This is a genomic window from Roseovarius tolerans (assembly GCF_900109855.1).
Taxonomy (GTDB): domain Bacteria; phylum Pseudomonadota; class Alphaproteobacteria; order Rhodobacterales; family Rhodobacteraceae; genus Roseovarius; species Roseovarius tolerans.
In genome coordinates this window covers 1-55,520 of record NZ_FOBO01000012.1, presented here as the reverse complement: position 1 = coordinate 55,520, position 55,520 = coordinate 1, and the positions used below count along the sequence as shown (strand labels likewise).

55 protein-coding genes (1 of these 55 running past the window's edge) are annotated in these 55,520 nt (G+C 64.4%); 30 read left to right on the top strand and 25 right to left on the bottom strand.

Annotated features, from left to right (window positions below; all coding sequences use genetic code 11):
- The 3 genes in view from BMX04_RS12540 to BMX04_RS12530 are tightly spaced (at most 1 nt apart) and all read right to left on the bottom strand, a layout consistent with a single transcriptional unit that may run on beyond the window.
- A protein-coding gene (locus tag BMX04_RS12540; protein ID WP_175477364.1) for a DUF4159 domain-containing protein crosses the window boundary here: on the bottom strand, window positions 1–2,205 show its 5' portion. The gene continues 555 nt to the left of window position 1, outside the view; the window shows 2,205 of its 2,760 coding nt (coding positions 1–2,205); its start codon is at window positions 2,203–2,205; its stop codon lies beyond the left edge, outside the window.
- Window positions 2,202–3,083, bottom strand: coding sequence for a DUF58 domain-containing protein (locus BMX04_RS12535; RefSeq protein WP_074787010.1), 882 nt, complete (start codon window positions 3,081–3,083; stop codon window positions 2,202–2,204). Before BMX04_RS12535 ends, BMX04_RS12540 begins: the two co-directional genes overlap by 4 nt.
- A 1-nt stretch (window position 3,084) precedes the next feature.
- The gene (locus tag BMX04_RS12530) at window positions 3,085–4,092 is read right to left on the bottom strand and encodes an AAA family ATPase (protein ID WP_074787008.1); all 1,008 of its coding nucleotides are present in this window, start codon (window positions 4,090–4,092) and stop codon (window positions 3,085–3,087) included.
- A 69-nt stretch (window positions 4,093–4,161) separates the two neighbouring features.
- Between BMX04_RS12530 and BMX04_RS12525 the strand changes: the two genes are divergently transcribed.
- Window positions 4,162–4,743 carry a DUF1285 domain-containing protein gene (locus BMX04_RS12525; RefSeq protein WP_074787006.1) on the top strand — a complete coding sequence of 194 codons (582 nt, stop codon included), beginning with the start codon at window positions 4,162–4,164 and terminating at the stop codon, window positions 4,741–4,743.
- A gap of 117 nt (window positions 4,744–4,860) precedes the next feature.
- Window positions 4,861–6,480, top strand: a complete 1,620-nt coding sequence (locus BMX04_RS12520) for a DUF4139 domain-containing protein (RefSeq protein WP_074787004.1) — start codon at window positions 4,861–4,863, stop codon at window positions 6,478–6,480.
- Between the two features lie 75 nt (window positions 6,481–6,555).
- Here the strand turns inward: BMX04_RS12520 and BMX04_RS12515 are convergent, their stop codons facing one another.
- A complete protein-coding gene (locus tag BMX04_RS12515; RefSeq protein WP_244888544.1) occupies window positions 6,556–7,035 on the bottom strand; it encodes an invasion associated locus B family protein in 480 nt (159 codons plus the stop codon).
- Between the two features lie 237 nt (window positions 7,036–7,272).
- On the opposite strand from BMX04_RS12515, the gene BMX04_RS12510 reads away from it, so the two are divergent.
- Both BMX04_RS12510 and BMX04_RS12505 read left to right on the top strand, forming a co-directional pair.
- Complete coding sequence (locus BMX04_RS12510; protein WP_074787002.1) at window positions 7,273–8,268, top strand: asparaginase; 996 nt, start codon at window positions 7,273–7,275, stop codon at window positions 8,266–8,268.
- Between the two features lie 268 nt (window positions 8,269–8,536).
- Window positions 8,537–8,788: an EF-hand domain-containing protein gene (locus tag BMX04_RS12505; RefSeq protein ID WP_050662390.1), complete on the top strand. Its 252-nt coding sequence runs from the start codon at window positions 8,537–8,539 to the stop codon at window positions 8,786–8,788.
- A gap of 53 nt (window positions 8,789–8,841) precedes the next feature.
- On the opposite strand, the gene BMX04_RS12500 is transcribed toward BMX04_RS12505, so the two are convergent.
- Window positions 8,842–9,849 (bottom strand): Hint domain-containing protein, encoded by a 1,008-nt coding sequence (locus tag BMX04_RS12500; protein WP_074787000.1) that lies wholly within the window; start codon window positions 9,847–9,849, stop codon window positions 8,842–8,844.
- An 88-nt stretch (window positions 9,850–9,937) separates the two neighbouring features.
- Window positions 9,938–10,816: a phosphoserine phosphatase SerB gene (gene serB, locus BMX04_RS12495; RefSeq protein WP_074786998.1), complete on the bottom strand. Its 879-nt coding sequence runs from the start codon at window positions 10,814–10,816 to the stop codon at window positions 9,938–9,940.
- 159 nt (window positions 10,817–10,975) lie between these two features.
- Between serB and BMX04_RS12490 the strand changes: the two genes are divergently transcribed.
- The 3 genes from BMX04_RS12490 (at window position 10,976) to aroA (ending at window position 15,240) form a co-directional block, all read left to right on the top strand.
- Window positions 10,976–12,130, top strand: coding sequence for a phosphoserine transaminase (locus BMX04_RS12490; protein WP_074786996.1), 1,155 nt, complete (start codon window positions 10,976–10,978; stop codon window positions 12,128–12,130).
- An 85-nt stretch (window positions 12,131–12,215) separates the two neighbouring features.
- Complete coding sequence (gene serA, locus BMX04_RS12485; protein WP_074786994.1) at window positions 12,216–13,811, top strand: phosphoglycerate dehydrogenase; 1,596 nt, start codon at window positions 12,216–12,218, stop codon at window positions 13,809–13,811.
- An 82-nt stretch (window positions 13,812–13,893) separates the two neighbouring features.
- Window positions 13,894–15,240, top strand: coding sequence for a 3-phosphoshikimate 1-carboxyvinyltransferase (aroA, locus tag BMX04_RS12480; protein WP_074787138.1), 1,347 nt, complete (start codon window positions 13,894–13,896; stop codon window positions 15,238–15,240).
- 283 nt (window positions 15,241–15,523) lie between these two features.
- Here the strand turns inward: aroA and BMX04_RS19430 are convergent, their stop codons facing one another.
- The 3 genes from BMX04_RS19430 to dapA all read right to left on the bottom strand — a co-directional run bounded on the left by BMX04_RS19430 (window position 15,524) and on the right by dapA (window position 17,201).
- Window positions 15,524–15,661, bottom strand: a complete 138-nt coding sequence (locus BMX04_RS19430; protein ID WP_175477360.1) for a hypothetical protein — start codon at window positions 15,659–15,661, stop codon at window positions 15,524–15,526.
- A gap of 83 nt (window positions 15,662–15,744) precedes the next feature.
- Window positions 15,745–16,167 (bottom strand): large conductance mechanosensitive channel protein MscL, encoded by a 423-nt coding sequence (mscL, locus tag BMX04_RS12475; RefSeq protein WP_074787137.1) that lies wholly within the window; start codon window positions 16,165–16,167, stop codon window positions 15,745–15,747.
- Between the two features lie 158 nt (window positions 16,168–16,325).
- Window positions 16,326–17,201 carry a 4-hydroxy-tetrahydrodipicolinate synthase gene (gene dapA / locus BMX04_RS12470; RefSeq protein WP_050662341.1) on the bottom strand — a complete coding sequence of 292 codons (876 nt, stop codon included), beginning with the start codon at window positions 17,199–17,201 and terminating at the stop codon, window positions 16,326–16,328.
- A 152-nt stretch (window positions 17,202–17,353) separates the two neighbouring features.
- Here dapA and BMX04_RS12465 point away from each other — a divergent pair, with 152 nt between their 5' ends.
- Window positions 17,354–19,306, top strand: a complete 1,953-nt coding sequence (locus tag BMX04_RS12465) for a lytic transglycosylase domain-containing protein (RefSeq protein ID WP_074786992.1) — start codon at window positions 17,354–17,356, stop codon at window positions 19,304–19,306.
- An 8-nt stretch (window positions 19,307–19,314) separates the two neighbouring features.
- On the opposite strand, the gene BMX04_RS12460 is transcribed toward BMX04_RS12465, so the two are convergent.
- The gene (locus tag BMX04_RS12460) at window positions 19,315–20,949 is read right to left on the bottom strand and encodes an MFS transporter (protein WP_074786990.1); all 1,635 of its coding nucleotides are present in this window, start codon (window positions 20,947–20,949) and stop codon (window positions 19,315–19,317) included.
- A complete protein-coding gene (locus tag BMX04_RS12455; protein ID WP_074786988.1) occupies window positions 20,946–21,632 on the bottom strand; it encodes a thiamine diphosphokinase in 687 nt (228 codons plus the stop codon). Before BMX04_RS12455 ends, BMX04_RS12460 begins: the two co-directional genes overlap by 4 nt.
- A gap of 203 nt (window positions 21,633–21,835) precedes the next feature.
- Between BMX04_RS12455 and BMX04_RS12450 the strand changes: the two genes are divergently transcribed.
- The gene (locus BMX04_RS12450; RefSeq protein WP_244888543.1) at window positions 21,836–23,872 is read left to right on the top strand and encodes a hypothetical protein; all 2,037 of its coding nucleotides are present in this window, start codon (window positions 21,836–21,838) and stop codon (window positions 23,870–23,872) included.
- 184 nt (window positions 23,873–24,056) lie between these two features.
- Here BMX04_RS12450 and BMX04_RS12445 read toward each other — a convergent pair whose 3' ends face one another.
- On the bottom strand, window positions 24,057–24,710 hold the full coding sequence (locus tag BMX04_RS12445) for a ChrR family anti-sigma-E factor (RefSeq protein ID WP_074786984.1): 654 nt from the start codon (window positions 24,708–24,710) through the stop codon (window positions 24,057–24,059).
- 10 nt (window positions 24,711–24,720) lie between these two features.
- Window positions 24,721–25,389, bottom strand: a complete 669-nt coding sequence (locus BMX04_RS12440) for a sigma-70 family RNA polymerase sigma factor (protein WP_083398177.1) — start codon at window positions 25,387–25,389, stop codon at window positions 24,721–24,723.
- Window positions 25,390–25,508: 119 nt separating this feature from the next.
- Here BMX04_RS12440 and BMX04_RS12435 point away from each other — a divergent pair, with 119 nt between their 5' ends.
- The 6 genes from BMX04_RS12435 to BMX04_RS12410 all read left to right on the top strand — a co-directional run bounded on the left by BMX04_RS12435 (window position 25,509) and on the right by BMX04_RS12410 (window position 30,486).
- A complete protein-coding gene (locus BMX04_RS12435; RefSeq protein ID WP_074786980.1) occupies window positions 25,509–26,807 on the top strand; it encodes an NAD(P)/FAD-dependent oxidoreductase in 1,299 nt (432 codons plus the stop codon).
- A complete protein-coding gene (locus BMX04_RS12430) occupies window positions 26,804–27,559 on the top strand; it encodes a DUF1365 domain-containing protein (protein WP_074786978.1) in 756 nt (251 codons plus the stop codon). The genes BMX04_RS12435 and BMX04_RS12430 overlap by 4 nt, the downstream gene beginning before the upstream one ends.
- Window positions 27,556–28,797 carry an MFS transporter gene (locus tag BMX04_RS12425; protein WP_244888542.1) on the top strand — a complete coding sequence of 414 codons (1,242 nt, stop codon included), beginning with the start codon at window positions 27,556–27,558 and terminating at the stop codon, window positions 28,795–28,797. The genes BMX04_RS12430 and BMX04_RS12425 overlap by 4 nt, the downstream gene beginning before the upstream one ends.
- 4 nt (window positions 28,798–28,801) lie before the next feature.
- Entirely contained in the window at window positions 28,802–29,362 is a 561-nt protein-coding gene (locus BMX04_RS12420) for a DUF3833 domain-containing protein (protein ID WP_074786976.1), read from the top strand.
- Window positions 29,359–30,093 (top strand): SDR family NAD(P)-dependent oxidoreductase, encoded by a 735-nt coding sequence (locus tag BMX04_RS12415; protein ID WP_074786974.1) that lies wholly within the window; start codon window positions 29,359–29,361, stop codon window positions 30,091–30,093. The genes BMX04_RS12420 and BMX04_RS12415 overlap by 4 nt, the downstream gene beginning before the upstream one ends.
- A 66-nt stretch (window positions 30,094–30,159) precedes the next feature.
- On the top strand, window positions 30,160–30,486 hold the full coding sequence (locus BMX04_RS12410) for a DUF3775 domain-containing protein (RefSeq protein ID WP_050662332.1): 327 nt from the start codon (window positions 30,160–30,162) through the stop codon (window positions 30,484–30,486).
- A 12-nt stretch (window positions 30,487–30,498) separates the two neighbouring features.
- On the opposite strand, the gene BMX04_RS12405 is transcribed toward BMX04_RS12410, so the two are convergent.
- Together BMX04_RS12405 and BMX04_RS12400 are read right to left on the bottom strand one after the other, a co-directional pair.
- Window positions 30,499–30,897 carry a c-type cytochrome gene (locus tag BMX04_RS12405; protein WP_074786972.1) on the bottom strand — a complete coding sequence of 133 codons (399 nt, stop codon included), beginning with the start codon at window positions 30,895–30,897 and terminating at the stop codon, window positions 30,499–30,501.
- Window positions 30,898–30,960: 63 nt separating this feature from the next.
- On the bottom strand, window positions 30,961–32,535 hold the full coding sequence (locus BMX04_RS12400) for a lysine--tRNA ligase (protein WP_074786970.1): 1,575 nt from the start codon (window positions 32,533–32,535) through the stop codon (window positions 30,961–30,963).
- A 118-nt stretch (window positions 32,536–32,653) separates the two neighbouring features.
- Here BMX04_RS12400 and BMX04_RS12395 point away from each other — a divergent pair, with 118 nt between their 5' ends.
- From BMX04_RS12395 to BMX04_RS12330, 14 genes are all read left to right on the top strand, one after another.
- Window positions 32,654–33,079, top strand: coding sequence for a tellurite resistance TerB family protein (locus BMX04_RS12395; RefSeq protein WP_074786968.1), 426 nt, complete (start codon window positions 32,654–32,656; stop codon window positions 33,077–33,079).
- A gap of 85 nt (window positions 33,080–33,164) precedes the next feature.
- Complete coding sequence (rpiA, locus tag BMX04_RS12390) at window positions 33,165–33,953, top strand: ribose-5-phosphate isomerase RpiA (RefSeq protein WP_074786966.1); 789 nt, start codon at window positions 33,165–33,167, stop codon at window positions 33,951–33,953.
- 13 nt (window positions 33,954–33,966) lie between these two features.
- A complete protein-coding gene (gor, locus tag BMX04_RS12385; protein ID WP_074786964.1) occupies window positions 33,967–35,313 on the top strand; it encodes a glutathione-disulfide reductase in 1,347 nt (448 codons plus the stop codon).
- A 78-nt stretch (window positions 35,314–35,391) separates the two neighbouring features.
- Complete coding sequence (gene hflK, locus BMX04_RS12380) at window positions 35,392–36,546, top strand: FtsH protease activity modulator HflK (RefSeq protein ID WP_074786962.1); 1,155 nt, start codon at window positions 35,392–35,394, stop codon at window positions 36,544–36,546.
- Window positions 36,547–36,550: 4 nt separating this feature from the next.
- Window positions 36,551–37,429: a protease modulator HflC gene (hflC, locus tag BMX04_RS12375; RefSeq protein ID WP_074786960.1), complete on the top strand. Its 879-nt coding sequence runs from the start codon at window positions 36,551–36,553 to the stop codon at window positions 37,427–37,429.
- Window positions 37,426–37,623, top strand: coding sequence for a DUF2065 domain-containing protein (locus BMX04_RS12370; protein WP_074786959.1), 198 nt, complete (start codon window positions 37,426–37,428; stop codon window positions 37,621–37,623). Before hflC ends, BMX04_RS12370 begins: the two co-directional genes overlap by 4 nt.
- A 58-nt stretch (window positions 37,624–37,681) precedes the next feature.
- Window positions 37,682–38,059: a fluoride efflux transporter CrcB gene (gene crcB, locus BMX04_RS12365; protein WP_074786958.1), complete on the top strand. Its 378-nt coding sequence runs from the start codon at window positions 37,682–37,684 to the stop codon at window positions 38,057–38,059.
- Complete coding sequence (locus tag BMX04_RS12360; protein ID WP_074786957.1) at window positions 38,056–39,099, top strand: RluA family pseudouridine synthase; 1,044 nt, start codon at window positions 38,056–38,058, stop codon at window positions 39,097–39,099. Before crcB ends, BMX04_RS12360 begins: the two co-directional genes overlap by 4 nt.
- Complete coding sequence (locus BMX04_RS12355; RefSeq protein ID WP_074786955.1) at window positions 39,096–39,779, top strand: HAD-IA family hydrolase; 684 nt, start codon at window positions 39,096–39,098, stop codon at window positions 39,777–39,779. The genes BMX04_RS12360 and BMX04_RS12355 overlap by 4 nt, the downstream gene beginning before the upstream one ends.
- Window positions 39,776–40,486, top strand: a complete 711-nt coding sequence (locus BMX04_RS12350) for an ATP12 family chaperone protein (protein WP_074786953.1) — start codon at window positions 39,776–39,778, stop codon at window positions 40,484–40,486. The genes BMX04_RS12355 and BMX04_RS12350 overlap by 4 nt, the downstream gene beginning before the upstream one ends.
- A gap of 206 nt (window positions 40,487–40,692) precedes the next feature.
- Window positions 40,693–41,712 carry an amino acid ABC transporter substrate-binding protein gene (locus BMX04_RS12345; RefSeq protein WP_074786951.1) on the top strand — a complete coding sequence of 340 codons (1,020 nt, stop codon included), beginning with the start codon at window positions 40,693–40,695 and terminating at the stop codon, window positions 41,710–41,712.
- A gap of 119 nt (window positions 41,713–41,831) precedes the next feature.
- Entirely contained in the window at window positions 41,832–43,046 is a 1,215-nt protein-coding gene (locus tag BMX04_RS12340) for an amino acid ABC transporter permease (RefSeq protein WP_074786949.1), read from the top strand.
- A gap of 3 nt (window positions 43,047–43,049) precedes the next feature.
- Window positions 43,050–44,339, top strand: coding sequence for an amino acid ABC transporter permease (locus BMX04_RS12335; RefSeq protein ID WP_074786947.1), 1,290 nt, complete (start codon window positions 43,050–43,052; stop codon window positions 44,337–44,339).
- 14 nt (window positions 44,340–44,353) lie between these two features.
- Window positions 44,354–45,121, top strand: a complete 768-nt coding sequence (locus BMX04_RS12330; protein WP_074786945.1) for an amino acid ABC transporter ATP-binding protein — start codon at window positions 44,354–44,356, stop codon at window positions 45,119–45,121.
- Window positions 45,122–45,218: 97 nt separating this feature from the next.
- Here BMX04_RS12330 and BMX04_RS12325 read toward each other — a convergent pair whose 3' ends face one another.
- Genes BMX04_RS12325 through argB form a run of 4 tightly spaced genes read right to left on the bottom strand, consistent with a single transcriptional unit; the run spans window position 45,219 to window position 48,381 of the window.
- A complete protein-coding gene (locus BMX04_RS12325) occupies window positions 45,219–46,334 on the bottom strand; it encodes an acetoin utilization protein AcuC (RefSeq protein ID WP_074786943.1) in 1,116 nt (371 codons plus the stop codon).
- Between the two features lie 5 nt (window positions 46,335–46,339).
- Complete coding sequence (locus tag BMX04_RS12320) at window positions 46,340–46,828, bottom strand: SixA phosphatase family protein (protein ID WP_074786941.1); 489 nt, start codon at window positions 46,826–46,828, stop codon at window positions 46,340–46,342.
- The gene (locus BMX04_RS12315; RefSeq protein ID WP_074786939.1) at window positions 46,825–47,463 is read right to left on the bottom strand and encodes a ferredoxin; all 639 of its coding nucleotides are present in this window, start codon (window positions 47,461–47,463) and stop codon (window positions 46,825–46,827) included. Before BMX04_RS12315 ends, BMX04_RS12320 begins: the two co-directional genes overlap by 4 nt.
- Before the next feature lie 54 nt (window positions 47,464–47,517).
- On the bottom strand, window positions 47,518–48,381 hold the full coding sequence (argB, locus tag BMX04_RS12310) for an acetylglutamate kinase (RefSeq protein WP_074786937.1): 864 nt from the start codon (window positions 48,379–48,381) through the stop codon (window positions 47,518–47,520).
- Between the two features lie 120 nt (window positions 48,382–48,501).
- On the opposite strand from argB, the gene BMX04_RS12305 reads away from it, so the two are divergent.
- Entirely contained in the window at window positions 48,502–49,233 is a 732-nt protein-coding gene (locus BMX04_RS12305; protein ID WP_050663697.1) for an SDR family NAD(P)-dependent oxidoreductase, read from the top strand.
- A 24-nt stretch (window positions 49,234–49,257) separates the two neighbouring features.
- On the opposite strand, the gene yihA is transcribed toward BMX04_RS12305, so the two are convergent.
- The 6 genes from yihA to BMX04_RS19425 all read right to left on the bottom strand — a co-directional run bounded on the left by yihA (window position 49,258) and on the right by BMX04_RS19425 (window position 54,569).
- The gene (gene yihA, locus BMX04_RS12300) at window positions 49,258–49,908 is read right to left on the bottom strand and encodes a ribosome biogenesis GTP-binding protein YihA/YsxC (RefSeq protein ID WP_074786935.1); all 651 of its coding nucleotides are present in this window, start codon (window positions 49,906–49,908) and stop codon (window positions 49,258–49,260) included.
- Window positions 49,908–50,651: an MOSC domain-containing protein gene (locus BMX04_RS12295; protein ID WP_074786933.1), complete on the bottom strand. Its 744-nt coding sequence runs from the start codon at window positions 50,649–50,651 to the stop codon at window positions 49,908–49,910. The genes yihA and BMX04_RS12295 overlap by 1 nt, the downstream gene beginning before the upstream one ends.
- Window positions 50,651–52,483: a membrane protein insertase YidC gene (yidC, locus tag BMX04_RS12290; protein ID WP_074786931.1), complete on the bottom strand. Its 1,833-nt coding sequence runs from the start codon at window positions 52,481–52,483 to the stop codon at window positions 50,651–50,653. Before yidC ends, BMX04_RS12295 begins: the two co-directional genes overlap by 1 nt.
- Before the next feature lie 138 nt (window positions 52,484–52,621).
- Window positions 52,622–53,254 (bottom strand): GGDEF domain-containing protein, encoded by a 633-nt coding sequence (locus tag BMX04_RS12285; RefSeq protein WP_074786929.1) that lies wholly within the window; start codon window positions 53,252–53,254, stop codon window positions 52,622–52,624.
- A 37-nt stretch (window positions 53,255–53,291) separates the two neighbouring features.
- Window positions 53,292–54,161 carry a tRNA 2-thiocytidine(32) synthetase TtcA gene (gene ttcA / locus BMX04_RS12280; protein ID WP_074786927.1) on the bottom strand — a complete coding sequence of 290 codons (870 nt, stop codon included), beginning with the start codon at window positions 54,159–54,161 and terminating at the stop codon, window positions 53,292–53,294.
- A 255-nt stretch (window positions 54,162–54,416) separates the two neighbouring features.
- Window positions 54,417–54,569, bottom strand: coding sequence for a hypothetical protein (locus BMX04_RS19425; RefSeq protein ID WP_175477362.1), 153 nt, complete (start codon window positions 54,567–54,569; stop codon window positions 54,417–54,419).
- Between the last annotated feature and the right edge of the window lie 951 nt (window positions 54,570–55,520).

The window sequence follows — 55,520 nt, the reverse complement described above, 5'->3', positions numbered from 1 at the left end:
CCAGTAGAGGATCGGGTAGAAGGCCAGTTCATCGGTTTCAAGATTGACGCTGATCGGGGGATCGGGCTCGATCGAGGTGCGGAAGGTGAGCATCCGCCCCAGTCCCCGCAGCCCTGCGCGCGCGGCATCGTCCACCTGCGTGTTGCCAGTGATCACATGGGCCAGCACCACCTCGGACGTCGCTTGAATCGCGCGGGCATCGTTTTCCTGCGCCTGCGCCTGTTGCGGCGCGCCAAGGCTAAGCGCCAACACTAGAACCGCCGCCGCGCGCGCAGGCCAGAGCCGCCCCGAGAGCGCCAGCGAGGCCAGAATATCCGCCGTCAACAGCACAAGCGCGGTCGCGAGCAACCACCCGCCAAGCGGCGTCTCGGGCGCGCGGGCCAGACCCTCGACGGGGATGCGCGCGGGCCATGTCATTGGGGTCAGGGTTGTCTCGGCTGTCACCACGTTGCGCGCCACGCGCCGCTCCGGCCCGTCATAAAGCCCCGGCAGGAGATTCGGGCCAAGCGGGGCATTGAGCACGTCCTCGCCTGCCACGCCGGGCCGCGTGCCCGCGTCATCCAGCCGTCCGAACCCGTCGAGCACCTCGACCGGCTGCCATGTGGTGCCCTCCAGTTCCGCCATGTCCGGCGGGGCCATGGCCGAGGACACCGCCAGCCGTTCCAGCATCTGCACGAAGAGGCCCGAGAGCGGCAGGGACGACCATTCGGCATTGGCGGTCACATGAAAAAGCACGACCTGCCCCGCGCCGATGCGCTTGCGCGTGACCAGTGGCGTGCCGTCGGTTAGTTGCGCGATCACCCGCTCGGCCAGCGTCGGATCGGGCTGTGCCATGACCTGCGCGCTGACCGTCACGTCACCGGGAATATCGAGCCCCTGAAACGGGCTGCCATCGGGGAAGGGGGCGAGTGCCTTGGGCTCTCCCCAGCTCATCGCGCCGCCCACCGTGCGACCGCCCGCGCGCAGGCGCACCGGCATCAGCGGGGCCTCTTCGCTGCGCGACACATCACTTGCGGCGACGCGTGGCCCGGCAAAGCGCAACAGCAGCCCGCCCTTTTCGGCCCATTCGAGCAAGGCCGCCTGCTCGGCACCCGAGAGCGTCGCTACATCGGCGAGCACGATCACATCGGGGTTGGCGGGCAGCACATCCATCAGCGCGCCGTCGAGCAGGTCGGCGGTCGGCACCAGGGCCTGTTCAAGGTAATGCAGCGGCGACAAAAGCTCCAACCCCTCGCGATCCTCGCGACCGGCAATCAGCGCCACCTCGCGCCGTTTTAGCCCGTCATCGGTGAGCGTGACGGCCCCGGCCTGAGTCTCACCGGCGATCTCGAAGCGGGTGACGCGGGCGCGCAATTCGGGCGGCAGCGACAGCGCGCCAGTGGTCTCGGTCGCCTCGTCCTCAAACGTCATCGGCAGGCTCGCCAGCACGCGCGGGATGCCTGCGGGGTCGAGGCCGTGGGCATTGACGGTGATCTCGCGTGTGCCGCCGGGCACGGCCCGCAGCGCCGTCAGATCGACCAGCCCATCGGACAGTTGCGCGGGGCGCAGGGCCATCACCGCGCGGGGGCTTTCATGCACCGTAACCGGCCCGCGCGCCTCCAGCGCCTCCAGCAGCGCGTCGCGCCCGTCATGCGCCAGCCCGTCCGAGAACCAGCGCGTCTCGAACCCGTCTTCGCCCAGCATCTCTGCCACCGCTTCCAGCGTCTCGGGGGTGGGGGCCCAGGGCGCGGGTGTCAGCCCCGGAAGGCCGGTGCGCCATGTCTCGGCGGCGCGAAAGATCGGCGCTTCGGGGTCGCTCAACTCCATGATCGCGGCGGCGCGCCCGTCGCGGCCCGCCTCGGCCAGAAGGCCGTCCATCACCGCCACTTGGGCGTTCCAGTCCCGCGCGTTGGCCCAGCTTGCGTCGGTCACGATCAGGAGCGGCAGGCGGCTTGCCGCCTCGCCGTCCGCGCGCGGGTTGAGCACCGGCCCCGCCAGCCCCACGATCACCGCCGCGACTGCCAGCATCCGTATAAGCAACAGCCACCACGGCGTGCGGTCGGTCACCGTGTCGTCATCGGTCAGCCCCAGAAGCAGCGCCACGCCGGGAAACCGCCGCCGGATCGGCGCGGGCGGCACGGCGCGCAGGATAATCCACAGGATGGGCAGGGCGGCGAGTGCCAGCAGCAGCCACGGCGCGGCGAATCCGATGGGACCAAGCATCATGTGCCCGCCCCCTTGTCGATCGCGCGATAGAGCCACAGAAGCGCTGATTGCGCCGAATCGCCGGTGTGATGCAGGCCGTGCCGCCAGCCGGTCGCGGCACAAAGCGCGGCCAGTTCCGCCTTGCGCTCGGCCAAACGCTCCAGATAGCGTTCGCGCAGATCATTCGCCTTCAGCGTCTCATGCGCCAGCGTGCCGCCCATGCTCTCGAAAATCGTGCGCCCGCGATAGGGAAACGCCTCTTCCGCCGGGTCGAGCACCTGATAGACCACGCCGCGCACCCCGCGATCCGCCGCCTTGGTCAATGCGGCGCGCAGCCCCGCCAGATCGCCCATGAAATCCGAGATCAGGAGCGCCCGGCCATGTGGCACGAGGCCGGCCATGTCGGGGCTTGCGTAGTCGTCGTCGCTGTCGAGGGTCAGGGCCTGTGTCAGCCGGGCCAGCTGTGCCTGTCCGCGCCGGGGGGGCAGGGCGGTGCCGGTGAGGCCCACCCGTTCGCCGCCGCGCAGCAACAGCACCGACATCGCCAGCGCCAGGAGCCGCGCGCGATCTGCCTTGTCGGGCAGGCCCTTGTCCGAGGAAAACCGCATCGAGGCGGCGGGATCGACCCAGAGCATGACGCTCTGCGCGATTTGCCATTCGCGTTGCCGCACGAATTGCGCGTCGGACCGGGCCGAGCGGCGCCAGTCGATCATCCGGCGGCTGTCGCCCTGCTGCACCGGGCGGTATTGCCAGAAATCGTCGCCTTGCCCCGCGCGTCTGCGGCCATGCTCACCCAGAAGGACGGTGCCCGCCAGATGCTCGGCCCGCGCCAGAAGCGGCGGCAGGCGCGCGGCCTCTGCCTCGGCGCGGGGGCGCAGGGTATGGACGGTGTCTTCCATGTCAGGCGGCGGCCTGAACCTGTGTCACGTCCTCGACCATGCGCGCGATCAATGCGTTGAGGCTGTCGCCGCGTGCCCTTGCGGCGAAATTGAGCGCCATGCGATGCCCCAGCACCGGCTGCGCCATCGCCGCCACGTCGCTGGCGTCGGGCGCGAGACGGCCCTGCAACATCGCCCGCGCCCGCACCGTGAGCATCAGCGCCTGTGCGGCACGAGGCCCGGGGCCCCAGGCGACGCTCTCGCGCACCCTGTCATCGGCGCTCGCATCCTCGGGGCGGCAGGCGCGCACGAGATCGAGAATGACCTCCATCACCTTTTCGCCCACCGGCATGCGGCGCAGCATCTGTTGCGCGTCGATCAGCTCTTCGGGGGCGAATACGCCATGCGCCTCTTCTTCCTCGGCTCCTGTCGTGGCCAACAGGATCGCGCGTTCGGTGTCGCGGTCAGGGTATGGAACCTCGATCTGCACCAGGAACCGGTCAAGCTGCGCCTCGGGCAGGGGGTATGTACCCTCCTGCTCGATCGGGTTCTGTGTGGCCAGCACGTGAAACGGCGGGGTGAGCATGCGGTTCTGCCCCGCGACCGTCACCTGCCGCTCCTGCATCGCCTGCAACAGCGCCGATTGCGTGCGCGGGCTGGCGCGGTTGATCTCGTCGGCCATAAGAAGCTGGCAAAAGATCGGCCCTTCGATGAACTTGAACGCGCGTTTTCCGTCCTCGGAGGTCTCGAGCACCTCGCTGCCGAGAATGTCGGCTGGCATCAGGTCGGGGGTGAACTGCACGCGGTTGGTATTGAGCCCCATCACCGTGCCGAGCGTTTCCACCAGCCGGGTCTTGCCCAGACCGGGCAGACCGATGAGCAACCCGTGCCCGCCGCACAAAAGCGCCGAGAGAGACAGGTCGACCACCCGCTCCTGACCGATGAACCGCCGCGTGATCGAGGCGCGGGCCTGCGCCAATTTGCCTTCCAGCGCGTCGAGACCGGCGAGAAGATCGGGGTCATCGGTCATGGCAAAACTCCTGTCAGAACTATATCCTAGACCTAGAGTGTATCGCGCTAGACAGAAATGGCAAAAGCAATGAGCACAGAATCCGTCACAACACCGTCAGCCGAGGGCATCGCCGCCTCTGCCCGCGCAGTCGCGAAAGAGGGCCGGGGATTGCCGCCGGTGCAGGACTGGAACCCACCGTTTTGCGGCGATCTGGACATGCGCATCGCCCGTGATGGCACATGGTTCTACCAGGGCACCCCGATCACGCGGCCTGCATTGGTGCGGCTCTTTTCGACAATTCTGTGTCGCGACGGGGATGATTACTTTCTGGTCACCCCTGTGGAAAAGGTCGGGATCACCGTCGATGATGCGCCGTTTGTCGCCGTCGATGTCGAGGCGGAGGGCACCGGGCAGGATCAGACCCTGCGATTCGAGACCAATGTGGGCGATCACGTCACCGCCGGGCCGGACCATCCGATTCGGGTGGAGCGCGACCCCGAGACCGGAGAACCCGCGCCTTATGTGCTTGTGCGGGCGAATCTCGAGGCGCTCATCGACCGCAAGAGCTTTTACCGCCTCGTTGAGATCGGGGATCGGCAAGACGGCTGGTTCGGCCTGTGGTCGGGCGGCGCGTTCTTTCGCATCATCCCCGAGGACGAATTACCCTGACCGCCCGGCTTTGCTGATCGGTCGCATGGCGTGAATCCGCGCATCGCTGCGTCGCGCGCTTGCGCTTCGAGGCCTGTGGTCGGAAGTATCCGTCAGGTTTTTCAGGAGTCTTGCCCCATGCGTGCCCTATGTCTTCCGCTGTTGCTCGTGGCCTCCCCGGCTCTTGCCGATGATATCGCGCTGTCCAGCCGGGTCAGTGCGGTGACCCTATATCCGCAAGGTGCGACCGTGATCCGCGAGGTGCCCTTTGCTGCACCGGCCGGGACGCATGATCTCATCCTTGCCGATCTGCCGCGCGGCACGCCGCTCGGGTCGGTGCGGGTCAGCGTGGAGGGCGCGCGTATGGGCGGGGTGACGACGCGCCGCGATTACGTGCCGCCCCGCGACATGGCCGAAAGCACCGAACTCCTCGCGGCCCGCGCCGAGGTGGAACGGCTGGAAGAGGCGATGCGCACAGCCCATGCGCGGATCGAAGATATCCGGCTCGAGGCCGAGGCAGCGCGCGCCCGGCTCGCATTTCTCGACCGGATCGGGCAGGGCGACGGTGTGGCGGCGCTGGAGATCGACCGGCTGCGCGCGCTATCGCAGATGATCGGCACCGAGACCCTCGCCGCGCGGCAGACCGCGCTGGAGGCCACCCGCCGCGCCGACGCCGCCGAGCGCGCGCTCTCCGATCAGCAAGAGGCGCTGGAGGCGGCGCACAAGGCGCTCAAGGCGCTGGTCCCGGAGGAGGAGGCGCGCGCAATGCTCGCCGTTGCGGTATCGGGCGACACCGCCACCGAGGGGCGCATGATCGTGACCTACACCATCGCCGATGCGGGCTGGCAGCCGCTTTACGATCTGCATCTCGCGCGCGACAGCGGTGCGCTGCGGATCGAGCGCGGGGCCCTTGTGCGTCAATCGACCGGCGAGAACTGGCAGGACGTGGCGTTGACCCTTTCGACCGCGCGCCCGTCCGAGCAGACGCAGCCCGGGCAGATCTGGCCCTGGGTGCCGCGCATCGTCGCCCCCGAAGAAATCCGGCCCCTTGCGCGTCAGAAAGGTGCCGATGCGCTCATGTCGATGGCCGCGCCCGCGGCGGAGATGGAGCGTGCCGTTGTCGCCGACGCCGATTTCGACGGTCTGTCGGTGACCTACAGCTATCCGGATCCGGTCGATGTGACCACGGGCGCCGATCACGTGCGGCTGATGCTGGGGTCGCTGGAGGCGCAGGCCGAGATTGTTGCGCAGGCCGTACCGATGTTGGATCAGACCGCCTATCTGATGGCGGAGTTCACCAACGACACAGACGAAATCCTGCTGCCGACAGCCGAGGCGCGGTTCTATCTCGATGGGCGCTACGTGGGGCAGCGCGGCCTTGGCCTGATCGCCGCCGGGGACGAGGCGGACCTGTCCTTCGGCCCCATCGACGGTCTGCGCCTGAGCCGCACGCTGCGCGACCGCAATGAAGGCGACCGGGGCCTTATCCGCAAATCGAACGAGATGACAGAGGCCGTGGTGATCGAGGTCGAGAACCTGACCGGCATGGCCTGGCCGCTACGCGTGCTCGACCGGGTGCCGGTGTCGGAACAGGACGATCTGGAGATCACCTGGAGCGCCACGCCCAAGCCCACCGAAGAAAATGTCGATGACATGCGCGGCATCCTCGCCTGGGAGTTCGACCTGCCCGCCGAAGAGACGCAGACCATCCGGCTCGACACTGCGATGGAATGGCCCGAGGGCAAGGTGCTGCGCTGAACCGAGACAAATCAGCCATGAAAAAGCGGCGGTGCCGATCCGGCCCGCCGCTTGATTTACCCACGATCCGCCGCGTTACTGGCAGCGTTTCTCGGCTTCTTCGACCGCGGCGGTGTAGCCCAGCAGCGAGAAGGTGTCCTTGGTCTGGGTGCCGCGGGCCGAACGCGCGGTCAGCACGGCATCGGCCCCGCGTTTCATCGCCGCGAGGATCTGGGCGTCATCGTTGACGTCGGCGGGCCAGGCCCATTCGCCTTCGGTGAACAGTTCGAACTCGCTGCCGCCGATGTTCATGTTGACGGTCGAGCCGCCCGCGAACGGATAGCCACCGGTAAAGGTGATCTGACCCTGCACTCCCGCGCCGGGCCGAAAGAACGTCATCAGCAGGATATCTCCCCGCCGCACGGCAACGACGCGACCGTCACGCGTGTTGACGGTTTCCGTAGGGGCCGATACCGCCCAGCATTCGCGTGGGTCGGTGTCCTCGAACACGCTCCATGCGGTCTTGGCGGCGACCTGATTGGTGCTTGTTTCCTGCGCCAGCGCGCCGGTTGTCATCCACCCGACGAGCGCGAGTGCAATGCCGCCTGCAATTCGTGATACCATGTGTCCAGCCTCCAAGCTGTCCTGAGCCTCAATTCCAAGGGTCGCTTGCATTCCTTTACGGAATTCTTTTGAGATGCGACCAGTCCTGTCTCGACAGTGCAACATTAGCCTGAAACAGGCGAGAAATGAAAGACGGTATTGGCGGATTTTCGCACACGCCGCCATGGTCCGTCGAACCGGAGAAGCTGCATGACCCATCCCATCCCTCTTACCGAAATCTGGCGTGGTCCGCGCCCCGAGAGCGTGCATCTGGGCCATGCCGTGATTTGCGACGCCTCGGGCGGGATCGTCGAGGCCTGGGGCAATCCCGAAGAAGTGGTACTGCCACGGTCCTCGTCCAAGATGTTGCAGGCGCTGCCGCTGATCACCAGCGGGGCGGCGCATGCCCATGGGCTGACCTCCGAACAGCTGGCACTGGCCTGCGCCTCGCATGAGGGGGGCGAGATACATACCTCTCGCGTGCGACGCTGGATCGACGGTCTGGACCTGACTGATTACGATTTTCGCTGCGGTGCGCATATGCCGTGGGACAAGGCGGCGCATAAGGCGCTTCTATGCTCGGGTACGGCGCCCTGTCAGTTGCATAACAATTGTTCGGGCAAGCATGCTGGGTTCTTGACGCTCAATCGCCACTTGGGCGGTGGGCCGGATTACGTGGAACCAGACCACCCGGTGCAAAAGGCGGTGGTCGAGGCGTTCGAGGAAATCACCGCCGAAACGTCGCCCTATTACGGGATCGACGGCTGTTCGGCACCCAACCCGGCCTGCACTCTGCACGGCATGGCCCGCGCGATGGCGTGGTTCGCGGCTGCGTCCGAGACCGGCGGCATGGTCGAGAGCGCCGCCGTGCAGCTCTGGCAGGCGATGGTGGCCCATCCCGAACTGGTGGCGGGCGAGGGGCGCGCCTGCACCGAGTTGATGCGCGCCTGTTCCGAGCCGGTGGCGCTCAAGACCGGGGCTGAGGCATTCTTCATCGCGATCCTGCCGCAGCGCAAGCTGGGCGTCGCCCTCAAGATTGCCGATGGCGGCACGCGCGGTGCGGAATGCGCCATCGCCTCGATCCTCGTGCGGCTTGGCGTGCTCGACCCCGAACACCCGACCGCCCGCAGGTTCCGCAATGCGCCGATCACCAACTGGCGCGGCATCGAGACCGGGATGATCATACCGGCCGCCGCTCTGGCCTGAGTCGCACCGGTCGGCAATGTTCCACTGATATGCAGGACGCGCCATTCCGGCGGCGTTTCGCTCGAATGGCTGGGTCACGCGGGCAGGTTCCCGCCCGCCCGGTTCGGGCGGCGTTGTCCCGCCTATGCGGCCACTGCGTTTTGGCTGATTTTCGCAAGTTTTTCAGTCATTTGGGGCAGTCCGATGACAGCGGGCCAATGCGGCCTCATGTTCAGGCCACGGTCGCGACAGAACGCGGCCCGAACCCTGAAACGAAAGGATGTCTGAGATGACCAAGACAACGCTTGCCACCGGCTTTGCCCTGACCCTCGCGCTGCCCGGCCTCGCCCTGGCGGCCGATTTCGCGGCGATGGATGCCAACGGCGATGGGTACATCACCATGTCGGAATTCCAGCAGGCCATGCCCGATGCCTCCACGGATGCGTTCATGAAGGCCGATGCCGATGCCGACGGCGCGATCAGCGAAGAGGAACTCGCCGCGGCGCAGGAGGAAGGCACCCTGCCGTCGAGCGAGGGCTGACCCAAGGACCGGGGCACGCCACCGCGGGTGCCCCGGCACCTTCTCCATGCGGCTCAGGCAACCAGTCTGGTTTCCCACCGGCGCAGACAGCACCGCGCGGCTCCATCCGCCGGGCTATCGTCCCCGATCTCGACATCAAACAGCTCCGGGAACAACGCCTTAAGCTCCGCATGCTCCGCCGCGCTCAGCGCGCCAAGCGCCATCTCGCCCAGATGCAGGCTCTCGCTCGGGATGCCTTCGGCAAGAACGACTTCATGCTGATCAAACGCCAGATGCACATAGCGCACCCGAGACCGTGGCACTTGCCGGATCGTATCTCCGTTGACCAAGTGCAATGCCGCGACCAGCACCTGCGGCTGACCAAAATACATTTCCGTGCGCCAGTCGCCGATCAGCATGCGGTGCTGCGGTGACACCACCAGCTCGCGCCAGTTGCCAAGCGCCCCCGCCGCGATCTCGATCGGGGCCATCGACCCGCGCCCCGGCACCTCTCGCTGACCGCTCCAGCGCACGGGTTGCAGCCCGTGATCGAGGGTGTGCACCAGATCCCCTGCGCGGATCACCTCGACCGGCAGTGGCCCGCGTTCGGTCTCGATCAATGTTCCGGCCGCAAAGCAGGGAAAGGCCGGCGGATCAGGAGAGAATGTGTCGAACGAAAGTTGCTGATCCCTGCGCGGCTCCAGTCCCGGACCGAATTGCACAGTGCCTGCGGTCAGCCCGTTGACATCGAACACAATATTCGCCGGGTTGGTGATGATCTGATGCTCGGCGGAGGACGCGCGCCCCTGAAATTGGTCATGCTGCGGATTGAGGCTTGAAAAAATCGGCGGTTCCGGCGGGTCGGCGTCGGGCCAAGCGTAGATATCGACGAATTGCCCGTTGCTGAACAGGTTATCATCCCCGTTCACCTGACGGATCACGACACGGAAAACATCGCTCGACGTCCCAAGCGGTTCGACCCCTTGCAGGGTCACCTTCATGCCGTTGTTATTGCCTGATGTCGAGACGCTGGAAAAGGTGCCTACCTCGTCCCCGGTCACGAATATTTCCACTTCGGCCACGCCGGGCCTCCTTGCAACTCTTCCCCCCAGGATTTGTCGCCGGATCGCTCCTGCGCAAAATGCCTGAAAAGTATCCTGTTATCAATTCCTAAGAGGCAGGGCCATGGAACTCTTCCCGCCCGTAGCCCTGCACATACAAGAGCGCCGTCAGATCGCCGTGATTGATGCGGATATCGCATTCTGCGGCCACCGAGGGCTTGGCATGCAGCGCCACACCCGCACCTGCGCGCGCGAGCATGCCCAGATCATTCGCGCCATCGCCGACGGCGATCACGTCGGCCTCGGAAATGCCCAAACGTGTGCTGATCTCTTCCAGCGCCTGCACCTTGGCGGCGCGCCCAAGGATGGGCCGCGCGACATCGCCCACAAGCCTGCCGCCCTCGGCCAGAAGCGTGTTGGCACGGTGTTCGTCAAAGCCGAGATGCGCTGCAACCACTTGGGTAAAGGCGGTGAACCCGCCCGAGACAAGCGCGCAATAGGCCCCCTGCGCGCGCATCGTCGCTACCAGCGTGGCACCGCCCGGCATGTAGGTGATCCGGTCGCGCAACACCTCGCCGATCACCGCCTCATCGAGCCCCTCGAGCAGCGCCACCCGCTCCAGCAGCGCGCCCTCGAAATCAAGCTCGCCATTCATCGCCCGCGCGGTGATCTCGCGCACATGCGCGCCGACGCCCGCGACCTCGGCCAGCTCGTCGATGCATTCCTGCTCGATCATGGTGCTGTCCATATCCGCGAGCAGCATTTTCCTGCGCCGCCCCTCGGCGGGCTGCACCACCAGATCGACGCGCATTTTCTGCAACTCGTCCCAGACCTGCCAGCGGTTTTCGGGAACATGCGGCAGGCTGAATTCCGCCGCCTCATCCGGGGCAAGCCAGATCGCATCCCCGCCGCCCCAGGCATTGCGCAGGTTGTCGACAAGCGCGGGCTCAAGCGCCCCGGGGGCGGCGATCAGGGTGGCTGTGAACATGGGGCAGGTTTCCGATCGTAGGCGCGCGGTGTCGCATTTTTTCACTCAGGCGGCGTTCTAGCGTCATTTCTGCACTTGCGAAAGGGTCCGCTTGGCCGTAATTCGACAGGTGGGACACCCCTCCCCAACGAGGGGCGCTTATCTGGAAGGATAGCAGCAATGGCTATTGAACAACCGGCAACGCGGCCGGCAAATCCGCGTTTTTCCTCTGGCCCCTGTGCCAAACCCCCCGTTTTCGAATTGAGCAAGCTGTCGGATGCGCCGCTGGGCCGCAGCCACCGCGCTGCCGTGGGCAAGGCCAAGCTCAAGGCCGCCATCGAGGGCACGCGCGAGATCCTCGGCATCCCCGACGACTACCGCATCGGCATCGTGCCCGCCTCGGATACCGGGGCCGTGGAAATGGCGATGTGGAACCTGCTGGGCGAGCGCCGCGTCGAGATGCTGGCCTGGGAGAGCTTTGGCGCAGGCTGGGTCACCGACGCGGTCAAGCAGCTTAAACTCGACGCCGAGGTCAAGACCGCCGACTATGGCGAGATCGTCGATCTGGCGACGGTCGATACCGACAATGACGTGGTGTTCACCTGGAATGGCACCACCTCGGGCGTGCGCGTGCCCAATGGCGACTGGATCAAGCCGGACCGTGCGGGCCTGACGATCTGCGACGCGACCTCTGCCGCCTTCGCGCAGAACCTGCCCTGGGACAAGCTCGACGTGACCACCTTCTCCTGGCAGAAGGTGCTCGGCGGCGAGGCGGCGCATGGCATGATCATCCTTTCCCCCCGCGCGGTGGAGCGGCTGGAAAGCTACACGCCGCCCTGGCCGCTGCCCAAGATTTTCCGCCTCACGAAGAGCGGCAAGCTGATCGAGGGCATCTTTGTGGGCGAGACGATCAACACGCCGTCGATGCTCGCGGTCGAGGATTATCTGCTGGCGCTCGACTGGGCGCGCTCGGTGGGCGGCATGAACGGGCTGCGCGAGCGGGCCTATGCCAACCTCGCCGCCGTGCAGGCGTTTGTCGCCGGTCACCCGTGGCTGGCCTTTCTGGCGCATGAACCGGCGATCCGCTCCAATACCTCGGTGTGCCTGACGTTCACCGATGACCGTATCAGCGACGGCGCGGCGTTTGCCAAGGCCGTCGCCAAGCGGCTCGAGGCGGAGGGCGTTGCCTATGATATCGGTGCCTATCGCGACGCGCCTCCCGGTCTGCGCATCTGGTGCGGCGGCACGGTCGAGACCGCGGATGTGGCGGCGCTGATGCCGTGGATTGAATGGGCTTTCGAGGCCGAAATCGCGGCGCTGTCCGAGACGGCATGACCCCGATTTCTTGAAAAGAGATCGGTCCGAAGTCTTTCAAAGACTTCGGGCCTCCCCCCAAATGTTTCATCAAAGGACCAGAAAAATGGCTCCCAAGGTTCTCGTATCCGACAAACTTTCTGAAACCGCCGTGCAGATCTTTCGCGATCGCGGCATCGACGTGGATTTCCAGCCCGATCTGGGCAAGGACAAGGACAGGCTGGCCGAGGTGATCGGCGCGTATGACGGTCTCGCCATCCGCTCGGCAACCAAGGTGACCGAGAAAATCCTCGCCAATGCGACAAACCTCAAGGTGATCGCGAGGGCGGGCATCGGCACCGACAATATCGACAAGGTGGCCGCCAGCAAAAAGGGCGTGATCGTGATGAACACGCCCTTCGGCAACATGATCACCACCGCCGAGCATGCCATCGCGATGATGTTCGCCGTGGCGCGGCAAATCCCAGAGGCGTCGGCCTCCACCCAGGCGGGTAAGTGGGAAAAGTCGCGCTTCATGGGCGTGGAACTGACCGGCAAGACGCTGGGCGTGATCGGCGCGGGCAATATCGGCGGTATCGTCTGTGACCGCGCGCGCGGCCTCAAGATGAAGGTGGTGGCCTATGATCCTTTCCTTGGCCAGGAAAAGGCCGACAAGATGGGCGTGGAAAAGGTCGAACTCGACGACCTCTTGAAGCGCGCCGATTTCATCACCCTGCACGTGCCGCTGACTGATCAGACCCGCAATATCCTCAGCCGCGAGAACCTGGAGAAAACCAAGAAGGGCGTCCGCGTCATCAACTGCGCACGCGGCGGGCTGGTGGACGAGCAGGCGCTGGCGGATCTGTTGAAAGACGGCCATGTCGCGGGCGCGGGCTTCGATGTCTTCGCCGAGGAACCTGCGGTGGACAACCCGCTTTTCGGTCTGCCTAACGTGGTCTGCACGCCGCATCTGGGCGCGGCCACCACCGAGGCGCAGGAAAATGTCGCCCTGCAGGTGGCTGAGCAGATGTCGGATTATCTGCTGACGGGTGCTGTGACCAACGCGCTCAACATGCCCTCGGTGACGGCCGAAGAGGCCAAGGTCATGGGCCCGTGGATCAAACTCTCGGATCACTTGGGCAATTTCATCGGCCAGATGACCGACGAGCCGATCAAGGCGATCAATATCCTCTACGATGGTGTGGCCAGCGAAATGAACCTCGGCGCGCTGACCTCTGCCGCCGTGGCGGGGATCATGAAATCGGTGAACCCCGAGGTGAACATGGTCTCCGCCCCCGTCGTGGCCAAAGAACGCGGGGTCAAGATCTCGACCACCAAGCAGGACAAGTCCGGCGCCTTCGAGGGATATATCAAGATCACCGTGGTCACCGACAAGCGCGAGCGCTCCATCGGCGGCACCGTGTTCAGCGATGGCAAGCCGCGTTTCATCCAGATCAAGGGCATCAATATCGACGCCGAGATCGGGCAGCACATGCTTTACACGACCAACGAGGACGTGCCGGGGATCATCGGCACATTGGGTCAGACCATGGGCGAGAACGGCGTGAATATCGCCAACTTCACCCTTGGCCGGTCGGATGCGGGCGGCGAGGCGATCGCGCTCTTGTATGTCGACGCGCCGGTTCCCGAAACCGCGATCAAGGCGCTGCACGCGACGGGCAAGTTCCAGCAGATCCGCCCGCTGCAATTCGACATGGGCTGAGCTGCGCCCAAGAGCGATGGACGAGGTCGCCTGCCTGCGCTATCAGGCAGGCGATTTCGCGTTTTGCAGGAGACCGCCGCCCATGTCCGGCCACGCCACGCCCGTTCCCATGACCTCGCACAGATCCGGGCCTCTGACGGGGCAGGCCAATGTGCCCGGCGACAAGTCGATCTCGCACCGCGCGCTTATCCTCGGGGCGCTCTGTGTGGGCGAGACGGTGATCACCGGGCTGCTGGAGGGCGAGGACGTGCTGGACACGGCCAAGGCGATGCGCGCCTTCGGGGCCGAGGTGACGCGCGACGAGATGGGCACATGGCATGTGCATGGCGTTGGCGTTGGTGGCTTTGCCGAGCCCGAACAGGTGATCGACTGCGGTAATTCCGGCACCGGGGTGCGGCTGATCATGGGGGCGATGGCGACCTCGCCGATTTGCGCGACGTTCACCGGGGACGCGAGTCTCAACAAACGGCCTATGGCGCGGGTCACTGATCCGCTGGCGCTATTTGGCGCGCAGGCCGTTGGGCGCGCGGGTGGCCGTCTGCCGATGACCGTGGTCGGGGCCGCCGATCCGGTGCCGGTGCGCTACGAAGTGCCGGTGCCGTCGGCGCAGGTGAAATCCGCAGTGCTTCTGGCCGGGCTGAATGCGCCCGGTGAGACCGTGGTGATCGAGCGCGAGGCGACCCGCGATCATACCGAACGCATGCTGACCGGGTTCGGGGCCGAGATCGTCACGGAAGTGACCGAGAAGGGCCGCGTCATCACCCTGACCGGGCAGCCGGACCTTATCCCGCAAACCATCGTGGTGCCGCGCGATCCCTCGTCTGCGGCGTTTCCGGTCTGTGCGGCGGTGATCACCCCCGGCTCTGATGTTCTTGTGCCCAATATCGGGCTGAACCCGACGCGCGCGGGGCTCTTTACCACGCTGCGCGAGATGGGGGCCGATCTGGAGTATGAGAACCTGCGCGAAGAGGGCGGCGAGCCGGTGGCCGACCTGCGCGCGCGGTTTTCGCCCGATCTGAAGGGCGTGGAGGTGCCGCCCGAGCGCGCCGCGAGCATGATCGACGAATATCCCGTCCTGTCGGTGGTTGCGGCGTTTGCCACGGGTTGGACCGTGATGCGCGGGGTCAAGGAATTGCGCGTCAAGGAAAGCGACCGGATCGAGGCGATGGCGGCGGGGCTGCGCGCCGGTGGCGTGACCGTCGAGGATGGCCCCGACTGGTGGATCGTGCATGGTCTGGGGCACGGCAATGTGCCCGGTGGCCAGACCTGCGCCAGCCATCTCGATCACCGCATCGCGATGTCCTTCATGGTGATGGGCATGGCCACGCAAAGCCCGGTCAGCGTCGATGACGGCAGCCCGATCGCCACGTCCTTTCCGATCTTCGAGCCGCTGATGGCCGGGCTTGGTGCGGATATCCGGCGCGGGTGAGGGCGAAGACTGCGCGATGACTTGGGGCTGGGTGGTTCTGGCCTTATACTGTCGTTGAGGTGAGCACCAATGCGCGGAATCAAGGTGCCGCAGGCACCGCCGCGCAGCGCCCGACCGCCCCCTCGGGCGGGCGCTTTTGCAACGTATCAAGCCATTGATGACGCGAGAGTGCTTGGCTGGCATAAAGTGCGGTCCACCAAGGTTGCAGCGCCCACCCGGCGGTCGGGCGCTGCGCGGCTCATCTCTGAAACCGTCAATGTCCGCTCCAGGCCGCCCCCCATCCTCACCCCGCCTTTTCGACGTTCACCTGATGTGGGTAGGGAATGGAAATCCCCCCGGCATCGAAGGCCTCTTTCACCGCTTTGGCGGCGCTTATCACGAGCGGCCCGTAGCTTCCGAGATGGGTCATGAAGTCCTGCATTCTGATCTCCGTTCAACTGCTGTGATGCTGTCGGGTATGGAAAAGGGCCCGCCAGACAGCGGACCCTTCGCCATGTGACCGGCTTATTTCTTCAGGGAATCGCGGATTTCCATCAGGATCTCCAACTCCGTGGGGCCGGGATCGGCGGCCGGGGCCTCCTCTTCCGGCTTGGCGGAGGCCTCCTTGGCGCGGTTCACCGCCCTGACCAGCAGGAACACGACCCAAGCGATGATCAGAAAGTTGATCACGGCCATGATGAAACGGCCATAGGCAAAAACCGCAGCCCCCGCCTCTTCGGCGGCGGCGATCGAGGCATAGTCACCCGCACCAAGCAGCACGTAGAGGCCGGAAAAATCGATCCCGCCCATGAACAGGCTGATGATCGGGTTGATGAGGTCGGCCACGAGCGATCCGACAATCGCGGTAAACGCCGCGCCGATGATGATGCCAACAGCCATGTCCATGACATTGCCCTTCGCGATGAAATCCTTGAACTCTTGTACCATGATCGTCCCTATCATCACTGATCCCGGCGGGTCTCAGGCCGCGCCACGTTGGCGGTTTACCATGAAATGCCGCAAGGCAAGTCTGAAAAAACCGGGTTGCACGGGGAAATTGCGCCGCGTGTTCCCCGGGATCGTGGCGTGAGAGGGCTATCGTTGGTTCAGTTGATCAGCCCTGCGTGTCGCATCCCGTCATCGACAAGTGCCTTGACCGGATCGCTCAACCCGACCAGTGGCGTGCGCACCTCTTCGCTGCACAGCCCCAGCCGTGACATGGCGTATTTCACGCCGACCAGCCCCGGTTCGGTAAAGATCGCGCGATGCAGCGGCATCAGCCGGTCCTGCAATTCGAGCGCGGTGGCATAGTCGCCCGCTAGCGTCGCCTCCTGAACCTGCGCCACCAGTTTCGGCGCGACATTGGCGGTGACCGAAATCACCCCGACGCCGCCCTGCGCGTTGAAGCCGTGCGCGGTGGCGTCCTCACCTGAAATCTGGACAAAATCCTTGCCGCAGGTCAGCCGCTGCGCGCAGACCCGTGCCAGATCGCCGGTGGCATCCTTGACGCCGACGATACGCGGCAGCCTGGCCAGTTGCCCCATCGTGTCGGGCATCATGTCCACGGCGGACCGGCCGGGGATGTTGTAGATGACGATCGGCAGGTCGCAGCAATCGTGCAGCGCGGTGAAATGCGCGATCATGCCGCCCTGCGTCGGCTTGTTGTAATAGGGCGTCACCACGAGGGCGGCATCGGCCCCCACCTTGTGGGCATGCTGCATGAAGCGGATCGCCTCAAGCGTGTTGTTCGACCCCGCCCCGGCAATCACCGGGATACGGCCCGCGGCGGCGCGCACGACCTCCTCGACGACGGTCTCATGCTCTTTATGGGTCAGGGTCGGGCTCTCGCCGGTGGTGCCCACGGGCACAAGGCCGTGGCTGCCCTCGCCGATATGCCACTCGACGAGTTTCTTGAGCGTGTCCAGATCCAGTTCGCCGTTCTTGAACGGCGTGACCAGGGCAGGAAAAGATCCTTTGAACATGACACGCTCCTCTCGTCGTAATCTGCGGGCGGGGCCCGCGGTGATCGGGTTGGCCATCGGCGGCGGATCGCGCATGGTGTCACGCATCGTGAATGGACGCGGGCGCGCAGGATGCCTAGGCTGGCGACGTCTATCCTTCGGCAAAGCGGGAAATGCAAGAGATGTTGCGCGTGCTCACGCTGGTTTTCGGGCTGATTTCCCCGGTTTTCGCCGCTCAGGCGGCTGATTTGCCGCGTCTCGCGCCGCGCCCTTTGGCCAGTGCGCTTGACGCGATGCAGGCCGGACGCTGGGAGGTCGCGGCGCGGCTTGCGGCGCGCGATGGCCAGGCGGCGGCGGATCTGATCGAATGGCACCGCCTGCGCGCGGGGCTGGGAGAACCGCGTGACATCCCCGCGTTTCTCGGGCGGAACGCGCATTGGCCCGGCCTCGATTACCTGCGCCGCCAGAGCGAGGAGGCGATGACCCATGCCGATTTCGATGATGTGCTGGCGTTCTATGACGGAGACCGCCCACAGACCGGCACCGGCGCGCTCAACCTCGCGCGTGCGCTACTGGCGCGCGGACGGCAGGGCGAGGCCGAGGCGAGCGTTGTGCTGGCCTGGCGCACGCTCGATCTGAGAAGTGCCGAGCATGACGATTTCCTGCGTGAGTTCGACACTCTCCTGCGCCCGCATCACGCCGCGCGGCTGGAGATGGCGCTCTGGCGGGGGCTGCGCGATGTCGAGGACATGCTGCCGCTGGTCAGTGACGAGGTGCGCGCGTTGGCCGAGACGCGTGGCAAGGTGAAACGCGGCGAGACAGAGGGGCTGACCGAGGCACAGACGCGCAACCCCGGCATCGCGTTCGAGCTTTTTACCCGCCACCTGAGCAACGCGCCCGAAGAGGCGATCGCCGTGCTCTTGCGTCAAAGCCGGATCGAGGCTGGCCTGGGTGAGCCCGAGCGATGGGCCAGCTGGCGCCGCGCCCTTGCCCGGCAGAAGATGCGCGAGGGCGAGGCTCGTCTGGCCTATGAGATCGCGTCGGTGCATCAACTGGTCGAGGGGGCGAATTACGCCGATCTCGAATGGCTTTCTGGCTACCTTGCGCTGACCTATTTCGAGGCACCGGACCTGGCGCTGGATCATTTCCAGCGGTTCCGCGCGGCGGTCGGCACGCCGATCTCATTGGGGCGCGCGGGCTACTGGATCGGCCGGGCGCAGGACGCGCTGGGCGATACCGAGGCCGCGCAGCTTGCCTATGCCGAAGGCGCGGCATACCAGACCAGCTTTTACGGGCTTCTGGCCGCTGAAAAGGCGGGGCTGCCTGTGGATGACGCGCTGGGCGGCACCGAGGCGTTCCCACCCTGGCGCGCGGCAGAGTTTGCCCGAGGCGACCTGCACGAAATGGGGACGCTGGCACTCCGGATGGGCGATCTGGGTCTGGCGCGGCGGTTTTTCATCCATCTGGCGGACAGTCAGGACCGGACCGGTCTGGGCCAGATGGGGCAGATGCTGGCCGAACTGGAGCAGCCGCATCTTCAGGTGATGCTGGGCAAGGCGGCGGCGGAGCGTGGCATCGTGATCGAGGCCCCATATTATGCGCTCCACCCGATGACGGGCATGGATCTGCCGGTGCCAATGGAACTGGCGCTTGCCATCGCCCGGCGCGAGAGCGAATTCAATCCGGTCGTGGTGAGCGGGGCAGGGGCGCGCGGTCTCATGCAACTCATGCCCGGCACGGCGCGCGACATGGCGCGTGATCTGGGGGTGGCCTATGACCGGTCAGACCTGCTGAACGAGCCTGTGTATAATGCGCGGCTGGGTTCGGGCTATCTGGCGCAGCTTGGCGGGCGCTTTGACGGCAATATCGTGCTGATGTCGGTGGGATATAACGCAGGTCCGGGGCGCGCCGCGCAATGGATCGACGCCTATGGCGACCCGCGCGGGCAGGGCGCGCATGAGATCGTCGACTGGATCGAGCACATCCCCTTTCGCGAGACCCGCAACTACGTGATGCGCGTCGCCGAGAGCCTGCCCGCCTACCGCGCCCGCCTCGGCAAACCGCCAATGCCCGTGCCATTCACCCGCGAACTGGCAGGTCGCAGCCTGTCCCCCTTGGGCGAGTGAGGGCCTGTTCAGTCCTGCGTGCGCAGCCGTGAATTCTGCACCATGGCCACCGCAAGCAATGGCAGTCCCACGGTCACCAGGCTCACCAAAATCAGCAGGATGCCGAGATCGGAATAATCGGCGGGGGTCGTGACCTGCCCGGTCTCGCGATCCGTCACCTCGCGGGTGATGACGAACACGTTGTTGAGGTATTTCGTCAGCAGCGAACTCGCCGACAGCGCAAGGTTGGTGAACGAGGCCATGACGGCAAAGAACGTCGCCTTGAGGTCATTCGGCGCGTTGCGTGCGATCCATGCCAGCATCGGGATCATCGCCACTTGCCCCAGGGGCGATTCCACCGCCGTATCCAGAATCGCGATAAAGCGGGCATCGACGATGCCCCCGGTCAGCGGCGCGGTTATATCCTGAATGCCGTAATAGAGCCCGATATTGGGCAGCGACAGAATGCCTCCCGCCAGCGTCAGCAGCACCACGATGTAGACGATGGGTTTGCTGGCCATCAGCGGGCGCAGGATCACCATGCCTACGAGGGTCAGCACCGAGGTGATCAGCGACAGGATCGACAGGAACTGTTGGTCAAAGCCCAGCACGTCGATGGAAAACCACGTATAGCCGTCACCCGGTCGCGGCACCGCGCGGAAGATGAAGATGACCACCGCCGTGCCGATCAGCGCCCTTGCCTGCGCCTGTGTCAGCACCGCGATCAACTGGCGCATCAGCAGCAGCACAATCGTCATCGAGCCGACAAAGATGATCTCCTGCCCATAGGCGATATCACTCAGCCCCACCGTCAGAGAGATTGCCACAAACCCCGCACCGCCGATGAAATACCACGGGTTGGGCTTGGTGTCCTCGTCGGGCCGCTCAAAGAGCGCATCGGCCTCGGCCGGGTCGAGGCCACGCCGGATGAACCCCCGCCGCGCACGGATTTTCTGGATACCCGCCAGCACCACGCCCGAGACCGACACCACCGGAATAAGCAGCGCAGTCAGATAGATGGTGGCGTATATCTGCCGCTTGGCGTCGTCGTCCATCGCCTCGATGCCCGAAAACATCGAGATATTGAGTGTCGCCACGGCCACCGTCCCCAGGATCAGCGCAAAGCGACCAAGCGTCTGCATCGTGGTATGCATGGCGCGCGATTGCTCCAGCCCGATCTCGCGGCCTTGCGCATCGACGCGCGGCACCGCTTCGACCGACATCGCGTCGGCCACCGCGTCTTGGATCACCAGACCGCAGGGGGCCAGCAGGTAAGAGGTGATGTACCACGCAGCCATCGGCATGATCGCGGTCATCATCTCGGTCTGCGTCAGCAGCAGGTACATGATGAAGACCGACAGCCCGATCAGCCCCGCGCCGAGATAGACCAGCAGCCATTTCCAGCGCCAGATGATATCGACCAGATGCCCCAATGGCATTTTCAGCGCCCAGGGCAGCCCAGCCCAGAAGGCGAGCCCCGCCAGATAGGCCGCCGAGAGGTCGAGATACTCCTTCACGAAGAAGGTGCCCACGATCATCGTCAGACCCGAAAAACCGGCTGCGAAATAGACCATCAGTGGCGGCAGGAACGTCCAGCGCATCTGCCGCCCGAGATCAAAGACGACCGCGTCGAACCAGCTTGCGATCCGGCCTGTCGCACTCATCTCGGGTTGGTCCCGTCAGGCCACCGGGCCGCGCTGTCGGCAAGGGCGGCCACCACGCTGTCCAGCCTGTCCAACGGCAGCATCACCAGCATCTTGGGCGCGGTGAAGGTCAGATGCACCGGCCCCGTGGCCGCGTTCGACGTGCCGATCTGCCCGTCAGGCGAGAAATTCAATCCGCGAATCGGCCATTGCAGCCCGTCGGACAGGCCCTCGACCGCGCCCATCGGGAACAGCGAAACGCGACAGCCCGCAGTCAGTGGCAGATGGATCGCAGGCGGGCAGAGGAACATCAGATCGGTCTCGCCCAGCAGGACACAGCGTTGCGCCGGATATCGTACCAGTGCGTTGCAGGCCGCCATCTGATGATCGAGCCGGTCGCCGCAGAACCCGACGCCCAGAATCAGAGGTGCCGTGACGCTGCGCAGGCATTTGTCGAAATCGGTGCTGTCCTGATCCTGCAACTGGTGCAGAACGGTCTCTGGCAGGGCGCGTCTTGCGGCTTGCGAGATGCTGTCGAAATCGCCGATCACCGCGCGCGGGGTGATGCCGTGGTCAAGCGCGCGGTCCGCCCCGCTATCGGCAGCGACGACCAGAGGCGCGACCTCGAGCGCCTGATCGAACAACTGGTCAGAAAGGCCCGCTCCGCCGACAAGCGTGATTGGATCGCTTTCGTGAACAATCATTTCTCGCAGCCCTTATCGTTGCATTAACTCGTCTGATGACACATTCTGACCACGAAATGATACGGTAAAGATCGAAGAATCGTGCCGCTTTGGTCTTGGCGGTCATGGTAAACACTGTCTTTGCAGGCAAGCAAAGCGAGCTTTTAAATATGGTTGGTTCAAGCAAAATTCTAACAGTCTCCTACGGTACGTTCTCGTGCACGTTGGAAGGTTTCGACGATTCATTCGACACGATGAAGGCGATTGCGGAATATTTCCGCGATCTGGCCTCCGATGACCGCTATTTCGGGGCAGAGCCGCCGACGCCGGATGCCGAGATGCTGGCCCGGATCGCCGAGCGCGAAATCTCGCGCCGGGTCGAGGCGCATGAACATCAGGGCCGCATCGTGCTGCGCGCCGACGAGGAGCAGGCCACAAGCGAGCCCGCCGCCGAACCACAGCAGCCCGCCGCCGAGGCGACACAGCAAGCGACTGCCGAAGACGCACCAAGGCAAGAAACCGCCGCGCGCACCGCCCTTGCGGCACCGCTGGCAGACCCGGTTGCGGAGCAGCCCCGCGCAGAGGCCCCCGTTGCCGAAGAACTGGCCGCCGATACCGTACCCGAGGCCCCGACCGAGCAAAGCACCCCTGCGGTTGCCACGCCTGAACCCGAGGCCATGGCCGAACCGGAGCATGAGCCCGAGGCGATAGCCGAACCGGAGCCCGAGCCCGAGGCAGCCGCCGAGATGGAGCCCGAGGCCGTTGCAGAGCCCGAGATCGAAGCACCCTCGGACCCAGAGACACCCGCGCCCGCCGCCGAGGAGCTGCGCGCGCCGCTCGCCGCCGATCCCGACAGTTTCGCCGCCAAGCTGCACATGATCCGCTCTGTCGTAAGCGGCGACGCGCCGTCTGCAGATGATCAGTACAGCGAGGACGAGCACGCCCAGGATTTCGTGCAGCCAGAGACCGACGATACCGCCTTCTGGCCCGATACCTATGAGGAGGACGCGACGGCAGAAGTGAGCCCGGAACTTGCCGATCTAGTCGAGGATGCCGCGCCCGAAGCGGCGGAACGTGACAGTTTCGAGGATACGCTGGCCGCACTGATGTCGGATGCGCCTGCGGAACCCGAAGCGCCGGTCACGGCGGAGGTTTTGCAAGACGAGACTGCCGAGGATCTGCCCGAAGAGATCGCCGAAGCCGCGCCGGAGCCTCTTGCCGAGGACGACATGCCGCTGGCGGCGCAGGAAGCCGAGGATGCACCCGAGGCCGCCGCAGAGCCCGTGGAAGAGGCGCTCGACCAGGGCTTGTTCGAAGAGGATGACGACGAGGCCGAAGGTGACGACACCGACAATCTCTTTGATGAGACAGAGGCCGCGCTCAGCCCCGAGGACGAGGCCGAACTCCAGCGTGAACTCGACGAGGTCGAGGCGGAAATGACACCGGACGCGACGTCAGAGGATGTGCTGGACAGCGCAGAAGATATCGCAGAGGATGTCGCAGAAGACGAGCCGACCCCGGTCGCCGAGGCCGCAGAACCCGAAATCGAAGACCCCGCGAAGGAGACCGGGTCCGGACGTCGCAAACTCTCCCGCGCTGAGGCCGGCGACGACCTGTCGCGCATCTTTGACGAGACCGACACCCAACTCAAGGCCCCGGCGTCCAGCCAGCGGCGCAACACCATCCAGCACCTGCGCGCCGCGCTCGCCGCGACCCGCGCCGAGAAACAGGCCGGATCGGAGCTCAAGTGCGATGTGGATGATACGCCCTATCGCACCGACCTTGCCGATGTGGTGCGCCCGCGCCGTCCGCAGGCGGTGGCGTCCGAGGCCCGCAGCTCGCGCCCGACCGAGAGCCGCCCCGCGCCACTCAAGCTGGTGGCCGAGCAACGCGTCGACACACCGCGTGATCCGGTGCGCCCGCGCCGCATCTCGACCGCCGATGTACACGCCGAGATCGACACCGACACGGATGGCGGTTTCGTCGCCTATGCCGATGAAATGGGCGCCTCCGCCCTGCCTGATCTGCTGGAGGCGGCGGCGGCCTATCTCGCCGACGTCGAAGGCCGCCCGCAATTCTCGCGCCCGATGCTAATGGGCAAGCTCAAGGAGATCGAGAAAGATAATTTCTCGCGCGAGGATGGCTTGCGATCCTTCGGCAGGCTGTTGCGCGAGGGCAAGCTGCAAAAGCTGTCCGGCGGCCGCTTTGCCGTCACCGAAGAGACCGAGTTCCGGACCCAGGACAAACGTCAGGCGGGCTGACGCGCAGGCCCGGCACCGCGCCACGCCTGACCGGCACTGCATAGAGGAAAACAGCACCGCCCGCGCGGTGCTGTTTTCATTTGGGGTGTCCTGTCAGTAGTGTTCGTTCGAGGGGATTAATCACGCTCCGGCCGCATCGTCAGGGCCGGAGGACAAAGACGACCCGCCCGGCGCGCGCAGGCCCTTAGATCCGCAGGAACGGTTGCGCGAGGCGCGGCATGATCGAGCGGAAACGCAACGGCGCATCGGTCGCGGCAAGGCAGATGCAATCCGCGCCGATATCTGCGACCGGGGTGTGGCTCAGATCTTCGTTCGCCACCTCGATGTCACCGGGGCCGAAATGATCCACCTCGTCAACGAACGCACCCTGCAGCACCAGTGTCAGTTCGGTGCCGCGATGGCCGTGATCGGGCACCGAGGCCCCGGCGGGAATATACAGAAGCCGCGCCGTGGCATCGCGCGACGTCGGCAGGATCGCCTGTTTGACCCCCATGCCGACAGACCGCCAGCGCACGCCCTGCAGGTCGCCCCCGACATAGTCGCGCAGCGGAGCCGGCAGATCATGTGATGCCCTGCGCGGCGCGGGTTTCTCGACAGGCGCGCCAGCCCTTATCAGCGCCATCGTCGCCGCGAGACTATCGGCCCCCATCTCGACGGCTTCGCTGCGATCCAGCAGCGTGCCGCCCACCGTGTCGAAAGAGGCCAGTCGCGCGCGGCACTCGTCGCACATCGAGATATGCGTCGCCACCGTCAGGCTGAAGGCTTCGGGCAAAGTCCCTGCCGAATAGGCCATCAGCAGGGCGTCGGTCAGATGATGTTTGATCGCGGGTTGTGTCATGGCATTCACTTCATTTCATTGCGTGGCGCAAACGGTCCAGCGCCAATCTGATACGGGATTTGATCGTGCCGAGCGGCAGCCCGGTCTGTTCGGCGATTTCGGAATGGCTCAGATCGCCGAAATACGCCTTTTCGATCAGCACCCTCTGTTTCTCGGGCAGGGCGGCGATAGCGTCGCCCAGTTGGTCACTTTCCTGTTGCAGGGCCAGCACATCGGCCTGATCCGGTTCCGGGTCCTGCCCCCAGGGCAGTTGCTCGGGCTCGGGTCGTCTTTGTTTGCGCAGCGCGTCGATCTTGCGATTGCGCGCGATGGTAAAGATCCATGTTGCAGCAGAGGCGCGCGCGGGGTCGAACATATGCGCCTTCTGCCAAAGGGCCGACATCACCTCCTGCGTGCATTCCTCGGCCAGGGTCGAATCCGCACCAGACCGCATCAGAAATGCTTTCACCCGGGGCGCAAAATGCGCGAACAGCCGGGCAAAGGCTACCTCATCCTGCGTGTCACGAATACGTGCGATACAGGCCACCCAATCCTCGTTCTCAATCTGTCGTGTCGTTCCGTTCTTCGATGTCACGATTGCCGTTCCTGCCACCTTGCCCGCTCTTGACCGCGTCTTATCATACGTCGCCGGTATGGGCGAGGGCGCAGGCGCGTCAGTGAGTGTGGCTTCGGTGTTCATGATTCTGATACGCGGCTTGGCAAGGATCGGATCACCGGACCTGCCAAATTTCTTTCTAATCCGGTTTCACACCCGTCACGTAAGTCTTTGCAATACTCAAAACGCAGGTAACGTCACTCATGCCATTCGAAACCGGCGCGGTCGCGCGCAAGAGGGTTGCCGTCATCGGCGCGGGAATCTCGGGAATGGGCGCGGCAGAGCGTCTTTCGACCTCTCACAACGTAGTGCTCTTCGAAGCCGAGCCGCGGCTTGGCGGACACGCCCGCACGATCATTGCGGGCAAGCGGGGCGACCGCCCGGTCGATACCGGCTTCATCGTGTTCAACTATGCAACGTATCCGCATCTCACCGCGCTCTTTGACCGGCTCGATGTGCCCGTGGTCACGAGCAACATGAGCTTCGGCGCCTCGATCCGGGGTGGCGCGTTCGAATACGGGCTCGATAGTGCGGCGGCGTTTTTCGCGCAGAAACGCAATGCCCTCAACCCACGTTTCCTGACCATGCTGCGCGACATCTTCCGCTTCAACGCGGGCGCGCTTGCCGCCTCCGCGGAGCCGGGGCTGACCATCGGCGGGCTGATCGAGAAGATGCGCCTTGGCCGCTATTTCCGCGACTACTATCTGCGGCCCTTCTCCGGTGCGATCTGGTCCACCCCGGTCGAGAAGATCCTCGATTTCCCGGCCCACGCGATGGTGCAGTTCTTCAAGAACCATGGCCTTCTGGGCTATGACGAGCAGCATCAGTGGTTCACGGTCGAGGGCGGCTCGATCTCTTATGTCGACCGGCTGGAGCAGGCGATGCGCGCCAAGGGCGTCGATATCCGCCTCGGCGCGCCGGTGGCCGGGGTGATGCGCCTTGATGACGGCGTCAAAGTCCGTGCGACGGGCGGCGACTGGGAACTCTTCGACGAGGTGGTGATCGCAGCCCATGGCGACGATGCGCTGCGCCTTCTGTCGGATGCCGACGAAACCGAGCGCGCCGATCTTGGGGCGATCACCTATCAGCCCAACGAAATCACGCTGCACGCCGACGCAACGGTGATGCCCAACCGACGCGCGGTCTGGTCATCGTGGAACTATACCGAGGCGAAGGTCAAACGCAGCGGCCAGATCGACCTCACCTACTGGATGAACAGCCTGCAACCCATTCCGCAGGACGATCCGCATTTCGTGACCCTCAACACCACCCGCCCCATTCGCGAGGAACTGATCTATGATCAGGTGACCTTGCACCACCCGGTCTATGATCTGGCCACGCTGGCCGCACAGGGCCGGGTGCGCGCGATGAACGGTCGGCGCAACACGTGGTTCTGCGGGGCATGGATGCGGCACGGATTTCACGAGGACGGGCTGTCGAGCGGTCTTGAAGTGGCCGAGGCGATCTGTGCCCGCGATTCGCTGTCGGTGGCGGCGGAATGAGTGCGGTCGATCATATTGCCGGCCACACCTGGCACGGACGCAAGGGCGCGGTCGAGAACGCGTTTCGCTACGGGATCGACTATGTGCTTCTGGATGCCGAGGGCCAGCTTGACGCGCCACGCCTCTTTGGCCGCAACCGGACCGGGCTCGCCTCGGTCTGGGACCGCGATCATGGCGGCGCGCCCAAGGCGGGGCGCGGTGCCGCCTGGGTGCGCGAGACGCTGGCGGCGCGTGGCCTGCCCGCGCCCGACCGGATCGAGCTTTTGACACAACCGCGCGTGTTGGGCCATGTGTTCAACCCGGTCTCGTTCTGGATCTGCCGCGACGCGCAGGATGACGTGCGGGTGATCATCGCCGAAGTGTCCAACACCTATGGCGAACGGCATTCCTACCTGTGCCACCGCGATGACCTTACGCCGATTACGGCGCAGGACCGGCTGCATGCGACCAAAATCTTCTACGTCTCGCCGTTCCTGCGGATCGAAGGGGGCTATGAGTTCCGCTTCGATCTGCGGCCCGACCGGATCGGCATCTGGATCGATTTCTCGGGCGGCAATGGCGGCGTCATCGCCACCCTTGTCGGCCCGCGCACGCCGCTTACGACCGCCGGCCTGATCATGGCCGCGCTGCGCCGACCCTTTGGATCACGCCGAGTGCTGGGCCTCATCCACTGGCAGGCCCTCAAGCTGTGGTGGAAGGGCGCGCGCTTCCGCTCGCCGCCGCCGCCACCCTCCGAGGAAATCAGCCGGTGAGCCACACGGCCACCATATCCGCTCCGGGCCTTGCCCCGCGACTGCCCGGTTTTGCCGTCTTTGCCGCCCTTCTGGCGGCGGCGGGGCTGCCGCTCTACATCCACGCACCCAAGTTCTACGTGGACGAATATGGCGTGTCGCTGGCCGCCCTCGGGTCGGTGCTGTTCGTGCTGCGCCTGCTCGATGTGGTGCAGGACCCGCTGCTCGGACGGCTAAGCGCGCGGCTCAGGCAGCATCGCGCGATAAGTGTCGCCGTGGCTGTTGCGGCGATGGCGGCGGCGATGCTGGGATTGTTCGCCGTGACGCCTCCGATTGCGCCGCTGTGGTGGTTCGCCGGCATGCTCACCGTGGTCTTTTCCGCCTTCAGCTACCTCACCATCTGCTTTTACGCTCAAGGGGTCGCAAGCGCCGCCCATCTGCCGGGTCAGGGTCATCTGCGCCTTGCCCGCTGGCGCGAAACCGGCGCGCTTCTGGGCATCTGTGCCGCCGCCGTGGCCCCGCTGGCACTTGGTGGCTATGCGGGTTTCGCGGTGGCGTTTGCCGCGCTCGCCGTTGTCGCGGCGCTTGCCATGACCGGGCAATGGGGAGCCACCGACGTGCCCGACGGCACCGGCTTTGGCCCCGTCCTGCGCGATCAAACCGCGCGGCGGCTGCTGATCGTGGCGCTGTTCAACGCGGCCCCCGTGGCGGTCAGTTCCACGCTCTTTCTGTTCTTCGTCGAAAGCCGCCTTCAAGCGCCGGGATGGGAGGGGCCTTTCCTTCTGATCTTCTTCCTGTCCGCTGCACTCGCCGCCCCGGCGTGGAGCAAACTAGCCGAATTCTATGGCGCGAAACGCGTGCTGCTCGGTGCGATGGTTCTGGCCATCGCGGCCTTTGCCTGGGCCATCCTGCTGGGCGCGGGCGATCTCTGGGCATTTGGCATCATCTGCGTCGTCTCCGGCGCAGCCGTGGGCGCGGACATGACGCTGCTGCCCGCGCTCTTCGCGCGCCGCCTGTCGGATATCTCGCCCGGTGCCGCCGAAGGGTTCGGCCTGTGGTCCTTCGTGTCGAAATTCACCCTCGCGCTGGCCGCCGTAAGCCTCTTGCCGCTGTTGCAGGCGGGCGGTTTTGCCGCCGGGCAGGACAACGACGAAGGTGCCCTGCGCCTGCTCAGCCTGTTCTATGGCGGGCTGCCCTGCGCGCTCAAACTCATGGCCATTGCGCTCTTGGCCCGAACACCGATTGAGGAAAGGAGCTGACCCGATGGACGCTTTTGGTTTCATCCTGCTGGGGGCCGCGATCATGCTGGCGCTCATACTGCTCAAGGAGCGGCTCACAGGGTTTTCCGCGCAGACCCCACAGAATTACGCGCGGCTTGAGCCGCGGTTCGATCTGCGCGAGCATCTCAACGGCCCGATCAAATGCGAGGGCGTGATCTATGGCCCGCTTGGCCGCGTCGCCTCGCGCTTCACCGGCGATTTCGAGGCGCATTGGCAGGGCAATCGCGGCGTCATGCGCGAGCATTTCGACTATGACAGCGGCAACAGTCAGGATCGCGAATGGCGGCTGGAACTGTGCAATGACGGCTCCATCCGCGCCGAGGCGGATGATCTGGTGGGCCTCGGTGAAGGCCAGCAGATGGGCGCGGCCACGCGGCTTTCCTATCGCATCCGCCTGCCGAAGGAGGCGGGCGGCCATGTCCTCAGCGTTACCGACTGGATGTACCTGACGCCAAACGGCGTGGTGGTGAACCGCAGCCAGTTTCGCAAGTTCGGGATAAAGGTGGCGGAACTTGTGGCAACGATGCGCCGGGTGGACGCATGACCGACTGGCAGGGCAAACGCTATTGGCTGGTGGGCGCAAGCGAGGGGCTGGGCGCGGCCCTTGCGCACAAGATCAACGCGGCAGGCGCCGAGGTGATCGTGTCGGCCCGCAGCGCCGACCGGCTGGAGGAACTGGTGCAAAGCCTACCGGGGCACGCCCGCGCCGTGGCAATGGATGTGCGCGACGACAAAAGCGTCGCCGATGCTACCGCCGAGGTAGGCGAGGTTGACGGTCTGGTCTATCTCGCGGGTGTCTACTGGCCGATGCCGTCGACCGAATGGCAGGCCGAAGAGGTCACCTCGATGGCCGATGTGAATTTCACCGGCGCGGTGCGGATCTTAGGTGCGGTGATCCCTGGCATGGTGGCACGCGATGCGGGCCACGTGGTGCTCACGGGCTCGCTCTCGGGCTTTCGCGGCTTGCCGGGGGCGATCGGCTACACTGCGTCCAAGGCCGGGGTGATGAACCTCGCCGAATCGATGCGTGCCGATCTTTGGCGTACCGGTGTGCGCGTGCAATTGGCCAATCCCGGCTTCATCAAGACGCGGCTGACCGACAAGAACAATTTCAAGATGCCGTTCATCATGTCGCCCGAGGATGCAGCACAGGAGATGTTCGAACTGATGTGCGATGACAGCGCCTTTCAGCGCCATTTCCCGCGCCTCTTCAGCTATCTCTTCCGCCTGTCGCGGTTCCTGCCGGACTGGGCCTATTACCGGCTATTTGCGTAAGATCAAGGACGGGGGACGACCCGACCGGCATTCCTGTGCTAGACTAGCGCAACAGGAGATTATGCCATGATCGACATCACCGTGCACAAGATCGCGCAGATCATTCTCATGTCCCGGGAACTGGACCGGGCCGAGGGTGAACTGCGCGCCTTCATCGACCGATTGACCGAGGAGGAGCAGGCGAGCCTCGTCGCCGTCATGTGGATCGGACGCGGCAGCTTCGAGGCCGAGGACCTCAAAGAGGCCAAGCGCACCGCCTATCAAGAGGCGACCACCCCCTGCGCCGATTACCTGCTCGGCACACCGCATCTGTCGGACCACCTCGAAAACGGTCTCGATGCGCTCGGCCTGTCGGCCTCGGATGACGAGGATGAACTGATGCGCGGCGGGTGACCCCTGCGGACGTCACCTCTCCTGAATGCTCTCCAGATAGGCCATCAGCGCCGCAAGCGGGCGGGGCGTGGGTGTCAGCACCCCGTCGCCCACATCCACCGGCACCGTATCGCCTTCCAGCAGCAGGCCGAATTCCGGCATCTCCTTGCCGGGCAGATCGGTGCGGTCATAGCCGTCGATGACTGACAGCACATGCGCGCGCGGGAATGTGCTGTCCATCGTCAATTGCGTGAGATCCGAAGGCGGCGGCGTCATGCCAGCGGCCCATGGCCCGTCGCCCGTGCCCGATGCCCCGTGGCATTGTGCACAATTCTCAGCATAGAGCGCGGCCCCCTCGCTGGCATCCGGCATGGACACTGTCTGCGCACAGGCCGCCAGTGCCGCTGCTGTCAGAATGGCTATGGTCCGCATCGCTCGTCCCTCGCTGTTTTCACGAATGGTAGCAAGCAGGCCAAAGCCGCGCAATGATCCAGATCAGGCCAGTTCGCCCGCCAGCCCCTTGTCGATCAGCGCCACGGTTTCCTGCACGCCGTAAAGTGCGATGAACCCGCCAAAGCGCGGGCCCTGCGAGGCCCCCAGAAGCACCTCGTAAAGCGCCTTGAACCAGTCGCGCAGCGGATCGAACCGGTCGCGTCCCACGGCATAGACGATGGATTGCAGCGCCTCGTCCTCCACCGGGCCGTCATAGGCCGCCAGTTGGTCGCGCAGATCACTCAGCGCCTCGCGCTCCAGATCGGTGGGCGCGCGATAGGTCTTGGCGGGGGCGACGAAATCCTCGTAATAGCGCACCGCGTAACCGGCGGCGGCGTCCATGTCGGGATGGGTCTCGGCGCTCGCCTCGGGCGCATAGCGGCGGATGAAGCCCCAGAGCGTCTCCTTGTCCTGCGCCGCCGAAACCGACGCGAGGTTCAGCAGCATCGAGAACGGCACCACCATCCGGCTCTCGGGCACGTCGCCATTGTGGATATGATGCACCGGGTTGTTGAGGCGCTGCGTGATGTCCTGCCCGGCATAGGCGCGCAATTGCTGGTGATATTCGTCCACCGCCTTGGGGATCACGTCGAAATGCATGCGCTTGGCGGTCTTGGGCTTTTGATACATAAAATAGCTCAGGGATTCCGTCGAGGCATAGCTCAGCCATTCGTCGATCGAGATCCCGTTGCCACTCGACTTGGAGATCTTCTGGCCGTTCTCATCCAGGAACAGCTCATAGGTGAAATGCTCTGGCGCGCGCATGCCAAGCGCACGGCAGATGCCGTCATAGATCGGTGTGTTGGTCGAATGGTCCTTGCCATACATCTCGAAATCGACGCCAAGCGCCGCCCAACGGGCGCCGAAATCCGGCTTCCATTGCAGTTTCACATTGCCGCCCGTCACCGGCAGCGTCCATTCGCGCCCGGTCTCGTCGTCAAAGGTCACGGTGCCGTCCTTGGCGTTGACCTCCTTCATCGGGACATAAAGGACACGCCCCGTCTCTGGGTGGAGCGGCAGGAAGATCGAATAGGTCTGCTGACGTTCCTCGCGCAGGGATTTCAGCATGATCTTCATGATGTCGTCATAGCGCTCGGCGGCGCGCAGCAGCACCTCGTCGAACTGCCCCGACGCATAGAATTCGGTGGCCGAAATGAACTCGTAGTCAAACCCGAACGTATCGAGGAACCGGCGCAGCATGGCGTTGTTATGCGCACCAAAGCTGTCATGGGTGCCGAACGGGTCCGGCACCGAGGTCAGCGGCTTTTGCAGATGCTCGGCCAACATCTCGCGATTGGGCACATTGCCCGGCACCTTGCGCATCCCGTCGAGATCGTCCGAGAAACAGATCAGCCGGGTGGGGATATCGCTGATCATCTCGAAGGCGCGGCGGATCATCGTGGTGCGCAACACCTCGCCAAAGGTGCCGATATGCGGCAGGCCAGAGGGGCCATAGCCCGTCTCGAACAGCACATGACCCTTTTCCGGCGGGGTTTTCTCATACCGTTTGAGCACGCGGCGCGCCTCTTCAAAAGGCCAGGCTTTCGAATTCATCGCGGCTTCGCGCATCTCTGACATCGGATCGTCTCCTCTCGCGCCGGTCAGGCCACCGGCAGGGCTGGGCCGGTTCCTATTGCGGGGGGGCGGAACAGTCAATATTCTGCACTGCAACAATGCCCGGCGTGAAAGGCCCAGAATGACCGATCAGATTCCCCACCCGCTGACCCCGCAGGACTGTCTTGTCGCGGTCATGATCGCCGTAGCCGCCTCGGACGAGGACATGCGCACCGCGGAACTCGTCAAGATCGAGAGCACGGTGAACAACCTGCCGGTCTTTGCCGCCTATGATCTCGACCGGCTGCGGGTGATGTCGCAGACGGTGTTTGATCTCTTCAGCGTCGAGGACGGGCTCGACGCGCTCTTTGGTCTCATACGCGACAACCTGCCCGAGCAACTGTTCGAGACCGCCTATGCGCTCGCCTGCGATGTGGCCGCCGCCGACGGTATGCTCAATGACCGCGAATTGCGCCTGCTGGAGGAAATCCGCTACGAGCTGAATATCGACCGGCTGCATGCGGCGGCCATCGAACGGGGCGCGCGGGCCCGGCACTTGACCGTCTGAACCGGGGCCGAGCCGCGCAATTGCCCCTCGCGCCCCGGCCCCAACTCTCCTATAACCCGGGCGGAACACACGGGGAGTCGCTGCCATGACCGGAGAATTATCGCCCATCGACAAGGCCAAGTTCGTGGCGGCCAAACGCTCGGTGGATTTCGTCGAGGACGGGATGCGCGTGGGGCTCGGCACCGGCAGCACGGCGGCTTGGATGGTACGCTGTCTGGGCGAGATGGTGCGCGAGGACGGGCTGCGGATCAGGGGTGTTCCGACCTCCACCCGCACCGCTGAACTGGCCCGCGAGGTCGGCATTGAGGTGATCAGCCTCGATGAGGCCAAGTGGCTCGACCTGACGATCGACGGCGCCGATGAATTCGACTCCAATCTCAACCTGATCAAGGGCGGCGGCGGCGCGCTGTTGCAGGAAAAGATCGTGGCGACGGCGAGCGACCAGATGGTGGTGATCGCCGATATCGGCAAGGAGGTCGAGGCGCTCGGTGCCTTCCCCCTGCCGGTCGAGGTGATCCCGTTCGGCTGGCAGACCACCAAGTCGCTGGTCGAGGAACTGCTGATCAACATGGATGTGCTGGGCCGTGACGCGACCCTGCGGATGAATGGCGAGCGGCCCTTCATCACCGATGAGGGCAACTACATCGTCGACCTGCATCTGGGCCGCATCGGCAACGCGCATCAACTGTCGATGGCGCTCAACCAGATGCCGGGGGTGGTCGAGAATGGCCTCTTTCTCGATATCTGCGACGTGGTGATCCTCGGTTACGGGGATGGCCGGGTCGAGACGCGCGACATCAACGAAGGCACGGTCGAGGAAGACCGGCTTGATTTCGTCGAGAACGAAAATCTTTTCACCGATCTGAACGACTGATACGGGGGCGCGCATGGCATTCGACTACGATCTTTTCGTGATTGGCGGCGGCTCCGGCGGGGTGCGCGCGGCGCGGGTGGCGGCACAGGGCGGGGCAAAGGTCGCCCTTGCCGAGGAAGACCGCTACGGCGGCACCTGCGTCATTCGCGGCTGCGTGCCGAAAAAGCTGATGGTCTTCGCCTCGGAATATCGCGGTGCCATGGCCGACGCGCAATCCTATGGCTGGACGGTGCATGCGGGCGGTTTCGACTGGGACGCGTTCAAGACGAAACTGCATACCGAACTGGACCGGCTCGAAGGGGTCTATCGCGGCATCCTGCGTAACAACGATGTCGAGAGCTTTGACGCCCGCGCACGACTGGTCGATCCGCATACCGTGGAACTGGCCGACGGAAGCCGCAAGAGCGCGCGGCATATCCTGATCGCTACCGGTGGACGGCCGGTGAAACCCGATCTGCCGGGGGCCGAGCACGCCATCACCTCGAACGATATCTTTCATCTTGAGAAACTGCCCAAGTCGGTCCTGATCATCGGCGGCGGCTATATCGCCTGCGAGTTTGCCTGCATTCTCAACGGCCTTGGCGTGCAGGTGACGCAGTTCTATCGCGGTGCGCAGATCCTGCGCGGCTTTGACGGCGAGGCGCGCGGGCTGGTCTCGGACGAGATGATCCAATCGGGCATCGACCTGCATCTTGGCACCAACATCCTGTCGATGGAGCCCGTCGAGGATGGCTATCGCGTCAAGGCCAGCAATGGCACCGAGGCCACGTATCAACAGGTGATGTTCGCCACCGGACGCGCCCCCAACACCGAGGATCTGGGTCTGGAGGCCGCAGGCGTCACCACCGGCCGCAAGGGCGAGATCGTGGTCGATGAGTATAGCCAGACCGGCGTGCCGTCGGTCTATGCCATCGGCGATGTGACCGACCGGGTGAACCTCACTCCGGTGGCGATCCGCGAGGGCATGGCCTTTGTGGAGACGGTGTTCAACGGCAACCCGACGCCGGTGGATCACGACCTGATCCCGACCGCGATCTTCACCCAGCCCGAGATGGGCACCGTCGGCCTGAGCGAGGAAGCGGCGCGTGATCAGGAGCCGGTCGATGTCTACTGCAATTCGTTCAGACCGATGCAGACCGCCTTTGCCGGACGCCCCGACCGGGTGTTGATGAAACTCGTCGTCAGCCGGGAAACCCGCAAGGTTCTGGGGTGTCATATCGTAGCACCCGGCGCGGGCGAAATGATCCAACTGGCAGGCATCGCCGTCAAGATGGGCGCGACCAAAGAGGATTTCGATCGCACCGTGGCGGTGCATCCGACCATGTCGGAAGAGCTGGTAACAATGAAAACACCTGTCTGAGCCGCTTGATTTTTTGCCTGTGCTGCACAGGTACAAACCAAGACCGTGACTGGCGGGACAACAAGGGAAGAGAGACGTATGGCTGGAAATTCTGGCGGCCCATGGGGCGGCGGCGGCAATTCTGGAGGTGGCGGCGAGGATCGTGGCCCGAACAAGGGTGGCGGTCGGCGCCCTCCCGAAGGAGGCTCGCAAATGCCCGAGATCGACGATCTGGTGCGCAAGGGTCAGGACCAGCTTCGCGTGCTGATGGGCGGACGCGGCGGCGGCTCGAATGGCACTGGCGGCGGTGGTGGCGAAGGCCCGAGTTTCGGCAAGGGTACCATCGGTCTGGCTGCGCTCGGCGCAGTGGCGCTCTGGGTGTTTGCCAGCGTCTACACCGTCAAGCCCGAGGAACAATCCGTCGAACTTTTCCTGGGCGAATATTACAAGACCGGAAATCCGGGCCTGAACTTCGCGCCCTGGCCGGTCGTGAGCTATGAAATCGTCAACGTGACGTCGGAACGGACCGAGGCAATCGGGCAGCGTCAGACGCGCGGCAACGAAGGGCTGATGCTGACCACGGACGCCAATATCGTGGACATCAATTTTCAGGTGGTCTGGAACATCTCCGATCCGGCCAAACTCCTGTTCAACATCCGTGACCCGCAACTGACCGTTCAGGCGGCATCCGAATCCGTCATGCGCGAGATCATCGCGGCGTCGAACCTCGCACCGATCCTCAACCGGGATCGTGGCATCATCGCCGATACCGCGATGGAGGATATTCAGGCCACGATGGACGAATATGACAGCGGCATCCGGATTGTCCGTGTCAACCTCGACAAGGCCGACCCCCCGCGCGAGGTGATCGACGCCTTCCGCGAGGTGCAGGCCGCCGAACAGGAACGCGACCGCCTGCAACGTCAGGCCGACGCCTACGCCAACCGCGTGCTGGCCGAGGCCCGCGGTGAGGCCGCACAGACGCTGGAAGAGGCCGAAGGCTACCGCGCCCGCGTGGTCAACGAGGCCCGCGGTGACGCGAGCCGCTTCACCTCGGTCCTGGAGGAATACGAGAAAGCGCCCGAAGTCACGCGCAAGCGTCTTTACCTTGAGCGCATGGAGCAGGTTCTTGGCTCGATCGACAAGACGATCCTCGATCAGTCCATCGTCGGCACCGGCGAAGGCAGCGGCGTCGTGCCGTACCTGCCGCTGAACGAACTGCGCCGCAACAACACCACCAACCAGGGGAACTGAAATCATGGGCAAGACGAAATTTTTCATTCCGTTCCTCGTCGTGGTCCTATTCCTCGGCCTGTCGTCGATCTTCGTGGTGGACGAGCGCGAAAAGGCGCTGGTGCTGCAATTCGGCCAGATCAAGGCCGTCAAGGAAGAGCCGGGGCTGTCGTTCAAGATCCCCTTCATCCAGGAAGTCGTGCGCTATGACGACCGCATCCTGTCGCTCGATACCGACACCATCGAGGTCACGCCATCGGATGATCGCCGCCTTGTCGTCGACGCCTTCGCGCGCTACCGGATCAAGGACGTGGTGCAGTTCCGCCAAGCCGTTGGCGTCGGCGGGCTGCGGGTCGCCGAGGACCGGCTGTCCTCGGTTCTCAACGCGCAGATCCGCGAAGTGCTGGGTGCCGATCAGGTGACCTCCGACACCATCCTCTCCGAGGATCGCCGCGAATTGATGCGCCGCATCCAGCGTCAGGCACAGATCAGCGCGCAGGGCCTTGGCCTCGACGTGGTCGACGTGCGCCTCAAGCAGACCAACCTGCCGGAGCAGAACCTCGACGCGACCTTTGCCCGGATGCGCGCCGAGCGTGAACGCGAAGCCGCCGACGAGATCGCCCGTGGTAACGAGGCCGCACAGCGCGTCCGCGCGCTTGCCGACCGGACCGTGACCGAGACCCTGTCGGATGCCGAGCGCGAAGCACAGGTGATCCGAGGCGAGGCCGATGCCGAGCGCAACGCGATCTTTGCCGACGCCTTTGGCGCTGACGAGGAGTTCTTCGCGTTCTACCGTTCGCTCGAAGCCTATGAAAAGGCGCTTCAGGGCAGCAATTCGTCGATGGTGATGACACCGGACAGCGAATTCTTCGATTACCTGCGTTCGGCCACACCGGACCAATGATCGAAACTGCGCTTCTGGCCCTCGGGCTGGTTCTGATCGTGGAGGGGCTGGTCTATGCACTGGCCCCTTCGCTTATGGACCAGATGCTTGTCGCCCTCGCGGCGCTGCCGCCCGAGGCTCGGCGGCTGCTGGGATTGCTCGCGCTGGTGATCGGGCTGGCACTGGTCTGGGCCGCCAAGACGCTCGGGGCATAAGCGGCGCGCAACGCCACGCCGCTTGACAACGCACCCCGCCCGCGCGACAGACGCCGCCATGATGATGACCTTTCTTCAGGTGGCTCTTGGCGGTGCGATCGGGGCCTGCCTGCGCTTTGGCGTGGGTCTTGCCATGCTGCGCGTCGCGGGGCCGGGCTTTCCGCTCGGCGTGCTGACGGTCAATGTCCTGGGCTCTTTCCTGATGGGGGTGATCATGGTGCTGTCCTTTCAACGCGGGTTCGATCATCTCAACCCGTTCCTGATGACCGGGGTGCTGGGTGGTTTCACCACATTCTCGGCCTTCTCGCTCGAGGCCTTAACGCTTTATGAGCGCGGGCAGATCGTGGCGGCGGCGGTCTATGTCGGCCTGTCGGTCGTGCTCTCGCTCGCGGCACTGGCGCTTGGCGTCTGGCTGGCACGGGGGATGACGGCATGAGCACGGTTCAGACACGGGTGGTGAAACCCGGCGACGGCGATCAGCGCCTCGACCGCTGGCTGCGGCGGCAGTTTCCGCATCTGACCCAGGGCCAGATCGAAAAGATGTGCCGCAAGGGCGAAGTGCGGGTCGAGGGGGGCCGCGTGAAATCCGCCACCCGGCTGGAAGAGGGGCAAAGCGTGCGCATCCCGCCGCTGCCCGATGCCGATAGCAAGCCCGCGCCAGATGCCGCCCGGATCAGCCCGGCGGATGCCAAGATGATCCAGTCCTGCGTGATCTACCGCGACGATCACGTCATCGCGCTGAACAAGCCGCCGGGCCTGCCGGTGCAGGGCGGCAGCAAGCAGGCGCGGCATGTGGACGGGTTGGCCGAGGCGCTGCGCTTTGGCTTTGACGAAAAGCCCCGCCTCGTGCACCGGCTCGACAAGGACACCTCCGGCGTGCTGATCCTCGCCCGCACCCGCGAGGCAGCCAAGGGTCTGACGGCCGCGTTCCGCCACCGCAACACGCGCAAAATCTACTGGGCCGCCGTCGCCGGATCGCCGGTGCCGCGCATGGGCACGATCCGCTTCGGCCTCGTCAAGGCGCCGGGGCACGGCGCCAAGGGCGAGGGCGAAAAGATGCTCTGCCTGCATCCGCGCGAGGTGGAGAATACCCCCGGTGCCAAACCCGCCATCACCGATTACGCGATGATCGAGAACGCGGGCGGGCGCACCGCGTGGATGGCGCTCATTCCGGTGACCGGGCGCACGCACCAGCTGCGCGCGCACATGGCCGAGATTGGGCATCCTATCGTGGGCGACGGCAAATATGGCGGCTCGGGGCAGGAAAATCTCGGTGACGGCTGGGGCGCGCAATTGGGCGGCGATGTCAGCCGCAAGCTGCACCTGCACGCCCGCTCGCTCAAGATCGAGCATCCGGTGAGCCGCGCGATCCTGCATCTGACCGCACCGCTGCCCGAGCATATGCAACGCACCTGGGATCTCTTTCAATGGCAGCCATCAGAGGCACCGGAGGACCCGCTCGAGGATATGGCATGAGCCGCCCGCTGCGTCTGGTGATCTTTGACGTGGATGGCACGCTGGTGGACAGCCAGGGCGACATTCTAGCGGCGATGACGGCGGCGTTCGAGCGCGCCGACCATCCCGCGCCGGGGCGCGAGGCGGTGCTTGGCATCGTCGGGCTGTCGCTCGATGTGGCGGTGCCGCGGCTGGCACCGCATCTGCCCGCCGATCTGCACACCCGCATCGTCGGCTGGTACAAGGAGGCCTATATGGGCCTGCGCGCGCAGTCGGGCGTGGCGCAATCCTCGCCGCTTTATCCGTATGCGCTCGACACCCTGCGCGTGCTGCATGCGGTGCCCGAAACCCTTCTTGGCGTGGCGACGGGCAAATCCGCGCGCGGGCTCGACAAGCTGCTGGACGGCCACGATCTGCGGTCCTTCTTCGTGACCCGGCAGGTGGCCGACCACCATCCGTCCAAGCCGCACCCCTCGATGCTGCGCGCGGCACTCTCTGAGACCGGCGTCGCGCCGGAAAACGCGGTGATGGTGGGCGACACCAGCTTTGACATGGAAATGGCGCGCGCGGCGGGCATCTCCGGCATCGGCGTCAGCTGGGGCTATCACAAGCCCGAGGCACTGGGCGCAGCAACCGCGATCGCGCATGATTTCCGCGATCTCGCGGGGTTGATCGACGACATCTGGAGGGCACCGGCATGAGCGAGTGGGCCGCGAAACGGTTTTGGAGCGAGGCCGGGGTCAGTGAGACCGACCAAGGCTTTGGCGTGCATCTGGATGGACGCCGCGTGCGCACGCCCGCCAAGGCGGAACTGATCGTGCCGACCCGCGCCATGGCCAGCGCCATCGCCACGGAATGGGACGCGCAGGAGGCCGGGATCGTCCCCGACACCATGCCCGTCACCCGCGCCGCCAATGCCGCCATCGACAAGGTCGCGCATCAACATGCCGAGGTGGCGCGCATGATCGCCGATTACGGCGACAGCGACCTTCTGTGCTACCGCGCCGAGAGCCCGGCGGAACTGGCCGCGCGGCAGGCCGAGGCCTGGGACCCGCTGCTCGACTGGGCCGAATCGGTCCTTTCCGCACGGCTGCACCCGCGCACGGGCGTGATGCATCAACCGCAAGAGGTTGAGTCTCTTGCGCGCCTGCACGCACAGGTAGAAATGCTGGATAATTGGGCATTGACCGCCTTTCACGATCTCGTCAGCCTCAGCGGCTCGCTGATCGTCGGCTTCGCCACGATCCACGATCTTCACCCTGCAAAAACCCTCTGGCACCTGTCCCGGATCGACGAAACCTGGCAACAGGAGCAATGGGGTAACGACGAAGAGGCCGAAGCGGTCGCGCTGAGGAAAGAAACTGACTTTCTCAACGCGAAATACTTCTACGATCTTTCGCGCGGGTAAAGCCGATGCCCTTTTCACGTCTTGACCTTGGGTCAGGACCGTGTCGGCTATTGGTTTTCTTGAACAAAGACTTGACGTTTTGTGATGAATCCACACAAACTTGCGGACACTGACAGGGGTTTTCATCCCTCAAACAGTGTAACAGCGGCCCCGCGCGGGCCGAACGAACCGCTCTCGAAAGAGCGGACAATCAGGAAGAGGTAAACATGAAAAGAACCGTATTTTTGGGCGCGCTGACCGTTGCTGGCGTTGCTGCCGGGGCATCCGCGGCTGCTACGCTCGATGACGTCAAGGCCCGCGGTAAGCTGAACTGTGGCGTGACCACCGGTCTCGTCGGTTTTGCTGCACCCGACGCGAACGGCGTCTGGGAAGGCTTTGACGTTGCTGTGTGCCGCGCCGTTGCTGCCGCTGTTTTGGGCGATCCGACTGCGGTCGAATTCGTACCGACCACCGGTAAGACACGTTTCACCGCGCTCGCCTCTGGCGAGATCGACATGCTGGCGCGCAACACCACCTGGACCTTCTCGCGTGATACCGACCTCAAGTTCGAATTCGTCGGCGTCAACTACTATGACGGTCAGGGCTTCATGGTGCCCAAGGCACTTGGCGTGAGCTCCGCAAAAGAGCTGGACGGCGCGACCGTGTGCATCCAGACCGGCACCACCACCGAGTTGAACCTCGCGGACTTCTTCCGCAAGAACAACATCAACTACGAGCCGGTGCCGATCGAAACCAACGCCGAAGGCCAGCAGCAGTACCTTGCCGGTGCCTGCGACACCTACACCACCGACGCCTCCGGCCTTGCCGCGACCCGTGCCGCGTTCGAGAACCCGACGGAGCACGTGATCCTGCCCGAGATCGTCTCGAAAGAGCCGCTCGGCCCGCTTGTGCGCCACGGCGACAACGAGTGGGGTGATATCGTGCGCTGGACGCTCAACGCCCTGATCTCGGCCGAGGAGCTGGGTGTCACCAGCGCCAATGTCGAAGAGATGGCATCTTCGCCGACCAACAGCCCCGAGATCAACCGCCTGCTCGGCACCGAGGGCAACCTTGGCGAGATGATCGGCCTCGAAGCTGACTGGGCCAAGCGCGCAATCGCGGTTGGTGGCAACTATGGCGAGGTGTTCGAGAGGAACATCGGCGAGAATACCCCGATCGGTCTCGCGCGCGGACTGAACGCGCAGTGGACTGATGGCGGCATCCTCTATTCGCCGCCCTTCCGCTAAGACCAGAACTGACAAAGGGCGCGGATCACTCCGCGCCCTTTTCACCTGACAGCTCTCAAAAAATCGGCCCACGGCGCAAAAGCCGATAAAAAACCGGGTCGAAACACAGGGAAACCCAGATGACAACGGTATCCGACCCTCCCAAGGCGTCGTTCCAACTGTCGCAGCTGATCTACGACACGCGGTATCGCTCCTATACATTCCAGTTCATCGCCTTGATGCTTCTGGTCGCGCTGATGGCCTATCTTGGCGCGAATCTCGTGCGTAACCTTGCCGAGCAAGGTCAGAACATCGCCTTCGGCTTTCTGGCAGAGCCGTCGGGCTATGACATCAACCAGCGACCGATCGAATATGACAGCCAGTCGAGCCACATGCGCGCCTCGATTGTGGGCGTTCTCAATACGCTGATCGTGGCCTTTCTGGGTTGCATCACCGCGACCCTCTTCGGGGTGACGGCCGGTATCCTGCGCCTGTCTCCGAACTGGTTGGTGCGCAAGCTGATGGCCTTCTATGTCGAGGCGTTCCGCAACGTGCCGGTGCTGATCTGGATCCTGATCATCTTCACCATCATGACGGCGGTGCTGCCCGCGCCAAGCGCGTTCCGTGGCGAAGATTCCCCCTCGAGCATGCTCTTCGGGTCGTTCGCCTTTACCAATCGCGGCGTCTACACGCCCGCGCCGATCTGGGGGCCGGGCTCGGTCGTCGTCGTGCTGACCTTCCTCGCCTCGATCTTTGGCGTGTTCTACTATCGCCGCTACGCGACCAAGCTGCTCTATGACACCGGCAAGCTCATCCCGACGGGCTGGCCGTCGCTGGTAATCCTCTTCGTGCCGACCATCCTGATCTATTTCATCCTCGGCCGGCCGATCGGCCTCGATTACCCTGCGCTCGCCGGTTTCAACTTTCAGGGCGGCATCCACATTCGCGGCTCGCTGATCGCGCTATGGTTCGCGCTCGCGATCTATACCGGCGCCTTCATCGCCGAAAACGTCCGCGCGGGCATTCAGGCGGTCAGCAAAGGCCAGACCGAGGCGGCGGCCTCGCTCGGGATGCGGCCACGCCGGATCATGAACCTGGTGATCCTGCCGCAGGCGCTTCGGGTGATCATCCCGCCGCTGATCTCGCAATACCTCAACCTCACCAAGAACTCGTCGCTGGCCATCGCCGTGGGCTACATGGATGTGACCGGCACCCTCGGGGGGATCACCCTCAACCAGACCGGGCGCGCCATCGAATGCGTCCTGATGCTGATGTTGTTCTATCTCACGATCAGCCTTGCCATCTCGGCGGTGATGAACGTCTACAACAACGCCATTGCGCTGAAGGAGCGTTGAGCCATGTCGGACAATCAGATTTCCTTCGTGCGCACCCACATGCTCCCCGAAGCGCCGCCTCCGGTCGCGGCAACCGGGGTGGTCAAATGGCTGCGTGAAAACCTGTTCTCGTCACCGGCCAATTCGCTGCTGACGATCGTGTCGCTCTACGTGGTGATCGATATCGTGATCTCGGCAGCGCCATGGTTCCTCAACGGCGTCTGGGACAGCCCCAGCCTGTCCGCCTGCCGCGACATTCTCGACGGCAATGTGGGGGGCTGCTTCGCGGTGCTCTCCGAGCGGTGGAACCAGCTTCTCTTCGGGTTCAAATACCCGTCGGAACTCTACTGGCGGCCGGGGCTAGCCTTCATCCTGCTGTTTGTCGCGGGCGCCCCTCTGCTGTTTTTCAAGCTTTTCCCGAGCAAGATGCTGATCTTCACCGGGCTCTACCCGTTCATCGCCTATTGGCTGATCTGGGGCGGGTCGCTGCTCGTGCCGGTTTTTGCCCTGCTAGGCGTTCTGCTCGGCGCCTTTGTCTACAAGCGCACGGTCAGTGCCAGCGCAGGCATGGCGGTGATCGCGGGCTTCGTGGCGGCGCTGATCTTCTGGATCCTGTCGGGATTCATCACCGCGCCCATGGCGAATGTGCTGGCAATCGAGCCGGTGCCCTCGCGCGACATGGGCGGCTTCATGATCAACCTGATGCTCGGCGTGGTCTGCGTGTCGCTCTCGGTGCCGTTCGGCATCATGCTGGCGCTTGGGCGGCAATCGAGCATGCCGATCATCAAGTGGATCTGCGTGGTCTTCATCGAGTTCATTCGCGGCGTGCCGCTTATCACGCTGCTGTTCGTCGCAAACGTGGTGCTGGCCTACTTCCTGCCGCCCGGCACGGCATTCGACCTGATCCTGCGGGTGATCATCATGATCACGATGTTCGCCTCGGCCTATATCGCCGAGGTGATCCGGGGCGGCCTCGCGGCCCTGCCACGCGGCCAGTATGAAGCGGCGGACAGTCTCGGTCTCGACTATGCGCAGGCGATGCAGCTGATCATCCTGCCGCAGGCGCTCAAGATCTCGATCCCGGGCATCGTGAACGTCGCGGTCGGCCTCTTCAAGGACACCACGCTGGTGTCGGTGATCTCGATGTTCGACATCGTCGGCATGATTCGCGGCCCGATCCTCGCCTCGGCGGAATGGAATGGCGTCTACTGGGAGCTGTTCGGCTTTGCCGCTCTTTTGTTCTTCGTCACCTGCTACGGCATTTCGCAATATTCACAGTGGCTGGAGCGTCAGCTTCAGACCGATCACCGGTAAGGAGGGTCATCATCATGGCCGCAGAAACACAAATGAAGGTCTCCGATCAGGTCGCTGTGGAGATCAACAAGATGAACAAGTGGTTCGGCGCGTTCCACGTGCTGCGGGATATCGACCTGACCGTCTATCAGGGCGAGCGGATCGTCATCGCGGGGCCGTCGGGCTCGGGCAAGTCGACGCTCATCCGCTGCATCAACGCGCTGGAGGAGCATCAGAAAGGCTCGATCACGGTGGATGGAACGGTGCTGTCCAACGACATCAAGAATATCGACCGGATCCGGTCCGAGGTCGGGATGGTGTTCCAGCATTTCAACCTCTTCCCGCATCTGACTATCCTCGAGAACTGCACGCTGGCTCCGATCTGGGTGCGCAAGACGCCCCAGAAAGAGGCCGAGGACATCGCCATGCATTTCCTCGAAAAGGTCAAGATTCCCGAACAGGCCGACAAATACCCCGGCCAGCTTTCGGGTGGACAGCAGCAGCGCGTGGCAATCGCGCGCTCGCTGTGCATGCGGCCGCGGATCATGCTCTTTGACGAGCCGACATCGGCACTCGATCCGGAAATGATCTCCGAGGTGCTCGACACGATGATCGAACTCGCCGAGGAGGGCATGACCATGCTCTGCGTGACCCACGAGATGGGCTTTGCCCGCAAGGTCGCGAACCGGGTGATCTTCATGGACCAGGGCCAGATCGTCGAGCAAAACGAGCCCGAGGAGTTCTTCAACAACCCGCAGTCAGAGCGGACCAAACTGTTCCTGAGCCAGATCCTGGGGCACTGATGGTATCGGGGGCGCTGCCCCCGTCGCGCGATGCGCGACTCCCCCGGAATATTTGGGGCAAGATGAAGGGACGGTCCGGCGGGCCGCCCTTTTGCCGTCAGACCCAAGCCGCCTGCCGGTCGCGCAGAGTGTGGATTGAAGCGCGCAACTCGTCTGGCACGCCCCCTTCGCGCGGGGCATCGCGCAGCGTGTCAATCAGCGCATCGGGCGGGAACGCAGGGCGGCGCGTCCATGTCAGGGCGGCGAGGACGCTGCGGGCGCGCTCGGGCAGGCGGTCTGGGATCTCACACCCATTCAGCGTGGCCCAGACCCCCGACCAGAGCCGTCCCACCGTCCACGGGTTGTAACCACCACCGCCGAGAACAAGCAGGCGGGTGCTGAGCGACCGCAGCAGCGCCACCGCCTGCCAATGGGCGTTGTTCGACAGCGCGAGACGCGAGAGCGGGTCTTCGGCCACCGCATCGGCCCCGCATTGCAGCACGATGGCCTCGGGCCGCATCGCCTGTAGCTTTGGCAGAATGACCTCGTGCAACGCCATGGCGAAACCGCTGTCATTCGTGCCCCTCGGCAGCGGCAGGTTGATGGCGGACCCGCCCGCCCGGTCGTCGAGCGCGCCGGTGAAGGGCCATCGCCGCGCCTCGTGGGTAGAGATCATCAACACGCGCGTCTCGCCGTGAAACGCCGCTGCCACCCCGTCGCAGTGATGCGCGTCGATATCGACATAGGCGATGCGGCTGAGCCCCTGCGCCAGCAGCGCCTTGAGCGCCAGAACCGGATCGTTGAGATAGCAGAACCCGCCCGCGTGATCGGCCATGCCGTGATGCGTGCCGCCGCCGGGATTATAGACCACGCCGCCCCCGGCGATCAGGTCTGCGGCCAGAAGCGAGCCACCGGCGGCCGTGGCCGGTCGGCGGAACATCTCTGGAAAAACCGGGTTCGACAACGTGCCCAGATGATGCCGGACGCGTGCCTCGGGGCTGACCATGCCCTCGGTCTCGGCGCGCTGCAGGGCGGCGATATAGGCAGGCGTGTGCCACGTCGTCAGCGCCTGCGGTCGCGCACGCGGACTGTTGATATATTGCGCGGTGGGCAGCCAGCCCATGGCGCGGCACAGGTCGATCACCGTGGGCACACGCGGAATCGACAGCGGGTGGCGCGCGCCATAGCTCGAGCCGCGATAGATCTCAGATCCGATGAAGCGCGGAGCCTGCATCGCGCTCAGATCATCTCACGCGGGATGACGAACTGCTGCGTCGCACCGGTGCCGGGCCTCAGGTCCGCCCAGTGGTCGATCTCGAACCGCACAACCAGCGTTGCCCCGGTGGGGTAGTCGTCGAACCGCTCATGCGCGGGGGGCGCTGTGACAAGGCTCGCGGCAAACTCGGCGATGCCGGGGTTATGGCCCAGCATCAGCACTCGCGCGCCGGTGGCCCCGCGCAAGACGCGCAGCATGTCGGGAACTTCGGCCAGATAGAGCACATCGTGCAGGTCCGGGGCCAAAGGCAGCTTGAGGCGCGCGCAGGTTTCCTGTGTGCGCGCAGAGGACGAGCAGAGGATCTGATCCGGGATCAGGTCTTGCGCGCGCAGCCAGTCCCCCAAGGCCGTGGCCGAGCGCTGACCGCGCTTGTTCAGTGGTCGCACGTGATCACGCAGCAGCGGACTGCCCCAATCGGATTTCGCATGCCGCATCAGGATCAGGTCTTTCATCCGAAATACCCCATGTGAAAGGCGGATTGCGCAGGTGCCCGCCCGTGGGACTGGCTGACCGGACAGGCGCGGCGCACCGCGCAGCCGCGCGCCCGGCAGTCATTGCCGTCGCGGTCCAGATCGGCCTTGCAGGCAGGCACGTCATAGGCTCCGGGGCGCAGCGCATCCACCGGGCAGGCGGTCAGGCAGGGTTGCGTCGCGCAGGTCTCGCAGGGGCGCAGGCCCGGTTCCGGCAGGTCGAGCCGCTGCGGGAGTGCCAGCGCACCGCGATAGGACACCATCAGCCCCGCCACGTCATGCACGAGCAACCCCACCGGCGACGGCCAGGCCCGCCCGCTGCGCCGCGCCCAATCGGTGAAGGGCTGCCAGGGCGGGCCACCGAAGGGAAAAATCGCCCGCGCCCCAAGATCATCGGCCAGCGCGGTGATGACGCGGCTCGACCAGCGATCCATCGGGTCAGGCGTGCCGTCGATGTATTCGGGGGTTTGCCGGAAGGCCGTCCAGAACCCCGGCTCGGACGGGCCCAGAAGCACCAATGTCGCATGCCCCGGCACCTCGCCCGCCTCCAGATGCAGCGCGCCCATCACCGCGAGGTGATGCGGGGCGGCGTGGCGAATGATCTCGGTCAGGCTCATGTCGGCATCCTTGCAATGATCCTGAACCTAACGCGCGCCGCCGCTTTCACAAGGTCACGTGGCCCGGATCAGCGAGCCCGCCCCGTGCTCGGTATAAAGCTCCAGCAGCGTGGCATTGGGCGCGCGCCCGTCGAGGATGACCACCGCGCGCACCCCGCCCTTGATCGCGGCGAGCGCGGTCTCGGTCTTGGGGATCATGCCGCCCGCGATCACGCCGTCGCGGGTCATCTGGCGGATCTGATCGGCGCTGAGTTCGGTGACGACGCGGCCTTCGGCATCGCGCACCCCGTCGATATCCGTCAGCAAGAGCAGCCGGTCGGCCTTGAGCGCGGCGGCCACGGCACCGGCGGCGGTGTCGCCGTTTATATTGAACGTCTCGCCATTGCGCCCCGCCCCAAGCGGCGCGATCACCGGGATTATATTGGCCTCAAACATGGTGTGCAGGATCGCCGGGTTGATCTCGTCAGGCTCGCCGACAAGGCCCAGATCTGGGCTGGAGGGCGTGCAGGTGATCATCCCCGCATCCTTGCCCGAGAGACCCACGGCGCGCCCGCCCTGACCGTTGATCGCCTGCACGATCCGCTTGTTTACGCGGCCCGAGAGGACCATCTCGACCACCTCCATCGTGGCAGCGTCGGTCACGCGCTTGCCATTCACGAAGTCGGACTTGATCGCCAGCTTCTCCAGCATCTCGTTGATCATCGGCCCGCCGCCATGGACGATCACCGGGTTGACGCCGACCTGGCTCATCAGCACCACGTCGCGGGCGAAGGTTTCCATCGCCTCGTCACTGCCCATGGCATGGCCGCCCAGCTTGATCACGACGATCGCGCCGGTATAGCGTTGCAGGTAGGGCAGCGCCTCGGAGAGGGTACGGGCGGTGGCGATCCAGTCGCGATTCATGTCTCTGGCCTTCATCCTTGTCTCCGGTATGGCATGCGCGTCTTGTTAGCCGCTCTGCATTGCCCTGCCAAGGGCCGTTGCATGTGCGCCCCGCTGCGCTAGGGTCAGCGCGAGGCATCAGGAAAGGACACGGGCATGACGGAACAGCGGACATTGCTTCTCACGGGGGCGAGCCGGGGGATCGGTCACGCCACGGTGCAGCGGTTCAACGCGGCGGGCTGGCGGGTAATCACCTGCTCGCGCCATCCCTTTCCCGCCGAATGCCCCTGGGGCGGCGGCGAAGACAACCATATCCAGATCGACCTTGCCGATCCCAAAGACGTGATCGAGAAGGTCGAGGCGATCCGCGCGCGCCTCGGCGGACGGCTCGATGCGCTGGTCAACAATGCGGGCATTTCACCCAAAGGGCCCGAGGGCGAGCGGCTCGACACGATCAGCACCGATCTGCGCACATGGGGGCATGTATTCCACGTCAATTTCTTCGCCCCCGTGGTGCTGGCGCGCAGCCTGAAGAACGAGTTGGCGGCGGCCAAGGGCGCGGTGGTCAACGTGACCTCCATCGCGGGCGCGCGGGTGCATCCCTTCGCAGGCGCGGCCTATGCCACGTCCAAGGCGGCGCTGGCCGCGCTGACCCGCGAGATGGCATTCGATTTTGGCCCTCTGGGCGTGCGCGTCAACGCCATCGCACCGGGCGAGATCCGCACCGCGATCCTGTCACCGGGCACCGAGGATCTGGCCGACCGCCTGCCGATGCGCCGTCTCGGCGAGCCGCAGGAGGTGGCCGATACCGTCTATTTCCTCTGCACCGAGGGCTCGTCCTACATCTCTGGCACCGAGATCGAGATCAACGGCGCGCAGCATGTCTGAGGCGGGGTTGCACGTGGGTTTCGGCTATTCCAGCGTCGCGATCACGGCGCGCAGGGTGGCGATGCCTTCGCCCTTTTCGCTGGATGTCAGGATCAGTTCGGGAAACGCCGCCGGGTGCGCGGCCAGTTTCTGACGCACCTGCTCCAGCACCTTGTCCCGCGCGGCGGCGCTGATCTTGTCGGTCTTGGTCAGCACGCATTGAAAGGTCACCGCAGAACTGTCGAGCAGCGCCATGATCTCTTCGTCCACCGGCTTGATCCCATGGCGGGCATCGACCAGCACGAAGGCACGGCGCAGGGTCTGACGCCCCGAGAGATATTGCTTTAGCAGCGCCTGCCATTTCTGCACCACCGCCACCGGCGCATTGGCATAGCCATAGCCGGGCAGGTCGACCAGATAGCGGCTCTCGCCAAGGGTGAAATAGTTGATTTCCTGCGTCCGACCCGGCGTGTTCGAGGCCCGCGCCAGCGCCTTGCGCCCCGTGAGCGCATTGATCAGCGTCGATTTGCCAACGTTCGAGCGGCCCGCGAAACACACCTCCAGCCGGTCGGCAGGCGGCAGGCCGGACATGGCGACCACGCCTTTGACGAACTCGACCGGCCCTGCAAAGAGCTTGCGCCCCAGTTCTGCACTGGCCTGATCGGGGGCCTCGGCCTCGGGAAAACGCATCTGCATCACAGCACCTCTACCGGGGCGCCGACGGCGATCGCGCCGGTCCGGGTGACTTCGGCATAGATGCCGAAATCCTGATGGTTCCAATTGGCGTTGAGCGCGCCCAACGTATCCAGATCACGCGCACCGGTGGCCGGGTTAGCGGTGGTCGCCATGCAGCGCCGGATCGGCTCGCGCACCTGCAATTCCGCCTCGCCGATGCGCAGGGTCCGCCCGACCAGATCGAATTCCGCCCAGGGCTCCAGCCCGCCCAAATGGATGTTGCAGCGCCAGCGCAGCGGCGACACCTCCGCCCCCATGCGCGTCGCCAGATCGGCGTTTGAGGCGAGGTTCAGAAGGCTCACGGACGGGTAGTCCGTATCCGTCACCCCGCGCCCGTCCAGCCGAAACAGCTGCACCGATTGCGCGCGGTTCACCGGCATCAGCGGCCGCACCCAATCCAGAAACGCCTGTGTCTCGCGGTCGGGGTCAAAGGTCAGATCAGGCCGCTCGGGATGGCTCAGCGTCACCAGTCCCGCGGCCTCGTCCACCCGCGCGTTGATCGCCATCAGCGCCGGGGCCTTGGCCCCGATCGAGAAATTGGTGCAGGGGGCCCATTCGCCTTCGGTCAGTCGCGCCAGCTCATGCGCCACGGCCCAACGCCTGTCCCAGGGCATTGCCTGCCCTTGGGCGAGGGTCACATCGGTCAGCGCCTCGCGCCCGTGCCCCTTGATAGGGTGCCGCCAGAGGGCGCTGACCTGTGTCATCACTTCTTCTTGCCCGTATCCGGCGCCGCCTTGTCGCGCTTGAAGCCCGACATGATGTTGCCGAACACGTCCGGCTTGTAGCCCTGGCTGCGCATGATCAGGTACTGCTGCGTAAACGTGATCACGTTGTTCGCGATCCAGTAGACCACGAGGCCGCTGGCAAAGCTGCCCAGCATGAACATGAAGACCCAGGGCATCCAGGCAAAGATCATCTTCTGCGTCGGATCGGTCGGCGACGGGTTCAGTTTCTGCTGCAGCCACATCGACACGCCGAGGCAGAGCGGCAGGATACCGATGAAGATCAGCGCGAGGATCGAGCCCGGCTCCGGCGCGGGCCAGGGGAAGACCCCCCAGAGATTGTAGAGCGAGGACGGGTCAGGCGCCGACAGGTCGTTGATCCAACCGATCCACGGCGCGTGCCGCAATTCCAGCGTGACGAAGATCACCTTGTAGAGCGAGAAGAAGATCGGGATCTGCAACAGGATCGGCAGACAGCCCGAGGCCGGGTTGACCTTTTCCTTCTTGTAGAGCGCCATCATCTCCTGCTGGAGTTTCTGACGGTCATCCCCCGCGCTCTCCTTGATCTTCTCCATCTCCGGCTGAAGCTCTTTCATCTTCGCCATCGAGACGTAGGATTTATAGGCCAGCGGCAGCAAGACCACCTTGATCAGCAGCGTCAGGCCAATGATCGCCCAGCCCATGTTGCCAATCAGCGCGTTGAGCCAATGCAGCACCGCGAAGATCGGCTTGGTTAGGAAAAAGAACCAGCCCCAGTCGATCGAGTCCAGAAAACCCTGGACGCCTTCCTCGTTCTCGTAGTTGCGGATGGTGGCCCATTCCTTGGCCCCGGCAAACAGCCGGGTTTCGGCGACCGAGGTCTCACCGGGGGCGAGGCTGCGCGTGGCCTGCACGGTTTCGGTCTGGAAAATGCCGCGCTGCGGATCGTATTTGCTGACCGCCTTGAACGGGTTGCCCTGTTCGGGAATGAGCGTGGTCATCCAGTAGTGATCGGTGAACCCGATCCAACCGTTCTCATTGACCTGCGTGACCTCGGCGGGCGCGCCCTCGCGCGGGTTGAATTCGTATTCCTCGACATCGTCATAGTCGATTTCCGACAGCGTCCCGTCGGCCATGCCGATGAGGCCCTCGTGCAGGATGAAGAAATTCTTCAGATCATCCGGTCGCCCGTGCCGCGCGAGAATGCCGTAAGGCGCAAGGCTCACCGTCGCCTCGCCGGTATTCTCAACGCTCTGGCGCACCGAGAACATGAAGTCCTCGTCGACGCTCAACTCCCGGCGAAAGATCAGGCCCGCGCCATTGTCCCAGACCAGCGTGACGGGGCTATCGGGCGTCAGGGTCTCGCCGCTCTCGACCTGCCAGAGCGTGTTAGCACCGGGGACATCGTCGATGGTCAGCCCCGCACCGGGGGCCCAGCCATAAAGCGCATAATAAGGCGTTTCGCTGCCAACGGGCGACAGCAGGCGCACGATATCCGAGGCCGGGTCGATGGTCTCGCGGTAGTTCTTGAGAAGCAATTCGTCGATCCGCCCGCCCTGAAGCGAGACCGTGCCGGTCAGGCTCGGCGTCTCGATATCGAGCCGCGGCGCGTCGGGGGTTTCGGCGGTCTCGGTGCCGGTGGCCGCCGCACCTGCGGTGCTGGCCGGTGCATCCGCCGACGGTGTGGACGCGGTCGGTTGCCCTTCGGTCGCGGTGATCGGCGCGTTGGGATCGGTGGGCGCGGTTTCCGGTGGCGGGAACAGCACGAACCAGACAAGGATCACGAGAAAGCTGAGCGCCGTCGCGAGTATGAGGTTCTTGTTCTGATCATCCATATCGGGGGGCCGTCCGTCTGTTAACTGTCAGAGGCGTTCAACAGAGTGCGGCCCCAAAGGTCAAGCGGATTCCGTTGTTTTGCAGGCGGGCGCGGGGATTCGTCGCCTCTGCGCGCCGGGGGCGTTTGCGTCGCCACCCTAGCGCCGGGGGGATGGTCCGGGGTCATGCAGAAGCAGGGCAGAGGGGCCGCGACGCACCGCCTCGTCCAGCGTCACCATGAGGCCGTCGAGCAGCGCCGTGCCGGATCGCGCGCATCCTGCCGGGGCAAGGTAAAGGGCCAGTGACGCGGCCGGATGCAGCGGGGCATCACCGGTGAAAACCTGTTCTTCGACAATGGCTTGAAGCCGCCGGCCAAGCCTGACAAGCGCCGGGTCGTCAAGCCCCGGCACCGCAGCGAGCAGGATGGCGATCTCACCGGTGTGCAGATCGAAAACCCGGTCTTCGGGGCGCAACGACTGGCGCAGGCGGGTCAGGGTCAGCGCGGTCACCTGCGCAGGTGCGATCCGCAGCAGGATACAGGCGAAACCCTGGCCTGTTTTCCGGGACGTCTCCAGGTCCCGGTCCAGCGCGCCGCGCAACTCCGTGGCGGCATGGCCGGTGCCCCGCCGATCCTGCCAGAGCGGGATAAGGCCCAGAAAAACGAACGGTACAGCAAAGACCAGCGCCTGCGTCCCGAACCACGACAGGGCCAGCGCCACGGCCAGCAGAAAGACGCAGGCCGCAGGCAGATACGCCCGGGTTATCCCATATTTACCAAACAGTTGCGCCATCTTTCCCCTCGATGGGGCGCAGCATGGCATCCAAAGGTTAACGAAGCTTGGGCAAGCCTTCGGGATTTCCGTCGGATTTTAACGGCTCTGTCGTCAGCCCCGCGAAATCGAACAGCTTCGGGTCGAGCAGATGCGAGGGCCGGGCGTTCATCAGCGCGCGGAACATCACCTGACGGCGACCCGGCGAATTGGCCTCCCACCCGTCGAGGATCGCTTTCACCTGCTGGCGCTGCAACCCGTCTTGGCTTCCGCACAGATCGCAGGGAATGATCGGGTAGTTCATCGCCCGCGCGAACCGCTCGCAATCGGCCTCGGCGACATGGGCGAGCGGGCGGTAGAGAAACAGATCGCCCTCCTCGTTCACCAGCTTGGGCGGCATCGTCGCGAGCCGCCCGCCGTGAAAGAGGTTCATGAAGAATGTCTCGAGAATATCGTCGCGGTGATGGCCGAGCACGACCGCCGTGCAGCCGTCCTCGCGCGCGATGCGGTAGAGATTTCCGCGCCGCAAACGGGAACAGAGCGCGCAATAGGTGCGCCCCTGCGGCACCTTGTCCATGACGATGGAATAGGTGTCCTGATACTCGATCCGGTGCGGCACGCCGCGCGCTTCCAGGAACTCGGGCAGGACGGTGGCGGGAAATCCCGGCTGCCCCTGATCGAGATTGCAGGCCAGCAACTCCACCGGCAACAGGCCGCGCCATTGCAGCTCATGCAGCACGGCGAGGAGCGTGTAACTGTCCTTGCCGCCCGACAGACAGACCAGCCATTTGCCCCCCGGCTCCACCATGCCGTACTGCTCCACCGCCTCGCGCGTGTGCCGCACGATGCGCTTGCGCAGCTTCTTGAACTCGGTGCTGGCGGGGGCCCCGTGAAAGAGCGGATGGATATCGTCGATCTCGTCAAGCATGGGCTGGGTTTAGGGGGTTTGCGGGGAGCAGGCAAGGGTGTGGGGGGCTGTCAAGCGTGCGGTGGGGTGGGCGCGCGTGGGTCAGTTGTACATCTCGGGCGCTGAATGTCATGTTCGGGGGAAAGAGGGGATTTCGGGTGGCTAAGCGCAATCGGAACTGGGTCGATTTCTAGTGCCTTTATCATTTGCGCCAATTTCTGCTAGGCGCAGAGTGCGAAGCTTTCAAAGTTTCGACGATTTCCCGAAAGTCGTCGCTCAAGCCAAACGCAGCGGATGCCGGTTTTGCGCCCAAACCGTCAAAGAACCGGGAAGCTTTTCCTCATTCTCGAATAAGCCCGCTTGCTTCCGGCCAGCCGTTGTAGCGACCATTAATTTTGCAAGACTGTGTTCTTTTCCGGCAATCAGCATAACAATTGGTCTTGTTAGTTCTATTAGCATCACAAAAATTATAGCAGTGTTTACCGAACCCAGTACAAGTAGCCTCAGATGCGTCGCCACAGCATTTCTTTAAACCCTTCGCGTCTGGGGAAGTCCTCCAATAGTAGCTTCCCGTGGCCAGGCAGGGGCCTAATCGCCGCGCGCAGGCGTCAAAACATCGCGAGTTATTAGGGTCATTTTGTTTACAAAGGCTATCACAACGCAACTTCTCATAACTGCAAGTTCCCCTTTCCACAGATTGCGCCTGCGCCATTGTCAACGAAAGAAAGGCAAGAAAACAGACGAGGGAAAATAGACGCACAAAGGTAATAGAACTCCTAATTTTCAATGTACTAATGTGCACAATAATAATCTCCAAACTGTAAAAATTTGCATGCCCTGCGGAACCAATGTGGAATAACCCTCTTAAAATTAAGGGTTTACCGATGTTGCATTTTTGTCAAGTTTTTAGTGTCCATGAAGTGATTTAGGAACTGGCGTCCACCTCCCTCTTCACAGCTGGTGTCGGTCGTTCATTGAGCTAACAATCATCGACGCGGTGCCATTATCGTGGCACACGATGTGCATCGTTTCCATCGACATGTAGCGGCGTGAGGCTGTCTACACCTCGTTATGCTCCGCAATGAGTGCACCACCAGCCGGATGACGGCTTCTAGCTAGCAGTATCACGACGAGGCCGCTGCGCCGCTTGATCTTCTTGTTGAGGGCTACAGAGTATCGATGCCCCATCCGCTTATTACCCATTGGGGACCGGCGCGGCGAAAGTCAGCTATCGCAGATACAAGCCAAGGTCTGTCGGTCCGCTGTATGCTGGAAGAGGTCGTTGTTTAGAGCGGGTTGCGAGCTTTCTGATTCAGATTCCCATGAGGCTTGATTTGTGATTCCCTGTCTGCATGGCAGATATGGGGGTTTGAGATGGGT

Excerpts from the sequence above, each read along its gene's own strand:
- BMX04_RS12430 (WP_074786978.1), top strand. The coding sequence starts at position 26,804 with ATGAGTGCGGTCGATCATATTGCCGGCCACACCTGGCACGGACGCAAG.
- ttcA (WP_074786927.1), bottom strand. The coding sequence starts at position 54,161 with ATGCTTGACGAGATCGACGATATCCATCCGCTCTTTCACGGGGCCCCC.
- BMX04_RS12320 (WP_074786941.1), bottom strand. The coding sequence starts at position 46,828 with ATGAAAGACCTGATCCTGATGCGGCATGCGAAATCCGATTGGGGCAGT.
- BMX04_RS12525 (WP_074787006.1), top strand. The coding sequence starts at position 4,162 with ATGAGCACAGAATCCGTCACAACACCGTCAGCCGAGGGCATCGCCGCC.
- BMX04_RS12305 (WP_050663697.1), top strand. The coding sequence starts at position 48,502 with ATGACGGAACAGCGGACATTGCTTCTCACGGGGGCGAGCCGGGGGATC.
- BMX04_RS12295 (WP_074786933.1), bottom strand. The coding sequence starts at position 50,651 with ATGACACAGGTCAGCGCCCTCTGGCGGCACCCTATCAAGGGGCACGGG.
- BMX04_RS12355 (WP_074786955.1), top strand. The coding sequence starts at position 39,096 with ATGAGCCGCCCGCTGCGTCTGGTGATCTTTGACGTGGATGGCACGCTG.
- BMX04_RS12340 (WP_074786949.1), top strand. The coding sequence starts at position 41,832 with ATGACAACGGTATCCGACCCTCCCAAGGCGTCGTTCCAACTGTCGCAG.
- BMX04_RS12420 (WP_074786976.1), top strand. The coding sequence starts at position 28,802 with ATGGACGCTTTTGGTTTCATCCTGCTGGGGGCCGCGATCATGCTGGCG.
- BMX04_RS12370 (WP_074786959.1), top strand. The coding sequence starts at position 37,426 with ATGATCGAAACTGCGCTTCTGGCCCTCGGGCTGGTTCTGATCGTGGAG.
- BMX04_RS12335 (WP_074786947.1), top strand. The coding sequence starts at position 43,050 with ATGTCGGACAATCAGATTTCCTTCGTGCGCACCCACATGCTCCCCGAA.
- BMX04_RS12535 (WP_074787010.1), bottom strand. The coding sequence starts at position 3,083 with ATGGAAGACACCGTCCATACCCTGCGCCCCCGCGCCGAGGCAGAGGCC.
- BMX04_RS12460 (WP_074786990.1), bottom strand. The coding sequence starts at position 20,949 with ATGAGTGCGACAGGCCGGATCGCAAGCTGGTTCGACGCGGTCGTCTTT.
- serB (WP_074786998.1), bottom strand. The coding sequence starts at position 10,816 with ATGTTCACAGCCACCCTGATCGCCGCCCCCGGGGCGCTTGAGCCCGCG.
- BMX04_RS12345 (WP_074786951.1), top strand. The coding sequence starts at position 40,693 with ATGAAAAGAACCGTATTTTTGGGCGCGCTGACCGTTGCTGGCGTTGCT.
- yihA (WP_074786935.1), bottom strand. The coding sequence starts at position 49,908 with ATGCAGATGCGTTTTCCCGAGGCCGAGGCCCCCGATCAGGCCAGTGCA.
- aroA (WP_074787138.1), top strand. The coding sequence starts at position 13,894 with ATGTCCGGCCACGCCACGCCCGTTCCCATGACCTCGCACAGATCCGGG.
- BMX04_RS12395 (WP_074786968.1), top strand. The coding sequence starts at position 32,654 with ATGACCGATCAGATTCCCCACCCGCTGACCCCGCAGGACTGTCTTGTC.
- BMX04_RS12285 (WP_074786929.1), bottom strand. The coding sequence starts at position 53,254 with ATGGCGCAACTGTTTGGTAAATATGGGATAACCCGGGCGTATCTGCCT.
- BMX04_RS12415 (WP_074786974.1), top strand. The coding sequence starts at position 29,359 with ATGACCGACTGGCAGGGCAAACGCTATTGGCTGGTGGGCGCAAGCGAG.
- crcB (WP_074786958.1), top strand. The coding sequence starts at position 37,682 with ATGATGATGACCTTTCTTCAGGTGGCTCTTGGCGGTGCGATCGGGGCC.
- mscL (WP_074787137.1), bottom strand. The coding sequence starts at position 16,167 with ATGGTACAAGAGTTCAAGGATTTCATCGCGAAGGGCAATGTCATGGAC.
- argB (WP_074786937.1), bottom strand. The coding sequence starts at position 48,381 with ATGAAGGCCAGAGACATGAATCGCGACTGGATCGCCACCGCCCGTACC.
- BMX04_RS12505 (WP_050662390.1), top strand. The coding sequence starts at position 8,537 with ATGACCAAGACAACGCTTGCCACCGGCTTTGCCCTGACCCTCGCGCTG.
- hflC (WP_074786960.1), top strand. The coding sequence starts at position 36,551 with ATGGGCAAGACGAAATTTTTCATTCCGTTCCTCGTCGTGGTCCTATTC.
- BMX04_RS12455 (WP_074786988.1), bottom strand. The coding sequence starts at position 21,632 with ATGATTGTTCACGAAAGCGATCCAATCACGCTTGTCGGCGGAGCGGGC.
- BMX04_RS12435 (WP_074786980.1), top strand. The coding sequence starts at position 25,509 with ATGCCATTCGAAACCGGCGCGGTCGCGCGCAAGAGGGTTGCCGTCATC.
- BMX04_RS12325 (WP_074786943.1), bottom strand. The coding sequence starts at position 46,334 with ATGCAGGCTCCGCGCTTCATCGGATCTGAGATCTATCGCGGCTCGAGC.
- BMX04_RS12440 (WP_083398177.1), bottom strand. The coding sequence starts at position 25,389 with ATGAACACCGAAGCCACACTCACTGACGCGCCTGCGCCCTCGCCCATA.
- serA (WP_074786994.1), top strand. The coding sequence starts at position 12,216 with ATGGCTCCCAAGGTTCTCGTATCCGACAAACTTTCTGAAACCGCCGTG.
- BMX04_RS12350 (WP_074786953.1), top strand. The coding sequence starts at position 39,776 with ATGAGCGAGTGGGCCGCGAAACGGTTTTGGAGCGAGGCCGGGGTCAGT.
- rpiA (WP_074786966.1), top strand. The coding sequence starts at position 33,165 with ATGACCGGAGAATTATCGCCCATCGACAAGGCCAAGTTCGTGGCGGCC.
- BMX04_RS12360 (WP_074786957.1), top strand. The coding sequence starts at position 38,056 with ATGAGCACGGTTCAGACACGGGTGGTGAAACCCGGCGACGGCGATCAG.
- yidC (WP_074786931.1), bottom strand. The coding sequence starts at position 52,483 with ATGGATGATCAGAACAAGAACCTCATACTCGCGACGGCGCTCAGCTTT.
- BMX04_RS12445 (WP_074786984.1), bottom strand. The coding sequence starts at position 24,710 with ATGACACAACCCGCGATCAAACATCATCTGACCGACGCCCTGCTGATG.
- BMX04_RS12515 (WP_244888544.1), bottom strand. The coding sequence starts at position 7,035 with ATGACAACCGGCGCGCTGGCGCAGGAAACAAGCACCAATCAGGTCGCC.
- BMX04_RS12520 (WP_074787004.1), top strand. The coding sequence starts at position 4,861 with ATGCGTGCCCTATGTCTTCCGCTGTTGCTCGTGGCCTCCCCGGCTCTT.
- BMX04_RS12405 (WP_074786972.1), bottom strand. The coding sequence starts at position 30,897 with ATGCGGACCATAGCCATTCTGACAGCAGCGGCACTGGCGGCCTGTGCG.
- BMX04_RS19430 (WP_175477360.1), bottom strand. The coding sequence starts at position 15,661 with ATGCAGGACTTCATGACCCATCTCGGAAGCTACGGGCCGCTCGTGATA.
- BMX04_RS12510 (WP_074787002.1), top strand. The coding sequence starts at position 7,273 with ATGACCCATCCCATCCCTCTTACCGAAATCTGGCGTGGTCCGCGCCCC.
- hflK (WP_074786962.1), top strand. The coding sequence starts at position 35,392 with ATGGCTGGAAATTCTGGCGGCCCATGGGGCGGCGGCGGCAATTCTGGA.
- BMX04_RS12315 (WP_074786939.1), bottom strand. The coding sequence starts at position 47,463 with ATGAGCCTGACCGAGATCATTCGCCACGCCGCCCCGCATCACCTCGCG.
- BMX04_RS12400 (WP_074786970.1), bottom strand. The coding sequence starts at position 32,535 with ATGTCAGAGATGCGCGAAGCCGCGATGAATTCGAAAGCCTGGCCTTTT.
- BMX04_RS12465 (WP_074786992.1), top strand. The coding sequence starts at position 17,354 with ATGCAAGAGATGTTGCGCGTGCTCACGCTGGTTTTCGGGCTGATTTCC.
- dapA (WP_050662341.1), bottom strand. The coding sequence starts at position 17,201 with ATGTTCAAAGGATCTTTTCCTGCCCTGGTCACGCCGTTCAAGAACGGC.
- BMX04_RS12410 (WP_050662332.1), top strand. The coding sequence starts at position 30,160 with ATGATCGACATCACCGTGCACAAGATCGCGCAGATCATTCTCATGTCC.
- gor (WP_074786964.1), top strand. The coding sequence starts at position 33,967 with ATGGCATTCGACTACGATCTTTTCGTGATTGGCGGCGGCTCCGGCGGG.
- BMX04_RS12530 (WP_074787008.1), bottom strand. The coding sequence starts at position 4,092 with ATGACCGATGACCCCGATCTTCTCGCCGGTCTCGACGCGCTGGAAGGC.
- BMX04_RS12330 (WP_074786945.1), top strand. The coding sequence starts at position 44,354 with ATGGCCGCAGAAACACAAATGAAGGTCTCCGATCAGGTCGCTGTGGAG.
- BMX04_RS19425 (WP_175477362.1), bottom strand. The coding sequence starts at position 54,569 with ATGCTGATTGCCGGAAAAGAACACAGTCTTGCAAAATTAATGGTCGCT.
- BMX04_RS12490 (WP_074786996.1), top strand. The coding sequence starts at position 10,976 with ATGGCTATTGAACAACCGGCAACGCGGCCGGCAAATCCGCGTTTTTCC.